Annotated in this window: 58 protein-coding genes and 3 riboswitches (1 of these 61 running past the window's edge); of the genes, 24 read left to right on the top strand and 34 right to left on the bottom strand. The window is 42.7% G+C overall.

Going from position 1 to position 56735, the window contains the following annotated elements:
- Positions 1–465: 465 nt before the first annotated feature.
- Positions 466–1404, bottom strand: coding sequence for an alpha/beta hydrolase (locus ACEQ1T_RS14420; RefSeq protein WP_370223470.1), 939 nt, complete (start codon positions 1402–1404; stop codon positions 466–468).
- A gap of 129 nt (positions 1405–1533) precedes the next feature.
- Between ACEQ1T_RS14420 and ACEQ1T_RS14425 the strand changes: the two genes are divergently transcribed.
- The gene (locus ACEQ1T_RS14425; RefSeq protein WP_370223471.1) at positions 1534–1857 is read left to right on the top strand and encodes a hypothetical protein; all 324 of its coding nucleotides are present in this window, start codon (positions 1534–1536) and stop codon (positions 1855–1857) included.
- Positions 1858–1910: 53 nt separating this feature from the next.
- Here ACEQ1T_RS14425 and ACEQ1T_RS14430 read toward each other — a convergent pair whose 3' ends face one another.
- Entirely contained in the window at positions 1911–2240 is a 330-nt protein-coding gene (locus tag ACEQ1T_RS14430; protein ID WP_009335863.1) for a helix-turn-helix domain-containing protein, read from the bottom strand.
- Positions 2241–2528: 288 nt separating this feature from the next.
- On the opposite strand from ACEQ1T_RS14430, the gene ACEQ1T_RS14435 reads away from it, so the two are divergent.
- From ACEQ1T_RS14435 to ACEQ1T_RS14445, 3 genes are all read left to right on the top strand, one after another.
- Complete coding sequence (locus tag ACEQ1T_RS14435) at positions 2529–3728, top strand: MFS transporter (protein WP_206845252.1); 1200 nt, start codon at positions 2529–2531, stop codon at positions 3726–3728.
- A gap of 20 nt (positions 3729–3748) precedes the next feature.
- Positions 3749–4582, top strand: coding sequence for an aldo/keto reductase (locus ACEQ1T_RS14440; protein ID WP_206845254.1), 834 nt, complete (start codon positions 3749–3751; stop codon positions 4580–4582).
- A 620-nt stretch (positions 4583–5202) separates the two neighbouring features.
- Positions 5203–5715, top strand: a complete 513-nt coding sequence (locus ACEQ1T_RS14445; protein ID WP_370223473.1) for a hypothetical protein — start codon at positions 5203–5205, stop codon at positions 5713–5715.
- Positions 5716–5746: 31 nt separating this feature from the next.
- On the opposite strand, the gene ACEQ1T_RS14450 is transcribed toward ACEQ1T_RS14445, so the two are convergent.
- The 4 genes from ACEQ1T_RS14450 to ACEQ1T_RS14465 all read right to left on the bottom strand — a co-directional run bounded on the left by ACEQ1T_RS14450 (position 5747) and on the right by ACEQ1T_RS14465 (position 8979).
- Positions 5747–7375, bottom strand: a complete 1629-nt coding sequence (locus tag ACEQ1T_RS14450; RefSeq protein WP_370223474.1) for an ATP-binding protein — start codon at positions 7373–7375, stop codon at positions 5747–5749.
- 154 nt (positions 7376–7529) lie between these two features.
- Positions 7530–7871, bottom strand: a complete 342-nt coding sequence (locus ACEQ1T_RS14455; protein ID WP_206845261.1) for a zinc ribbon domain-containing protein YjdM — start codon at positions 7869–7871, stop codon at positions 7530–7532.
- Positions 7864–8646: a DUF1129 family protein gene (locus ACEQ1T_RS14460; protein ID WP_370223475.1), complete on the bottom strand. Its 783-nt coding sequence runs from the start codon at positions 8644–8646 to the stop codon at positions 7864–7866. Before ACEQ1T_RS14460 ends, ACEQ1T_RS14455 begins: the two co-directional genes overlap by 8 nt.
- Before the next feature lie 3 nt (positions 8647–8649).
- A complete protein-coding gene (locus ACEQ1T_RS14465; RefSeq protein WP_206845264.1) occupies positions 8650–8979 on the bottom strand; it encodes a PadR family transcriptional regulator in 330 nt (109 codons plus the stop codon).
- Between the two features lie 607 nt (positions 8980–9586).
- Between ACEQ1T_RS14465 and ahpC the strand changes: the two genes are divergently transcribed.
- Positions 9587–10150, top strand: a complete 564-nt coding sequence (ahpC, locus tag ACEQ1T_RS14470; protein WP_009335870.1) for an alkyl hydroperoxide reductase subunit C — start codon at positions 9587–9589, stop codon at positions 10148–10150.
- Between the two features lie 14 nt (positions 10151–10164).
- Positions 10165–11694: an alkyl hydroperoxide reductase subunit F gene (gene ahpF / locus ACEQ1T_RS14475; protein ID WP_370223477.1), complete on the top strand. Its 1530-nt coding sequence runs from the start codon at positions 10165–10167 to the stop codon at positions 11692–11694.
- 407 nt (positions 11695–12101) lie between these two features.
- Here the strand turns inward: ahpF and ACEQ1T_RS14480 are convergent, their stop codons facing one another.
- Positions 12102–12719 carry a DUF3298 domain-containing protein gene (locus tag ACEQ1T_RS14480; RefSeq protein WP_370223478.1) on the bottom strand — a complete coding sequence of 206 codons (618 nt, stop codon included), beginning with the start codon at positions 12717–12719 and terminating at the stop codon, positions 12102–12104.
- A 127-nt stretch (positions 12720–12846) separates the two neighbouring features.
- Here ACEQ1T_RS14480 and ACEQ1T_RS14485 point away from each other — a divergent pair, with 127 nt between their 5' ends.
- The gene (locus ACEQ1T_RS14485) at positions 12847–14580 is read left to right on the top strand and encodes an ABC transporter ATP-binding protein (RefSeq protein ID WP_206845269.1); all 1734 of its coding nucleotides are present in this window, start codon (positions 12847–12849) and stop codon (positions 14578–14580) included.
- Positions 14581–14758: 178 nt separating this feature from the next.
- A complete protein-coding gene (locus ACEQ1T_RS14490) occupies positions 14759–14977 on the top strand; it encodes a hypothetical protein (protein WP_206845272.1) in 219 nt (72 codons plus the stop codon).
- 134 nt (positions 14978–15111) lie between these two features.
- Here the strand turns inward: ACEQ1T_RS14490 and ACEQ1T_RS14495 are convergent, their stop codons facing one another.
- The 8 genes from ACEQ1T_RS14495 to ACEQ1T_RS14530 form a co-directional block, all read right to left on the bottom strand.
- The gene (locus ACEQ1T_RS14495) at positions 15112–15939 is read right to left on the bottom strand and encodes a sugar phosphate isomerase/epimerase family protein (RefSeq protein ID WP_370223480.1); all 828 of its coding nucleotides are present in this window, start codon (positions 15937–15939) and stop codon (positions 15112–15114) included.
- Entirely contained in the window at positions 15936–16919 is a 984-nt protein-coding gene (locus ACEQ1T_RS14500; protein WP_370223481.1) for a DUF6005 family protein, read from the bottom strand. Before ACEQ1T_RS14500 ends, ACEQ1T_RS14495 begins: the two co-directional genes overlap by 4 nt.
- Positions 16912–17190, bottom strand: coding sequence for a petrobactin biosynthesis protein AsbD (asbD, locus tag ACEQ1T_RS14505; RefSeq protein WP_370223482.1), 279 nt, complete (start codon positions 17188–17190; stop codon positions 16912–16914). The genes ACEQ1T_RS14500 and asbD overlap by 8 nt, the downstream gene beginning before the upstream one ends.
- Positions 17187–18422 carry an AMP-binding protein gene (locus ACEQ1T_RS14510; protein WP_370223484.1) on the bottom strand — a complete coding sequence of 412 codons (1236 nt, stop codon included), beginning with the start codon at positions 18420–18422 and terminating at the stop codon, positions 17187–17189. The genes asbD and ACEQ1T_RS14510 overlap by 4 nt, the downstream gene beginning before the upstream one ends.
- A 215-nt stretch (positions 18423–18637) precedes the next feature.
- Positions 18638–20359 carry an IucA/IucC family siderophore biosynthesis protein gene (locus ACEQ1T_RS14515; protein ID WP_370223485.1) on the bottom strand — a complete coding sequence of 574 codons (1722 nt, stop codon included), beginning with the start codon at positions 20357–20359 and terminating at the stop codon, positions 18638–18640.
- Positions 20331–22157, bottom strand: a complete 1827-nt coding sequence (locus ACEQ1T_RS14520; protein ID WP_370223486.1) for an IucA/IucC family siderophore biosynthesis protein — start codon at positions 22155–22157, stop codon at positions 20331–20333. The genes ACEQ1T_RS14515 and ACEQ1T_RS14520 overlap by 29 nt, the downstream gene beginning before the upstream one ends.
- Before the next feature lie 139 nt (positions 22158–22296).
- On the bottom strand, positions 22297–23244 hold the full coding sequence (locus ACEQ1T_RS14525) for an ABC transporter substrate-binding protein (RefSeq protein ID WP_370223487.1): 948 nt from the start codon (positions 23242–23244) through the stop codon (positions 22297–22299).
- A gap of 168 nt (positions 23245–23412) precedes the next feature.
- Positions 23413–24960: a helix-turn-helix domain-containing protein gene (locus ACEQ1T_RS14530; protein WP_370223489.1), complete on the bottom strand. Its 1548-nt coding sequence runs from the start codon at positions 24958–24960 to the stop codon at positions 23413–23415.
- 139 nt (positions 24961–25099) lie between these two features.
- Between ACEQ1T_RS14530 and ACEQ1T_RS14535 the strand changes: the two genes are divergently transcribed.
- Together ACEQ1T_RS14535 and ACEQ1T_RS14540 are read left to right on the top strand one after the other, a co-directional pair.
- Positions 25100–26134: a FecCD family ABC transporter permease gene (locus ACEQ1T_RS14535; RefSeq protein ID WP_370223490.1), complete on the top strand. Its 1035-nt coding sequence runs from the start codon at positions 25100–25102 to the stop codon at positions 26132–26134.
- Complete coding sequence (locus ACEQ1T_RS14540) at positions 26135–27166, top strand: FecCD family ABC transporter permease (protein WP_370223491.1); 1032 nt, start codon at positions 26135–26137, stop codon at positions 27164–27166.
- 61 nt (positions 27167–27227) lie between these two features.
- Here the strand turns inward: ACEQ1T_RS14540 and ACEQ1T_RS14545 are convergent, their stop codons facing one another.
- Positions 27228–27563 carry an antibiotic biosynthesis monooxygenase gene (locus ACEQ1T_RS14545; RefSeq protein ID WP_159345404.1) on the bottom strand — a complete coding sequence of 112 codons (336 nt, stop codon included), beginning with the start codon at positions 27561–27563 and terminating at the stop codon, positions 27228–27230.
- Between the two features lie 141 nt (positions 27564–27704).
- Here ACEQ1T_RS14545 and ACEQ1T_RS14550 point away from each other — a divergent pair, with 141 nt between their 5' ends.
- Complete coding sequence (locus ACEQ1T_RS14550; RefSeq protein WP_206845275.1) at positions 27705–28919, top strand: MFS transporter; 1215 nt, start codon at positions 27705–27707, stop codon at positions 28917–28919.
- Between the two features lie 177 nt (positions 28920–29096).
- Here the strand turns inward: ACEQ1T_RS14550 and ACEQ1T_RS14555 are convergent, their stop codons facing one another.
- Complete coding sequence (locus ACEQ1T_RS14555; protein ID WP_370223493.1) at positions 29097–30146, bottom strand: NAD(P)/FAD-dependent oxidoreductase; 1050 nt, start codon at positions 30144–30146, stop codon at positions 29097–29099.
- A gap of 211 nt (positions 30147–30357) precedes the next feature.
- Here ACEQ1T_RS14555 and ACEQ1T_RS14560 point away from each other — a divergent pair, with 211 nt between their 5' ends.
- The 8 genes from ACEQ1T_RS14560 to ACEQ1T_RS14595 all read left to right on the top strand — a co-directional run bounded on the left by ACEQ1T_RS14560 (position 30358) and on the right by ACEQ1T_RS14595 (position 37985).
- A complete protein-coding gene (locus ACEQ1T_RS14560) occupies positions 30358–31203 on the top strand; it encodes an ABC transporter ATP-binding protein (RefSeq protein WP_206845279.1) in 846 nt (281 codons plus the stop codon).
- Positions 31154–32080: an iron-hydroxamate ABC transporter substrate-binding protein gene (locus ACEQ1T_RS14565; RefSeq protein ID WP_206845283.1), complete on the top strand. Its 927-nt coding sequence runs from the start codon at positions 31154–31156 to the stop codon at positions 32078–32080. The genes ACEQ1T_RS14560 and ACEQ1T_RS14565 overlap by 50 nt, the downstream gene beginning before the upstream one ends.
- A 188-nt stretch (positions 32081–32268) precedes the next feature.
- Entirely contained in the window at positions 32269–33279 is a 1011-nt protein-coding gene (locus ACEQ1T_RS14570; protein ID WP_206845284.1) for an iron ABC transporter permease, read from the top strand.
- Positions 33276–34283 carry an iron ABC transporter permease gene (locus ACEQ1T_RS14575; protein ID WP_206845285.1) on the top strand — a complete coding sequence of 336 codons (1008 nt, stop codon included), beginning with the start codon at positions 33276–33278 and terminating at the stop codon, positions 34281–34283. Before ACEQ1T_RS14570 ends, ACEQ1T_RS14575 begins: the two co-directional genes overlap by 4 nt.
- Positions 34284–34432: 149 nt before the next feature.
- Positions 34433–35254 carry a manganese catalase family protein gene (locus ACEQ1T_RS14580; protein ID WP_206845287.1) on the top strand — a complete coding sequence of 274 codons (822 nt, stop codon included), beginning with the start codon at positions 34433–34435 and terminating at the stop codon, positions 35252–35254.
- Between the two features lie 277 nt (positions 35255–35531).
- Positions 35532–36239 (top strand): polysaccharide deacetylase family protein, encoded by a 708-nt coding sequence (locus ACEQ1T_RS14585; protein WP_370223494.1) that lies wholly within the window; start codon positions 35532–35534, stop codon positions 36237–36239.
- Positions 36236–36823: a DedA family protein gene (locus tag ACEQ1T_RS14590; protein ID WP_206845291.1), complete on the top strand. Its 588-nt coding sequence runs from the start codon at positions 36236–36238 to the stop codon at positions 36821–36823. The genes ACEQ1T_RS14585 and ACEQ1T_RS14590 overlap by 4 nt, the downstream gene beginning before the upstream one ends.
- Before the next feature lie 16 nt (positions 36824–36839).
- Positions 36840–37985 carry a hypothetical protein gene (locus tag ACEQ1T_RS14595; RefSeq protein WP_370223496.1) on the top strand — a complete coding sequence of 382 codons (1146 nt, stop codon included), beginning with the start codon at positions 36840–36842 and terminating at the stop codon, positions 37983–37985.
- Positions 37986–38065: 80 nt separating this feature from the next.
- Here the strand turns inward: ACEQ1T_RS14595 and ACEQ1T_RS14600 are convergent, their stop codons facing one another.
- Both ACEQ1T_RS14600 and ACEQ1T_RS14605 read right to left on the bottom strand, forming a co-directional pair.
- Complete coding sequence (locus tag ACEQ1T_RS14600) at positions 38066–38902, bottom strand: hypothetical protein (RefSeq protein ID WP_370223497.1); 837 nt, start codon at positions 38900–38902, stop codon at positions 38066–38068.
- A gap of 164 nt (positions 38903–39066) precedes the next feature.
- Positions 39067–39870 carry a sugar phosphate isomerase/epimerase gene (locus ACEQ1T_RS14605; protein WP_370223498.1) on the bottom strand — a complete coding sequence of 268 codons (804 nt, stop codon included), beginning with the start codon at positions 39868–39870 and terminating at the stop codon, positions 39067–39069.
- 105 nt (positions 39871–39975) lie between these two features.
- Between ACEQ1T_RS14605 and ACEQ1T_RS14610 the strand changes: the two genes are divergently transcribed.
- Positions 39976–40683: a DUF1287 domain-containing protein gene (locus ACEQ1T_RS14610; protein WP_206845298.1), complete on the top strand. Its 708-nt coding sequence runs from the start codon at positions 39976–39978 to the stop codon at positions 40681–40683.
- 20 nt (positions 40684–40703) lie between these two features.
- Here ACEQ1T_RS14610 and tenA read toward each other — a convergent pair whose 3' ends face one another.
- The 3 genes from tenA to ACEQ1T_RS14625 all read right to left on the bottom strand — a co-directional run bounded on the left by tenA (position 40704) and on the right by ACEQ1T_RS14625 (position 43665).
- On the bottom strand, positions 40704–41393 hold the full coding sequence (tenA, locus tag ACEQ1T_RS14615) for a thiaminase II (RefSeq protein ID WP_206845301.1): 690 nt from the start codon (positions 41391–41393) through the stop codon (positions 40704–40706).
- A gap of 59 nt (positions 41394–41452) precedes the next feature.
- Positions 41453–41554, bottom strand: a riboswitch (TPP riboswitch).
- Positions 41555–41713: 159 nt separating this feature from the next.
- A complete protein-coding gene (gene thiW / locus ACEQ1T_RS14620; RefSeq protein WP_206845303.1) occupies positions 41714–42202 on the bottom strand; it encodes an energy coupling factor transporter S component ThiW in 489 nt (162 codons plus the stop codon).
- Positions 42203–42314: 112 nt separating this feature from the next.
- Positions 42315–42431: riboswitch (TPP riboswitch) on the bottom strand.
- A 124-nt stretch (positions 42432–42555) separates the two neighbouring features.
- Positions 42556–43665: an alpha-hydroxy-acid oxidizing protein gene (locus tag ACEQ1T_RS14625; protein ID WP_206845306.1), complete on the bottom strand. Its 1110-nt coding sequence runs from the start codon at positions 43663–43665 to the stop codon at positions 42556–42558.
- A 188-nt stretch (positions 43666–43853) separates the two neighbouring features.
- On the opposite strand from ACEQ1T_RS14625, the gene ACEQ1T_RS14630 reads away from it, so the two are divergent.
- A complete protein-coding gene (locus ACEQ1T_RS14630) occupies positions 43854–44225 on the top strand; it encodes a PaaI family thioesterase (RefSeq protein ID WP_206845308.1) in 372 nt (123 codons plus the stop codon).
- Positions 44226–44287: 62 nt separating this feature from the next.
- On the opposite strand, the gene ACEQ1T_RS14635 is transcribed toward ACEQ1T_RS14630, so the two are convergent.
- Together ACEQ1T_RS14635 and ACEQ1T_RS14640 are read right to left on the bottom strand one after the other, a co-directional pair.
- Entirely contained in the window at positions 44288–45133 is an 846-nt protein-coding gene (locus ACEQ1T_RS14635; protein WP_370223500.1) for a TVP38/TMEM64 family protein, read from the bottom strand.
- A gap of 130 nt (positions 45134–45263) precedes the next feature.
- On the bottom strand, positions 45264–45401 hold the full coding sequence (locus ACEQ1T_RS14640) for a hypothetical protein (protein WP_206845312.1): 138 nt from the start codon (positions 45399–45401) through the stop codon (positions 45264–45266).
- A 323-nt stretch (positions 45402–45724) separates the two neighbouring features.
- Between ACEQ1T_RS14640 and ACEQ1T_RS14645 the strand changes: the two genes are divergently transcribed.
- Positions 45725–46216: a DUF2269 family protein gene (locus ACEQ1T_RS14645; protein WP_244671319.1), complete on the top strand. Its 492-nt coding sequence runs from the start codon at positions 45725–45727 to the stop codon at positions 46214–46216.
- Positions 46217–46294: 78 nt separating this feature from the next.
- On the top strand, positions 46295–46843 hold the full coding sequence (locus tag ACEQ1T_RS14650; RefSeq protein WP_206845317.1) for a GNAT family N-acetyltransferase: 549 nt from the start codon (positions 46295–46297) through the stop codon (positions 46841–46843).
- A 55-nt stretch (positions 46844–46898) separates the two neighbouring features.
- On the opposite strand, the gene ACEQ1T_RS14655 is transcribed toward ACEQ1T_RS14650, so the two are convergent.
- The 5 genes from ACEQ1T_RS14655 to ACEQ1T_RS14675 form a co-directional block, all read right to left on the bottom strand.
- The gene (locus ACEQ1T_RS14655) at positions 46899–47681 is read right to left on the bottom strand and encodes a TerC family protein (RefSeq protein ID WP_206845320.1); all 783 of its coding nucleotides are present in this window, start codon (positions 47679–47681) and stop codon (positions 46899–46901) included.
- 14 nt (positions 47682–47695) lie between these two features.
- Positions 47696–47821 carry an FbpB family small basic protein gene (locus tag ACEQ1T_RS14660; protein WP_197204417.1) on the bottom strand — a complete coding sequence of 42 codons (126 nt, stop codon included), beginning with the start codon at positions 47819–47821 and terminating at the stop codon, positions 47696–47698.
- A 318-nt stretch (positions 47822–48139) separates the two neighbouring features.
- Positions 48140–49135: a hypothetical protein gene (locus tag ACEQ1T_RS14665; RefSeq protein ID WP_370223502.1), complete on the bottom strand. Its 996-nt coding sequence runs from the start codon at positions 49133–49135 to the stop codon at positions 48140–48142.
- A gap of 166 nt (positions 49136–49301) precedes the next feature.
- On the bottom strand, positions 49302–49508 hold the full coding sequence (locus tag ACEQ1T_RS14670) for a twin-arginine translocase TatA/TatE family subunit (protein ID WP_206845324.1): 207 nt from the start codon (positions 49506–49508) through the stop codon (positions 49302–49304).
- A 15-nt stretch (positions 49509–49523) separates the two neighbouring features.
- Positions 49524–51278, bottom strand: coding sequence for an alkaline phosphatase (locus tag ACEQ1T_RS14675; RefSeq protein ID WP_370223503.1), 1755 nt, complete (start codon positions 51276–51278; stop codon positions 49524–49526).
- Positions 51279–51602: 324 nt separating this feature from the next.
- Here ACEQ1T_RS14675 and ACEQ1T_RS14680 point away from each other — a divergent pair, with 324 nt between their 5' ends.
- On the top strand, positions 51603–51914 hold the full coding sequence (locus tag ACEQ1T_RS14680) for a hypothetical protein (RefSeq protein WP_370223511.1): 312 nt from the start codon (positions 51603–51605) through the stop codon (positions 51912–51914).
- 558 nt (positions 51915–52472) lie between these two features.
- On the opposite strand, the gene ACEQ1T_RS14685 is transcribed toward ACEQ1T_RS14680, so the two are convergent.
- The 5 genes from ACEQ1T_RS14685 to ACEQ1T_RS14705 all read right to left on the bottom strand — a co-directional run.
- A complete protein-coding gene (locus ACEQ1T_RS14685; RefSeq protein WP_019380090.1) occupies positions 52473–52598 on the bottom strand; it encodes an FbpB family small basic protein in 126 nt (41 codons plus the stop codon).
- Positions 52599–52679: 81 nt separating this feature from the next.
- Positions 52680–53546, bottom strand: coding sequence for a formyltetrahydrofolate deformylase (purU, locus tag ACEQ1T_RS14690; RefSeq protein ID WP_206845332.1), 867 nt, complete (start codon positions 53544–53546; stop codon positions 52680–52682).
- A 147-nt stretch (positions 53547–53693) separates the two neighbouring features.
- Positions 53694–53793, bottom strand: a riboswitch (glycine riboswitch).
- A gap of 188 nt (positions 53794–53981) precedes the next feature.
- Positions 53982–55169: an MFS transporter gene (locus tag ACEQ1T_RS14695; RefSeq protein ID WP_221880504.1), complete on the bottom strand. Its 1188-nt coding sequence runs from the start codon at positions 55167–55169 to the stop codon at positions 53982–53984.
- Between the two features lie 135 nt (positions 55170–55304).
- On the bottom strand, positions 55305–55943 hold the full coding sequence (locus ACEQ1T_RS14700; RefSeq protein WP_370223505.1) for a glycosyltransferase: 639 nt from the start codon (positions 55941–55943) through the stop codon (positions 55305–55307).
- Positions 55944–56160: 217 nt separating this feature from the next.
- A protein-coding gene (locus ACEQ1T_RS14705) for an aspartate kinase (RefSeq protein WP_370223506.1) crosses the window boundary here: on the bottom strand, positions 56161–56735 show its 3' portion. Its footprint extends 790 nt past the window's final position; only the last 575 of its 1365 coding nucleotides appear in the window; its start codon lies beyond the right edge, outside the window; its stop codon occupies positions 56161–56163.

Genomic DNA, 56735 nt, shown 5'->3' on the forward strand with positions numbered 1-56735 from the left:
AAAGAAGTTAGCGCATTAGTTCTTTGAAAACTAAACAAAACAGAAACGTCAACGTTAATTCTTTAGTCTTTATTTGAAAAGACAACTTATGAGCCAGGATCAAACTCTCCATATAAGAGTTGATTAAGCTCATAAGTTGTCTTTTCAAATAAAGACTAAAGAATTAACGTTGACGTTTCTGTTTTGTTTAGTTTTCAAAGAACTAATGCGCTAACTTCTTTCGAAGTGACAACGAAATTTATCTTATCATCTTCTCATAGGGAAGTCAACAATCTTTTTTTACTTTTTTCTGTTTGATGTCCAAACAGTTTTGAAAGCTTCTATTTGTTGCCTCCGCTCAGCGAATACCTCTAAGCGACAAAGACTATCTTACAATAATATAGACCCAGTAGTCAATACCTTAAATAAAAAAATGCATGCTCAATATTTTTTTTACAATTCCTGCGTGCATACAGCTTTACTTCTTTAAAGAATATACCTTTTAGCCCAGTTTTCCATAATGTATAGCATTTCAGCGCTCAATGGCTTTGAAAGACTCCCTTTATAAATTGACTTCAGCTTTATCATAGAAGTTTCTTCTTCCTGGTCCCTAAGGAGATGGTTCATCTTCAGCACATTATAGCTCTCAGCTGGACCATTCACTTTTTCAGCAAAATGATGCACATGATCAGGGTTTACTTGAACATCCTTCTTCCCGGTAATTGCAAGAACGGGACATGTAATCGCGGCCAAATCTTCTTTCATATTATATTGAAAATGCTCACGTGCCCATTTTGCATTAATCTTTGTAAATCCTTTCTTCATCACCGTCTCTTCAGATTCCATCATCTCATCAAAAACCTTTTTTTGTTTGGAGGCAGCTGTTTTATGAACTTTTAAAGCACGAAGGAGGACGCCATTAACTCCCTTCATCTCTTTAACTTCCTCTTCCAGCAGTCTTGCTTGTAATTCGGAAGCTTTTCTTATATTATCCGCCTGACCGGCAAGCAGGATAATTCCTGCAGCATCCGCCTGCCTATTAATAGGAGGAATTAAAGAGCATCCTTCGCTATGACCCAGCAGAAAAATTCTTTCAGGGTCGATTCCCGGCAGTTCTCGCGCCGTCTTCACAGCGGCTATCCCATCGTTAACTAAATCCCACATTCCTGTTTCATAAAAATCACCGTTGCTCGCACCTGCTCCCCGCTTGTCATATCTTAGAACCGCCACCCCAATGGATGAAAAAAAATCAGCAAGCATCTTATAAGCATTCATCTGCATAACCTTTGCATTGCCATCCCTGTCAACTGGGCCTGAGCCGTGAAATATAACAACAAGAGGAAGCTTTCCTTCTGACTCTTTCGGAAAGCTCACTGTTCCCTTTAGATTTACATCTGAATTGAAATCAATCTCACGTTCTTTCATTATCAATCACCCCTATGCAGCGACTTTACGTATAAGACGCTTACTAATAAATAAAGTTCAGTTTTTTTATAAATTTTTTTGAGGCAATACTAAAAGTAAATCTTATTTGCAGCAGAAAGGATTGATTTCATGCCAAAGAAAACAGCTTCAGCAGGCAGCGGCGAGGAGACCAAATTAGATACTGCAGGATCATCAAACTCAAAGGAAAAAAGTGAAAATGAAGTCAGCAAGCTGAATCGGATGTTAGCTGCTGTTTTAAATTATCTATCGGATGATGAGGTGGAAGAAATCGATATCGAATATCTGCTTGCAAATACCGAAGGCCTCCGGGAATGGTGGGACCGATACAGGGAAAATAATAAGAAACAAATCGAGGAAGAAATAAAAAAATCGCTTGGCTCTTTATCGCTGGAGGAGCTCGAGAGTATCCGCGAACAAATAAAGAGTAAATAGCTCAGCCACATAAAAAAGACTCGTTTGCCTAAAGCATACGAGTCCTGGTTTTTTTATTGTTCCACAAGCTCTCCGCCTGTTAATTCAATATGCCCTTCCCCCCAGTTGCACATTGCATCCAGGATCGGGCGAAGTGACCATCCATAATCTGTTAACGAATAGACAACCTTAGGAGGGACTTGATCAAAAACAGCACGGTTAACAACACCATCCGCTTCAAGCTCGCGCAGCTGCTGAGTCAGCATTTTTTGTGTAATCCCAGGCATAAGCCGTTTAAGCTCGCTAGTTCGCTTTTCACCTTTAATTAAATGGCACATAATTACAACTTTCCACTTCCCGCCAATCACATCTAATGTAGCTTCTACCGGAATATTGTATGCCAACTTCCTTCCCCCTCTGTTTGACAGGCACTAAAAAGTACCTACATTACTTTAAAGTGCGTACTGTTCATATAGAATCATGCCATCCATAATAGCATAAGGAAGCTTAAAACAAAATGGTGAAATTGACCATAGGTTACTTTTTAGTGCCTGCATTACTTTAAAGTACGTACTGTTCACCATGTTTGCCATGCTCCATAATATCTTTCATCAAGACTGTATGGCCAAGGCGCCTGGCTATGATGTCTTTGCTCCATCCCAAACTTTAAATATAAGGGGGATTCATTGCCAATGAGTTCTATTGCTATAGATACACAAAAAGAAAAAGGCGGCACTCCTGCCCTGCTTGCACTCGCAATTAGTGCATTCGGAATTGGAACCACAGAGTTTGTTCCTGTTGGGCTGCTGTCGACCATTTCAGGTGATTTGGGAATTTCCATAACATTGGCTGGTTTATTAATTTCCGGCTATGCCATGGGAGTTGCCATTGGAGCACCTGTACTAACTGCTTTGACCAGTAAAATGAACAGAAAGTCACTGCTCATGGGATTAATGATTTTGTTTATTATCGGAAATTCCGTCGCAGCCGTCTCCACCTCTTTTGCCCTTTTGCTGGCTGCACGTTTCATTACAGCTTTTTCACACGGCATCTTTTTTTCAATCGGCTCGACCATTGCCGCTGATTTAGTTCCTGAGAACAAACGCGCCAGTGCGATTGCCTTTATGTTCACTGGTTTAACTGTCGCAACCGTGACAGGTGTACCGCTCGGAACGTTTATCGGGCAGACATTTGGCTGGAGAGCTACTTTCTGGGGAGTGGCGCTGCTTGGGGTAATTGGAATTATCGCCAGTGCCATTCTTGTTCCAAAAGACCTAAAACAAGCACCGGCTTCCAGATTCAGTGAACAGCTGAAAATTCTAAGCAGCGGAAAACTGCTTTTAGCTTTTAGCATTACCGCATTGGGATATGGCGGAACCTTCGTTGCTTTTACCTACCTGACTCCGCTTCTCGAAGATGTAACAGGTTTTAGCGCAAAATGGGTGAGCATCATTCTGCTTGCTTACGGAGTGGCCGTGGCAATCGGCAATGTTCTTGGCGGAAAAGCTTCTGACAAAGATCCATTAAAGGCATTGTTTTGGATGTTTGCTCTGCAAGCCATTATTCTGGGCCTGCTAACCTTTGCAGCACCTTTTAAAATTATTGGGCTTATTGCTATTTTTCTAATGGGCTTATTTGCTTTCATGAATGTGCCAGGCCTTCAAATTCTGGTGGTAAACCTGGCTGAGAAATATGTTCCTTCTGCGGTCAATGTTGCTTCCGCTTTAAATATTGCAGCTTTTAACATCGGAATTGCCATTGGCTCATTTGCCGGGGGACTGATCGTCGATTCTATCGGCTTAATTCACACACCGTGGATTGGCGGAGTAATGGTGCTTGGGGCTGTAATTCTGACGGGATGGCTAAAAAAGCTTGAAAAACAAACTAACTAATTAATTAAGGAGTGTCTTATATGAATAAACTATCTTTATCAAGTACTGCATCACTTGCAAATGGAGTTAAAATGCCCAGGATTGGCCTTGGTGTATTTAAAGTGGAAAAGGAAGAAGAACTATTGACCGCTGTTAAAGCAGCAATTGAAATTGGCTATAGAAGCATCGACACAGCTTCCATCTACGGAAACGAGGAATGGGTGGGAGAAGCCATCCGCCAGTCTGGCTTTAATAGAGAGGAACTTTTTATCACTTCAAAAGTGTGGAACTCTGACCAGGGCTATGAAGCAACCCTTAAGGCATTTAACACCTCATTGAAAAAAATGGGACTTGAATATCTTGACCTTTATTTAATCCATTGGCCTGTTGAGGGAAAATACACAGAAACTTGGAGAGCACTGGAAGATTTATATAAAGAAGGTAAAATCAAAGCGATTGGCGTCAGCAACTTTCAGATCAGCCATTTAGAAAATCTATTGAAAACAGCTGAAATCAAACCAATGATTAATCAAATTGAATTGCACCCGAAATTGGCACAAACTGAACTTCGTGACTTTGCTGCCAAACATGATATGCACATTGAAGCGTGGGCCCCACTAATGCAAGGCGGATTATTCGAAAACGGGGTCCTGCATGAACTGGCTGCAAAACATGGAAAATCCGTTGCTCAAATTGTCCTAAGGTGGCACCTGCAAAACGGCATTATCGTCATCCCTAAGTCAACAAAACCTCATCGCATCAAAGAAAATGCAGATTTATTTGATTTTGAACTTTCTCAGCAAGAGATGGAATTGATTGATTCCTTAGATGCACATTTACGTGTTGGACCAGATCCCGACAATTTTGATTTCTAAATATAAGGAGACGAGGTGCATCAGGCTCCTCGTCTTTTCTTATTAACATGATCAGGTTACTAAATAAAACAGCCCCTAATGAACAAGATAAGAAGAAACAAGTTAAGTTATTTGAGAAAGATCCAGTGAGACAAAGGGGGTTCCTGCACAATGATTTTTTTTATTTACCTCGTGATCAATATGTTCGTATTGTTTCTTTTTATTAAACTAAAGAAACATCTGCATATATTGGAAACCTTCGTCTATTGGATGTTGAGCTCCTATCTCTTTCAAAATTTTTCAGCCCTTTGCTATATGAACTTCAAAACTCTCATCATTCCGGAACAACTAAGCTATGAATTCTCCCATTTCCTTAACCGAATTTTGCTATTCCCTGCCTTCATGGTCCTTTTTTTGAACTATTTTCTTATCCAGAAAGCATACAAGAGAAAGCTCCTCTTAATAATCTTTTTTATCTTGATCTTAGGGGGACTGGAGTGGCTTGGGCATAAAACAGGAGTGCTGATCCATATTCATTGGAAAATTTGGTGGTCATCTACTTTTTGGCTGCTGTCACTGCTTATTTTAATCGGCTTTATGAATTTTTTCCGGAAGATACTATATAGAGGAGTCTAGGCTGTATGAATGTAACATTTGATTGGAATGAAGGGTTCTTTATTTTGACTTCTGCAATTGTCATACTCTTATTTCTGCCGATCCGAAAGTACTTTCCTCCAGTTTTAGTTATAATCATATGGGTTTATAACCTTGCATTGGTTGCGACCATTGATTACTTTCTGCTGGCCACCCCTTTTCGGATGTATATATTTGGTGACAACCCTACTTATGAACTATCGGGAGCCCTTTTTCATTTTTTCATGTATCCCTGTTCCGCTCTGATTTTTTTATTTGGCTATGACCGCTGGGAACTCTATGGCAAGAGGTCTATTTGGTACATACTGGGCTGGAGTGCATTTTCCATAGTCTTTGAATGGCTTACTGTTAAAAATCATGCACTGACCTATACAGGATGGAAACTGGTCTATTCAATCCCGGTTTATCCGGCAGCGGCTGTCTTGCTCATTATTGTGTTTCGCTTTGCAAAAAAGAGACTTATGGATCCCGAGCTTGAGGCGTCTTCCAAAATAAATTAAAAAAGCAAGGAATGCCCCTGCTCTTTTCAATTTATTTAGTTGTTTTTAAAAGCGGCAATGTAATCTCTATTAATGTACCTTCACCAATCTTGCTTTTATAAACGATGCTTCCATGATGCTGCTTAATGATCTTATGGCAAATCATAAGTCCCAGGCCAGTCCCTTTTTCTTTTAATGTATAAAAAGGTTCACCAAGTCTCGGGAGAAATTCGTCAGGGATTCCACAGCCCTGGTCCTGAAAGGAGACAAGACATCCCCCGTCATTATTATCTGTGAGGGAAATTTCAATATCCCCTCCATTATCCATAGCCTCCATTGCGTTTTTTAAGATATTCAAAAAAACCTGCTTTATTTGATTTTTTTCACATGAAATTAAAAAATCACCATCTGCAAAATTCAGCTTGAACTGGATACCGTTCATATTCGCCTGAGGGGATAATAACTCTACTGTATTCTCTATAATATCTGTTAAATCAGCGGTGTCCATTTGTATGGCCTGCGGCTTTCCAAGCGAAAGCATTTCAGTGGTGATATTTTCAATGCGTTCCAATTCGCTAAGCAGCAATTCATTAATTTGGCTATTGTCGCTCCTATAAAGCTGCAGGAACCCTTTGATGGTTGTAAGCGGGTTTCGGATTTCATGGGCTACCCCGGCTGCGAGCTCCCCGACTATCGATAATTTCTCAGACTGCAAAAGAAATTCCTCTGCTTTTTTCCGCTCGGAAATATCTCTGCTGATCATAACAACATGCTCGATTACACCCTTTTCACCTTCAACCGGCATACAGCGTGATTCAAATTCAATCCAATGGCCCTCTCTGTGTTTTAGGCGGAACTCCATTGCCATGCGCTCATTATTTTCGAATATCCTTTGCATGCCAGCCTGAAAATTATCCGCTTCATCCGGATGAATAACAACATCCACTTCCAGCTTTTGCAGCTCCGGCACTTCATATCCTAAAACAAACTCATGTGATGGTGACAAATAACTCAAACTGCGATCCCTGTCCATTACCGCAATTAAGTCTGATGTATTTTCAGCGATCAGCCGGTATTTAGACTCACTTTCTTCCAGCGTCTTTTCCATCCGTTTTTTTTCTGTGATGATTCGTATCAATCTTTCATAGGATTCAATCAGTAAACTCCCAACAATGACACCAAGACCCACAAACAGAATATATTGCAGATGAAAAATAGGCTTGTCCCTAAAAACGTTAAAAATGATCGGCACCGTTATAATATAAATGACACAATATACACCATATAATATGGCCGTTTTTCTAACCGCCTTTAGGTGGCGGCTATATCTATGTATGACTGCAAAAGCAATCAAAATAAGGGATAATCCTATGATGGCTGGTAGCCAATTCTCACTGACTGCAAGCCTTGATACAAGGGCAATTATTCCGGTAATAAACCCTGCCCCTGGCCCCAAATAGGAAAATGCCAAAATCAGAATGGCGTAACGAATATCATAGGAATAACCCTGCTCGTTAAAAGATAAACCCACAAGAATGGCAGAAATAATTCCTGCATACAGGCCGCCCAAAAGATGCAGGTCCTTAAGCGGTTTATGATTGATAAACGAGCGGAGAATTAAAGGCACACTGACCAATAATGAAAAAATGGAGAGATTAACAATGTAGTCTAATAGTATCAATGAGGCTCCCACCTATTTTGAGAAATTCTTAATATTCTTTCTTTATCATAAACCAGAGGTGATGACCTTTCCACTACTATTTTAGGAGCCTCTAAAGGATATGCTGGAACTGATTTAAAAAGGGCCAATCCATGGAAGGATAGGCCCTTTTTCGTTACACTTTCTTCACAAACTCCGACTTCAGCTTCATGGCGCCAAAGCCATCGATTTTACATTCAATATCATGATCCCCATCAACGATGCGAATATTTTTAACCTTGGTTCCAATCTTAATTACAGAAGAAGTGCCTTTCACTTTAAGATCTTTAATGACTGATACCGTATCTCCATCAGTAAGTACATTCCCATTTGAATCCTTAATCACCTTTTCGTCCTCAAGACTGGTGATTTCTGATTCAGCTGTCCACTCATGTGCACATACCGGGCATACAAAGAGCAGCCCGTCCTCGTATGTATACTCTGAACTGCATTTCGGGCAATTAGGCAAGCTAGACATTTCGTTTTCCTCCATTACTCAGCATTTTTTTCCTTTTAGCCATGAATATGAATATCATGATTGCCGCAATAATAACGAATGCTAAAACAGTATATAAAATATATGTTGGATCTTCATTCACATCCTGTGGAATAAACCGATTGGCAATAGGGCCCGCAGACAAAAACAGGGGAATTATAATTGTAAACCATGTTCTTGTATAAATGGCAGAAACAATAAATATGACCGCACAAACTGCCACAATTACATTATTCTGAAAGGGCGTTGCTGTAAAAACCGGCTCAAACCCCTGTTTCTGATTCCAAAGTAAAACCATAATCATTAAGCCTGTCACAGCCACGCTGGCTCCTAATAGAAGAACTGCACTCCACTTGGAATGAAGAAATTTAGGCAGCACTCTGAAGATCAGAAGGCTATAAGCTCCAACTGCAATTGATCCTGCGATAACAGCGATCCAAAGTGTACCTTTGGATAATGAAAAGTTCCCTTCAATTGCAGGACCTACGCTGATATAAGCACCCAGCAAAAGGATCATCAGCGGCAGCAGCCCCGCCATCTGACGATAATCGGTACTCATTGATTCTCCGATGCTTTTCATATATTGCTTTGGGCTATCTCCAATAATATGAGACACATCTTTCCCATCGGCTTCAGCTTCAATTAAATGCACTTCAAGCTCTTCTGTTATTTCATTTATTTCTTCATCATTTTTCCCTTTTGACATGAGATAAAAACGAAGCTCTGTCAAAAACTGTTCAGACTCTTTTGAGACCATTCTTCATACCCCCTTTTTATTCAATACATTGCCAACAGATGAACTAACCTGTTCCCAGCGCCCAATAAATAGCTCCAGCTCCTGCTCGCCTTTTTCAGTTAATGTGTAATATTTTCGTTTAGGTCCAGCTGTTGATTTTCGCAAAGTAGCACTGATCAGTCCTTCCTTTTGCATACGCAGAAGAAGCGGATAAATGGTGCCCTCGCTCAATGAACGAAATCCATATGACTCCAATTTCGCCGCCAATTCATACCCATATATCTCCCCTTCTTTAATTATGGCTAATAAACATCCGTCCAGAATTCCTTTTAACATTTGCGTGGTATCTGACATTGACCTTGCTCCTCCCACTACCTTGTATTACAAGATATTTATCTGCAGTTAAATACCTTGCAATACAAGATATACTCTTACTTTAACTCTCACTTTGTTGTAATGCAAGGTATTTTTGTAAAAACCAGGTAATTTATTACTCTAATCAATCAAACATTTGATTGAACTATTTTTAATGCCATATCGATTGTTTTTAGCCGAAGAGGGGATAATAAGTTAATGTGGACCAGTTCCTGATCATTGGCCGCCGTTTTTAAACACATTCTCAATTATAAACTTAAATCTCATATTAGTTGAGATTGATGCAGGCAAAAAAAGGGTAATTAATAGAAGAAAGAGTTATACTGTTATTAACGAGCTCAATGCCGTTTTGAAAGTTCCATTTCGTACTGATTCCACCCAAGAAAAAGCAGAATTAAACATTGGAGTCTTATTGGGTCATTTATAGTTTCCGCCCTCTAACCGAAAAGGAGCAAATTTTCACAGCTTATCCCTTGACAAAAAATATACCGTATATGATAATTATTACCGAATTAGAATTATTATTAAATAGTTCGCTATTTAATTAATAATCATATCACTCAACCATTTAAGGAGGAATTTAATCATGGCATTAATCGGTTCAGAAGTACTACCATTCGCAGCAAAAGCTTACCATAACGGTGATTTCATCGATGTTACTGAAGAAAACTTCAAAGGAAAGTGGAGCGTAGTATGCTTCTACCCAGCAGACTTCACATTCGTATGCCCTACTGAATTAGAAGACCTTCAAAATGAATATGCAACTTTAAAAGATATGGGTGCAGAAGTTTATTCTGTATCAACTGATACTCACTTCACTCATAAAGCATGGCACGATAACTCAGAAACAATCAACAAGATTGAATACGTTATGATTGGTGATCCTAACCAAAGAATTTCCCGCAACTTCGAAGTTCTGAACGAAGAAGATGGACTGGCTGAACGCGGAACATTCATCATCGATCCAGATGGCATCATCCAAACTGTTGAAATCAACGCTGGCGGAATTGGCCGTGACGCAAGCCAGGTTGTAAGCAAGCTTAAAGCAGCTCAATATGTACGCAACAACCCAGGTGAAGTTTGCCCGGCTAAGTGGAAAGAAGGATCTGAAACACTTAAGCCAAGCCTTGATCTAGTAGGTAAAATCTAAGGAGCACGATAATCATGTTACTTGATGCAGATATAAAAGCACAATTAGCTCAATATCTTCAGATGATGGAGGGCGAAATCCTTCTAAAAGTCAGCGCTGGATCAGATAAAGTATCCAGCGACATGCTGGCTTTAGTAGATGAGCTAGCCAATATGTCCTCCCACATTAAAGTTGAGCGCACTGAATTACAAAGGACGCCAAGCTTTAGTGTAAATCGTCCAGGTGAGGATACTGGCATTACCTTTGCCGGCATTCCTCTTGGACATGAATTTACTTCCTTAGTGCTTGCTCTGCTTCAAGTTAGCGGAAGGGCACCTAAGGTTGATCAGAAAGTCATCGACCAGGTGAAGAAGATTGAGGGCGAATATCGTTTTGAAACTTATGTCAGCTTAAGCTGCCACAACTGCCCTGATGTAGTACAGGCTCTTAACGTCATGAGTGTTCTTAACCCTAATATCTCACACACAATGATCGATGGTGCTGCTTACAAAGAAGAAGTAGATGCTAAAGAAATCATGGCAGTGCCGACAGTTCATCTAAATGGCGAATCATTCGGCAGCGGCCGTATGTCCCTTGAAGAAATTCTAGCGAAAATGGGGACAGGCCCTGACGCATCAGAATTTGCAGATAAGGATCCTTATGATGTGCTTGTCATTGGCGGCGGCCCTGCGGGATCAAGCGCGGCAATCTATGCTGCACGCAAAGGAATCCGCACCGGCATCGTTGCTGAACGCTTTGGCGGCCAGGTAATGGATACTTTAGGCATCGAAAACTTTATCAGTGTGAAGCACACAGAAGGCCCTAAGCTTGTTGCAAGCCTCGAAGAACACGTGAAAGATTATGGCATCGATGTCATGAATCTGCAGCGTGCAAAGAGCCTTGAAAAGAAGGACCTTGTTGAAGTCGAACTTGAAAACGGTGCTGTACTGAAAAGTAAATCAGTCATCCTTTCAACTGGTGCACGCTGGAGAAATGTCAACGTGCCAGGTGAAGCAGAGTTCAAAAACAAAGGGGTTGCTTACTGCCCTCACTGTGATGGCCCATTATTTGAAGGCAAAGACGTAGCTGTTATCGGCGGAGGCAACTCCGGTGTTGAAGCAGCCATTGACCTTGCAGGGATTGTTAACCATGTAACGGTTATCGAATTCAATCCTGAATTGAAAGCAGATGCCGTTCTGCAGGAACGTCTGAATAGCCTTCCAAACGTAACGGTTGTCACAAATGCTCAGACAACTGAAATTACCGGAACTGACAAAGTAAACGGTATTTCATATATGGATCGTGAGACAGAAAAACAGCACCATGTTGAACTGCAAGGTGTATTTGTCCAAATCGGCCTGGTTCCTAACACAGATTGGTTAGGCGACCAGATCGAGCGTACCCGCTTCGGCGAAATCGTTGTGGACAAGCGCGGTGCCACAAACATCCCTGGTGTATTTGCTGCAGGAGACTGTACAGACAGTGCCTACAAGCAAATCATTATCTCCATGGGATCCGGTGCTACTGCAGCTCTTGGTGCGTTTGACTACTTGATCCGCAATTAATTTTCAACCTTACCGCTTACTGCATTTGGCAGGAGCGGTTTTTTTATTTCGTTATTTACTCTTAATTATTGTATTGAACACCAGGAGACATTTGTTCGGACTCATTCTTTCTTAGTTCTCCTTCCCCTGTCCGAATGAGCACTGTTCGGACTCACTGCCTCGGTTTTCTCCTACTCCTGTCTGAATGAACACCACTAAGTTGAAAAGCACTGCCTATAACCACTTCCACCTATTTCAATCAAACGTTTGATTGAAATAGAAAAAGAGCACAGATATAGCCTGTGCCCCTTCATTCTTATCAGTGTACCAATAAGCCTTCTTAATATTTCTTCTCAAGTGTTGGCCAAAGTATTTACCTTTCTACAGCAAAAAAGGAATGCCGCCTTAAAGCAGCATTCCTTTTGACTTTAATTCACCGCCATCCTCCCCAGCGGACCATTTTCTTCAATAATATTCTGCAAATCATAAACGGAAATCGGAAACATAGGGAATCCATAGGCATATGGCGTTATTTCATAGAGCTGGAAATAGATGATCAGTGCTTTGTCTGCTATATAAAAGTCCTGGTCAGGCCTGATGGCTTTAAAGTCTACAAGCAGCGGAATGTCACGCTGTTTAATTTGAATTGAGATCAGCTCAGACAGGCGTTTTACATAATCACTGCCCGGCTTAAATAAATCCTTTAAGGAAACCTGCTTCCCTTTTTGCAGATCAAACGTCAAAGATTTTATAACTGTCATACCATGTGCCGCATGATAATGATACACGTAATTGAATAAAGACAAGCTCAAGACGTCTCGCTGATTATTTTTAATCTCATAGTATCCATACAAATCAACCACGGTTGTATCCATATTGCCTGTTTGCTCATTAATGAGCTGCTGGTTTTCACGAACAATAGCACTGTTGATAACATGCTGAAGCTGCTTATTTTGCATTCTTGTTACACGGGGATAATAAACGACTTTAGTCGGCCCGGTGCTGATTGTCATCGTTTTGATGCCTACCGGAAAGTTGATTGCCACGGCTATCCATCCTTTTTGGTTTTTTAAAACATCCTATTCATCGGATAGGCGCTAAGGTGCATAACAGGTAATGGAAGTTTCAATGTTATATAATGAAATCGATATATAAGAGACAGGAGCACATAAAATGGATAAAAAGCAAAAAAGCCTTAAACCATTCATTTCACTCATACTATCAACAAAAATTCCAAAGACTGCCCTCATCATTGGTTTAACAGCCAGCATTTTAACCACCTTGACTGGCCTTCTCGTACCGTTGCTGACCAAAAATCTGGTGGATGGTTTTTCTGTTGAATCTTTAAGCGTTCCGCTCATAATCGGAATTGGGGCAGCCTTTATTGTCCAGGCCATCATCAGCGGAATCTCCATCTACCTGCTCAGCTATGTCGGCCAAAAAGTGGTGGCACGCCTTCGGGACCGGATGTGGATGAAGCTCATAAGGCTGCCGGTCAGTTACTTCGATAAGCAATCCAGCGGCCAGACTGTCAGCCGTGTAGTTAATGATACTAGCATAGTCAGGGAGCTGATTACCAATCACTTCCCGCAATTTATCACCGGGATTATCAGTATTATCGGTGCAATTATTATCCTGCTTGTGATGGACTGGAAAATGACACTGCTGATGCTCACTTCAGTTCCTATTACACTGGCAATTATGATTCCACTTGGCCGAAAGATGGCTAAAATATCTCGGGGCCTTCAAGATGAAACTGCCATCTTTACCGGAAACATTACCCAAACACTCGGTGAAATTCGCTTAATGAAGTCTTCTACTGCAGAACAAAATGAAGAAGAAAAAGGATTGGATGGCATCGACAAACTTCTTGGATACGGTTTGCGGGAAGCCCGCATTTTTGCGATGATTGGCCCGACTATGTACCTGATCATGATGGTTGTTATCGTCATGATCATCGCCTATGGAGGCATGCGTGTGGCCAGCGGAACGATGTCAACGGGTTCTCTTGTAGCCTTTTTGCTGTACTTATTCCAGATTATTATGCCAATCACCTCATTTGCGATGTTTTTTACTCAGCTGCAAAAGGCAAAAGGCGCCACTGAACGGATCATAGAAATTTTGGAGGAGCCGTTAGAAGATGGCCAAGATGGCATCGAAATGGATATCAGCAGCAAGCCGATTTTAATCGATAACGTCTCATTCTCCTATAGCGCAGAAGAGAGTGTTCTGGAAAATATCTCACTGGAAGCCCAGCCGGGTCAGATGATTGCACTGGCAGGTCCAAGCGGAAGCGGAAAAACCACCCTGTTTGGTTTGCTTGAACGATTTTACGAGCCAACGGATGGAGAAATTAAAATTGGCGATACACCCATCCAGGAGATATCCCTTAAATCCTGGCGCAGCCAAATTGGCTATGTTTCACAGGAAAGTGCCATGATGGCAGGTACAATCCGTGAGAATTTATGCTATGGGCTGGAAAATTCCAAAAGCATCACAGATGAGGAATTATGGGAAGTTGCGAAAATGGCATACGCCGATCAATTCATTGCCGATTTTCCAAAGGGGCTTGATACTGAAGTTGGTGAGCGGGGTGTGAAGCTTTCCGGAGGACAAAGGCAGCGTATTGCTATAGCGCGGGCATTCCTGCGCGACCCTAAAATATTGATGATGGACGAAGCTACCGCGAGCCTGGACAGCCAATCTGAAGGCATCGTCCAGCAGGCACTTACCCGCCTAATGGAAGGCCGGACAACTTTCGTCATCGCCCACCGCCTTTCCACAATTGTCGACGCAGACCGGATTGTTTTCATCGAAAAAGGTCATGTCACAGGCATCGGCACACATTCCGAATTGACACAATCACATGATCTATATCGTGAATTTGCCGAGCAGCAGCTTGCATAAGATGTGGCCAGTCTATCAAAGACTGGCCTTTTTACTGCAAATCTTGATTCTGACCCTATTAAAACCGAAATCTTATGATAAAATGTGACAAATTATCCATATAAACAAGAAGATGAATTCCTTATAATGGAATTAAGATCTCAGTTAGTCATGCCAATCCAAAAGGAGGCTAAAGACTATGTCAACAGATCACACACTTAACATGCTTGAAACCTTGAAATATTATTGTGACTCTCAAATCACTCAGACCTTTTCAAATGACAAACAGCAGGTTTTATCAGTCTGTTATTTGAAAAACAATCATTCTTTTGAAATTACCTACACAGAAACGAATATAAAGAAAAATTTCCGCCACATTGAGTCAGCGGCAGAAGCAATCGAAAAAGCTTTAAGGTGATTAAAGCTTTTTTGATTGTTCTCTTCCATGTAATTTTCGAGATGCAGGATACTACTCCCTGCACCTTTTCATTTAAGGGGAAATCGTACTGCAGCCTAAATCAATCAAACGTTTGATTGATTTTTTACTGCCTGTTATAAGGCATTCTCTGCCTGAAGAACTCTCATAATTTCCTTACTGTCTTTTGTCAGTATGTCTTTCATATTTGGTCCAAACCATTCCAGGGAAGCATCCATTTCTATCAAATTCGAAGCCTCTCTTAAGAACACCCTGTAATCTACCGCTCCTTCAAATAATGAAACCATGCCTTCCCTGCTGCCCGCTGCTGCATAGACATTATTAGGGGCAAACACGCCCAGCTGGGAGCGGGACTGAATATTCTTAAAATGAAAGTGCGAAATATATGGCCGCAGCTGTTTTAGTGCAAAGAGCGGGTCCACTCCTGATTCCCATATATGAAGCACATCAAAATTAACCCTTAGCGCTGAATGGTCCGTTTCCTCAATGAGCTGAAGCGTAGAGGATGGGTTGTCTGTCAGGGTATTAGGATGAGTTTCAACCAGAAGCATCTGCCCCTCGGCTTCAGCCATTTTGCAGAGCATTTTCATACGTGAAACCAATTCGATTCTTTCCAGCCTGCTGATATCCGCACTGCCTTTTGTCCCGGCAAACGTCCTTACTTTCTTCGTTCCCCACCTATGCGCCAGTGCACATAATCTTTGCATTTCTGTCATTAAAACCGGAAGAGGCGCATCAAGAGGCAAATAGTCGCTCAGCATGGTCGTTTCAAGATTATAGGAACTTAGCCACTCACTGCCATAATGAATATCTTCCGCCAGGTTTTTGGCATGTACACCCCATAGTTCTATCCCCTGGAATCCATTTGTCTGGGCATAGTGTGCGATTTGGTCAATGGACTGAAGATGATGCCGGAATGAGATGGTGCAGAGAGATAGCTTCATAGAATTGCCTCCTTCATATTTGTGGATCGCTGCATTTTAATCCAGGCTTCAAAGCTTTTCTGCAATCCCTGCTTGATTTTAAACTCCAGGATATTCAATTCATCCAATTTTAAAGAGATTTCATTTTTCAAACTCAGGTTTCCTGTCATGGCAAGCTTCATCGCCCGATATTGGATAACGGTATATCCCTTTACCAGCTTCTCAATTTCATTACACCAGGCTTCAAAGCCTTCCTCATCATACCCAAGTGAATCCCAGAAAAACGCAAATGCATGTTCATAGGCATATTTTCGGATGGAAAGGACTGGGAGTTCCCTTAATGCGAATGTCAATCCTGATAGAGGATGGTTTTCGCATCCGGATGTATATAGGTCGACAATCCTTCCAACAGCATCAGTCATTGGGTTGCAGTCAAGCTTAATGCATGTATTAAAATATGCCTCCACTGTTTCTGCAGATGGGGGAATGATATCGGCTGCATCAAAGAAATATCCCCCTTCAGCAGAAGGATCCTCAATAGCTGCCAAAATCCTCTCCTTCGGCAGAATCCCTTCCCAGCGGAAGTCCGGATCATACATAAACCATTCCTCTTCGTTCCCTGTCAATTCCAGCATCACATAATGAGGAAATGGGCTTTGATGAAACTTATTCTCCCTTTCAGGCAGCTTTGACAAATCCAGCATCACCATCACATACTGTTGGTGCTTCTTGTTCTCAAGCAGGCTTAGAAGCTTATTTATATTTTCCTGTTTGCTGCGTTTCTCGTCATACCATCTATAAAGCTTAATTCCATACAGCATTTCATACCACTGGTGGAAAAAATCATGGTCAATCCGTTTGGAATGATAGGTCAGAACTCCATTATCCAATACATCGAAATCAGCATCCCATACTCCGAAATAATAAGGTCTGTGATCGGCCCCTTCCGTCTTTTTGACTGCCTCGCATACACAGCTCACAAAACAATGGACTTTAATCATAAGAAGCCTCCGCTGTGACAGGCTTCTGCAGGCGATTCAGAAAGTCGGCCAGGCTTCCTGCGGTTCTGAAATCTTTAGGCACCAGCATTTCATCCGGGATATCAAAGCCAAGATCCACTTCCAAATGAAGAATAAGCTGCAGGATCATGATGGAATCCATATATAAATCTTCATTTAAACGGGCATCCTCATGAAAGGCAGCCATCGACGGCAGTTCTAATTGATGCAGCATAATATCGTATAAGGCCTGTAAAATTTCTTCTCTTGTCATGCCAGCACTCCTTCTCCCAGCCTTTTCCTGCTGATTTTGCCATTCGGGAGCTTTTCGATTTCTTCTGTTTGGATAAATTCCATCGGGATTTGGTAAGGAGCGAGATATTCCCTGCACCACTCCCGCAGTTCCTGCTCCTCTATAGGCTGGGTGCATATATACTGTGCACAGACTCTTTCTCCGGAAAGCGGATGGATTTTTTTATAAACCACTGCTTCGGCAATTCTTGGCTCTGCCATCAGAACATCTTCCACCTCTTGCGGATATACGTTCAATCCCGCTACATTAATGGTGTCATCCATTCTTGCAAGAAATGACAGGACACCGTCTTCCACATAGCCAAGGTCCTTAGTAAAGATGGTTTTTTCAGAATCACGGATGATAATTTCACCAGGGTATTCTCTGCTTCCAGCTTCCACATTAACATGAGGAAGCGGATAGCCCATTTCACGGGGGTCACTTACATCCGGGTGAATGGCCACACACCCTGCCTCAGAACATCCATACTGCTGAAGAACCCTGTTTGAAATATTCTTTAAGGATTCCAGCCAGCCAGATGGCATTAGGGTGCCCGATGTCATCACACAATCGAACCGCGCGCCATCCCCAATCAAAAGAGTTAATGCATGCAAAAGCGCGGGAGCTCCATAGAGAATATGCTTCGGATGTTCCTTTATTTTTTTTAGCACATACTTAGGGTTCATATTTGACAGAATGACCGGCTCTGCACCGCGCCTTAAGCTTGCAAATACACCGCAGATCAACCCATATGAATGAGTAACCGGACAGGCAACAATAGATGTTGTCTGATGATCTGCCGGCAATACAGACACATAGCTTTCCAGTTCTAACTCGATGGAATCCCAGCTGCGTTCAATGCACTTAGGTGCACCGGTCGTACCCGAACTCATTTGGACCAGAACACCTTCACGGATATTTTTTTGTTCTGACAGTTCGACCGGTGAATGAATATTTCCGTAAAGCAAGATATGGCTTCCAGCCGATGAAGCCATTCGGATTGCCCCTTCTTTCGGCACGGAGGGATGAATCGGAACAATGGATCCCCCTTTTCTGCGTACAAATAAACAAAGAGCGAGCCATTGAAACACATCCGGCATGCAAACAGCTAATCTTCTATTCCCGCAATCTCTTAAATGAGGAGTGTTTTCAAATTCTGAATATTGCTGCTCAAGATTATCCAATGTATAGTATTGATCATTTACAAAAAACATCTCAATTCTCCTTTTGATGATTATCTTAAAGTGAAACTTCAATCAGTGGGATGCCTTCCCCCACTGATTGTTAGTTGAGGCCCACAGGAAGTGGGTCACAAAGACGTTGCCACAGGATGTGGCGTCCTTAGTCTTTGTTCTTCTTTCGGGCCTTTACGGGCAGTTGGACTCCCAATTATCACCCTTCGATTGCTCTAAGTCTTAAAGAGGGAGTCTTACTGCCCGTTAGACTGCGATAAAGAGTTTTTAACATAATGGCGAAAACCGCCTGCCTCTTCTTTTTGACCTTTTCTCTTCAGCAATGACTCCGCGTAAATTACAGGTGCAGTATGCTGCAGCAAATAGTTTCGGAATATCAATTCAGGATAACAGCTCAGATGCTCCGTTAAAGCTTCTCCTGTCAGCTTCCAAAAGCGCTGCTCGCTGAAGCCATATTGCTCTTCAAGTACATAGGACAGTTCAGACAGATGAAAAACAAATAATGTATCCATTGCCAGTTCTCTAAGCGATTCAATAGAAGACATCCAATAATACTGATCTTCCCTGCCTTTTGTAAATTGGTCATGAATGCCCGCAAAGTCTGGAATACAGCTTGGCTCCTCCAAAAAGTCATGGCAATACTCAACACTGTCATGGAAATCCCTCAGAGCAACACGTGTTGGCCAGCCGTCCTTATGAAGAAGAATCATATTCTGGGCATGCGCCTCAACAGCAATTCCATGCGCGGACAGTAAATGCCAGACAGGAACCACACATACCTCCACAAGCCTTTTCAGCCATTTTTCAATTCCATAGCGCTTCAGCCATTCGTCAATAAACGGAAATCCATCCCTCTCCATTAATGGCAGTGCCGTACAAGGCACCGCCGCTTCACCTTCTTCCATATAAAGCCTGATGCTCTCTCTCCATATAGCTCCAAACTTAGTACAAGGTTCTTCCTCCTCGGGATGGTAGGCAATCCCGGCGTATTCCTTAAGAATGACCAATGAAGCTTCATCTTTTAAAAATGGATCACCTTTCACTGTATCTGCTATCCATTTGGAAATATGGGGTGCGGCACAAACCGCGTGTGTGTCCAGAGTTCTTAGCGATGATGTGTTGACCATATTCATCGAAAGTTTCACATGAGCTTTTTCAGGATTTGTCATATTCCATAGAGTACGGACGGACTGTGTTGACCGATAAAAATCTCCGCTGCTTCCCAGAAGCACTATATCAGCATCAGCATTGGCAAACTTCATCTGCCAGGGATGAATGGGCAAAAATGTGTATTCTTCAAAGGTTTTGCCGATATGCTGCAATTCAGCAAGCAGTTGCCCAAACATGGAAGGGCCAAGTTCCCGCTCCCAGAAGATTTTTTCATCTTCAAGCAATTCTATTCTGGCATTCATACGTCTGACAGCTGCCCATTGCAGCTCAAATGACTGCCTTGCTTCCGGCCCATATGCCGCATGATCCCCAAGTGTAAATCCGCTCCGCGCCTTATAGCAGGGATGGTAGGGATGCCCTTCCCATATCTCTGATTCCAGTTCTTCATAGCTGAGACTTCTCCTGGAAATAGAATGCATTAGATGGGTTTCATTCCACTCACTCAGCAGAATGGTTTGTTCCAGCTCATTAATAAGCTGTTTCCTTTTTTCCGGATCGGCAATAAGGTCTTCAGCCAATTCCTCTATGGTGGTTTCTGTTCGGGAGCCATCATGGTGGACTGTGCGAATGCTTCCTTCCATTAATCTCACACGGTCAAACGAAGCAATTTTTCCCTCACAGCAGTATGTTCGCTCGTTTCCGAAAATCGTAAAATGTAAGTGCGGATCTTCTGGCCGGTCAGCTGACTTGGCATAATCCATTAAACCTTCAAAAATAATGGCCTCCATGAGCTGCCTGATCACCCTCTTCTCAAAAGTTTTAGACAACGGCGGATGCAGCTTCAGCATAGGTTTCCTCCTTCTTCATGGTGGCCAATGGATTTGGCAAATAAGTGTAAACCGCTTGTTCGTTCTTTGCCATCAGCTCATCAACATCATGAAAGCGGGTTAAAAGATTGGCTTTATACGATAATTTCTCAGATTGAAGAACATGCCGAATGAAATCTTTCCCCTGTCCAGACAGCTCTTTGTCCAGAGAGCAAAGCTGGTTTCGGCACCATTGGATTAAACGATCCTCACTGATGAGACCATCCTGCCCAAGTCTTGAAATGACTGAAAAAAGCTGATTCAAAAACAGATAATACGTAAACCTTTCCTGAATGAGAGCATCCTCATAGAAGAGCTCCGGGCATTCTTCCAATTCAGGCAGCAGTTTGCAAAGGTTCTCTCTATGGAGATTTGATAGATAATATCCTTGATTATCCCGATAAAAATAAGTTTCCGGGTATCCGGAAGAAAGGTCCAGAACGCTATTCTGCTGATGAGCCTCTAACGCCAGCCCATGTTCATCATATAATCGGATGAGAGGCTCCATTGCACATTTCCAATATTTCCGGAACCAGTCCATGCTGACATCCCGGATATTACGAGATTCTTCCAAAGCTATCCTCTCAATGGTCCGGTGCAGCCTTGAACGAATGCCAGGCAAAGGATCCTGAACTAATGCAGCAATGGAAGTTACCCCCCACTGTTTTTCTTCCTGAAATGGATTGGATCGCAGAATAACTTCAAAGCCTGATTCCTGCTGACCAGGAAATAAGGCAGTAATATAGGCTGGATCATCGATCATCCGGAAAACAGGATGTTTTTCTGTAAATCGGATTTTTTTTATTAACTCCGCCATGGCGGTGCCTGCCCTTAGCTCATGGAATCGGTTCTTCCTTAGCGAATTTGTGATTTTTACCGGGACCGAAAACTTATACATCCACTCCTCTTCAGGATTGTAAACAGTCCTGATGGAAGAAGTAGCTGAATAATATGGCCCCATACTGCCAAGGTCCTTTATAAGGTCCTTCTCTATTGCCTCTCTGACATAGTCCTGCTGCAGAAGCCATTGGGCCTGAAGAGGGTGCATTGGAATGAGGCATTCCTTTTCCGGAACAGTAAGGTGCGGCAGTGATTTTCTTATCGTTTGGAGGATAATTTGACTTGCACTTTTCTGGTCATTAGAGGATTCTTTTACCATCTCACGTTCAATTTGGAAATAGTGGAGCTGGAACTGCCCCTTTAATTCTGGCGCATATCTTGGCTGCTGCCATCCAGTCATCCCTTGTCTGCTTTTCGGTGTAGGGTGAAGCCAGTGCCCAAACAGGAGCGATTGTTCTGCTTCAATGAAAGTGCAATCTTCTGAATACAGGCTATCCTCATCATTCATTCTCGCTTCAATATATGCCGCCATTGTCTGGTAGCTCTCAATTATCCTTAGCACAAGTTCATCAAAATGGGATGCAAGCTCATGGCAGCCAGTAGCTTTGGCCATTAAATGCATCTCGTGGATAAGTGTAATCATCATCGGCAGTCTATCCTGAAGAATCCATTCCCGCCGATTAGAACAATATTTAAGTGCATGGCCGATTACATGTCTTCCTGTTCGTGAACGGTAAAGGACTTCGACAGCAAATTTAACGGATTGACCAGATAATTCTATTTCTGCTACCAACTCCCCTGAAAGAGGGATGGATAGCTGCTGTTCCTGAATCCACTCCCAGCTTTCTATCCAATGCCCGCTGTCCACTTCCCGCAAATAACTATTAATAAAAGCTTGAAACGTTGCATTTTCTGCAATTTGTTTGGCTGAATGATGCATAATTCCATCCTTTCACCGAGTCTTTAGACCCAGTAATTGATAACCATTCTCAATAGAAATTAAAAAATTTGATTCTTCTCGATGAAAAGAATCAAGTTAATAGAGAGGACGCGTGCAAAGTAAGTCCCGTCCTCCAAAATTATTCGCTTAATAGAAGCGATTCCATTTCTTTCAAACCTTTTTGACGCTCAATCGGATCCCAGAATCCCCATGTAGTGGACATAGTATGTACTTTGTCGTTCTGAACAGCCTTCAGGCTTTTCCAAACTTCACCCTGTGTGACTGAATCGTAGAATTCACCGCTGTTAAAGAAAGTAAGGTCAATAATATTGTCAGGATTATATTTTGCTAGCCCTTCGATTGAGATATTCTCGCCAAAATCTTCTGGAAGGTTCTCAGCAGGTGTTAATTTCAAATCATCAAATAATAATGAGTTGGTTGCGTGGTTTGTCAGGCCAAAAACACGAATATCTTTTTTATTGATTGCGACGGCCATGAAAGTTTCTTCTCCTGTTTTCTCACGGACACGCTTTCCGATATCCTCTGCTTCCTTCTCCAGGTCTTCAATGACTTTCTTTCCTTCTTCAAGCTTGCCTACAGATTCTGCAACTTTCAGGTGATCTTCCTTCCAGTCACCGCCCACTTCAACAACAACTGTTGGGATGGTTTCAGAAAGCTGATCATAGAGCGGCTTATAGCGATCGCTGATGATAAGAAGATCTGGATCAAGCTTCACAATTTCTTCTGAATTCATTTCATCGGCATATGGGAGCGCCTTAACACCTTCGAGCTCCTTCGTTAAATGCGGCGGGAACTCATTATCATATGCCATTACCGCATAGGGCTTTACCCCTACTGATACAAGCGATCCTTCCCAGGAAACATGTGAAAGCAAAACTACTTTTTTCGGTTTTGCGGGCACTTCTGTTTTACCGAAAAGATGTTCAACCGTTCTGGTTTCCTCTGCCTGTTCTTTCTCTTTCTTTTCAGCTGCTTCTGTAGAGGCCTCTTCACCTTTACCGCATCCTGTTACAATTAATAAAAATAACATGAAAACAATGCTCAATGGAGCACAAAACTTCTTCATGGATAATTCCTCCTAAGCAATAATGAAATTCATTCTCAATGATAATCATTATCACATTAGCTTAACATGGACTTTTACAACTTCTTACATGGACAAAACGCACAAACCTTCTATTCCATTATAAAAATGGGCCAGCTGAAAAAACAGCTGGACCCGTGTTCGCATTAATCAAGCCTTAAGTTTTGCTTTCATCAAATCGTCCGAAAATTCCTCCAGCATTTTTTTTCTGCCTAGCGGTCCCCAAGGATCCCACTCATGGCTGGCAGGATAGTATACTTCACCTGTTTGGACTGCACGGATCTTATTCCATTCGGGAGTATGTGCAGCTCTCCAAACATCTCTTTCATGACTCCATAAGATGAGAAGCTTATCAGGATTGAGATCAGCCACATCATTCAGGCCGGCAATCCTATATCCTTCAAAATGCAAATCAGGATGAGGCTCAAAACCCAAATTCTGAAAGAGCAGACTGAGCAGAGCATGCCCGCCCTGTCCGTAAAGACGGATTTCATCCGGCCGGATCCAAAGGACGGCCCATCTGCCTTTTTTCGTTAATGGACATAGCTTATCCCTTACTTTACATTCAAGGCAGCGGATTTCTTCTTCTATGCATTCTGCCCGGCTTGTACATCCTACCATAGAAGCAATTTCGTAAAGATACTGCCGCCAGTCCGGCTGCAGCTGCATATGATGGACCTTCCCCTGCTGTGAGAGAAGCACATTTTGCAGCTGATAATTATGTAAAGGCGTCTTTATGATTCGATCAGGCTGAGTTAAGAGAATATCCTCTGGCTGAAAGGTCTTTTCTGCATTAAGGAGCATGGTGCCCTCCAACTCTTTTTGAAGATATCTTGGCACTCCATTGCTGGCAGGATAAACAGTTGGATAGGATGGCGCTGCAACAGGCTGTACACCCAGCGAAAGGAGATGGTCCTGCAAAAAGAGCTGACTGACCACCGCAATTCTTTCCTTAGCCCTTTTCATAAATACAGATGGCGGCAAGCCTGCTTTCATTTTAAAAAGACGGCTGAAATAAAATTCATCCTGCATTCCGATTTGCAGGGCTACTTCTTTTGCCGTAATCCCTTTCTTCTGCAGCATCAGCTGTTTGGCTGCTCTCATTCTTTCTCCATTCAGGAATTCCTTCGGCGCCATCCCGGTTCGTTTCCGAAAGGCCCTGGTAAACGAAACTGGGCTCATGTTTGCTTTAGATGCCAGCTCTGCCACAGTAACCGGCTGGGACAGATTATTTCTTATCAGGTCCACTGCCTCTTCAATCCCGTCTACTTCTGTCTTGTCTGTCAGAATAGACATCATATTCCATAGCTGGGACTGAAATCTGCACTCAGCAGATATCGATTTTTCTTTGTTCCATTTCCTCAGCTCATCCCACAAGGGCACCATCTTTGGTGGCTCCTGATTAGCCAGTATCCCGGAGAGAAATCTGGAAAGCACATCTTTATCCTCTGCCCAGGTGAGTATATAAACCGTTAACAGGTCTGCTGATGCGGAGGTAATTATGCCAGAATCAGAGAGAAAGCAGCTCTTCCCTGCCTCTATCTTCAGCTGGCGGTTTTGAGTTTCGATTGTGCCTCTCCCCGATGAAATATAAATAAGTGTAAAATCATTGCGATTTTCATTGATGGTTTTCGACAATCCCTCTCTTAAGCTTGATACTGCAATTTTATACGGTTCAAATTGTTTGCCGCTCAGCATATACAAAAAATACTCCCTTCTTTTTCCTTAAATAAGAATTGACAAAAGCTGTGAAAGAATAGTAGATTAATTACGATTATTTATAACGATAACGATTATCATTTTCACTTAAAATTTACATAGAAAAGGACTGAATGTAATGGCCAGAACTGCAGCTGACATAACAGAGCACATGCAGCCTGTACACCAAAAATCTATTAAATGGGGCCTGGCAGGAATTGTGCTGGTGCTTGGCGGGCTGCTTGCATCGATTGGGCTGGGCGCAATCTGGATTCCCCCTTCTGTGGTTTGGGAGTCATTTGTCTCCTTTCAGGGAGGCCAAATTGAACATCAGCTTATCAGAGAAGTCAGGCTTCCCCGGGCGCTGGCCGGGGCACTTATTGGCGCAGCACTGGCTGTAGCCGGCACCATTATGCAGGGAATTACACGCAACCCGCTGGCAGATCCCTCCATAATCGGCATTACACATGGAGCGGGCCTGGCCATCGCAATTGCACTTGCCTTTCTTTCCGGCGGATCATACTGGGTTCTGCTCATCTGGTCATTTGCAGGTTCGGCTGCTGGAGCCTTGCTTGTATTATCTTTCTCCATGCTTTCAAAAGAGCGGATCTCACCTGTCACTTTGACACTGGCAGGCGCAGCATTAAGCACCCTGTTCAGCGCTCTTTCAACCGGCATCGCCCTTTACTTTCAAACTGCACAGGACCTGAGCTTCTGGTTTGCGGGAGGTCTTTCAGGTACACAATGGCGCCATGTGTATATATTGCTTCCCTCCGTTTTTTTAGGCTTGCTTCTGTCCCTTTGGATCAGCCGCTCCCTGACAATCCTGGCCCTGGGAGAAGAAGTAGCTGCAGGGCTTGGGCAATCTCATCAGAAGGTCCGCTGGATCGGGCTTGCAGCGGTTATACTATTATCGGGCGCGGCCGTTTCCATTGCAGGAGCTATAGGCTTTATCGGACTGGTGGTTCCCCATATGGTCAGGCTTTTGATTGGATCTGACTACCGCTGGCTCATCCCGCTTAGTGCTATTGCAGGTGCCCTGCTTCTTGTATTGGCAGATATTGGGGCACGGATGATCAACCCGCCGTTTGAGACTCCCGTCAGTCCTGTTACTGCACTAATCGGAGTTCCATTTTTCTTATATTTGTCCAGAAGGAAAAGGGGGTATATGTAAATGGATTGGAAAAAGGCTTTACTCCAATCGAGGGGCTGGATGGCAGCCTTTATATTCCTTATCCTTGTTACCTTTGTGCTAAGTCTCTCAACTGGAGTGATGCCAGTGGGAATGAATGAAATTTTGGCTGTTCTTTCAGGCAGCGGTACTCCGAAGCAGGAGCTGGTGCTGCTTCAGCTGAGATTGCCAAGAATGATCATTGCCCTTCTAATCGGAGCAGGTCTTGCTCTTTCCGGCAGCATCCTCCAGGGGCTATCCCGGAATTCCCTGGCTGATCCCGGTATTCTTGGCATTAATGCCGGTGCGGGATTAGCAGTCGTTCTCTCAATCTACCTGTTCGGGCAATCGGGCGGAAGCATTCTGGCTAAGCCGTTCTTCCTTCCCGTATTTGCTTTCGCTGGAGCACTTGCCATTTCAGCACTGATCTACCGATTTTCGTGGAAAGGCGGTATAGACCCGGAACGGCTTCTCCTCGTTGGCCTTGGATTTAATGCACTATGCGGTGCCTTGCTTCTGATCCTGCAGTTGAAAATGGATCCAAAGGATTTTCAGCAGGCAGCTATTTGGCTGACTGGCAGCATCTGGGGTATTCAATGGCCCTATGTATGGGCACTCCTTCCCTGGATTCTTGTTCTGATGCCAGTCGCCTTTATAAAGGCAAGAACAATGAATATCCTTCAATTCAAACAGGAAGTTTCTGTTGCACTCGGCTTAAAAGTCGAATCAGAACGCCGGCTGCTTCTCTGTCTTTCAGCGGCTCTTGCCGGAGCATGTGTAGCAGCTGGCGGCGGAATTGCTTTCATTGGACTCCTGGCGCCACATCTGGCACGCCGCCTTTGCGGCCCCAACTACTTCAGCAATTTGCCTTTATCTCCATTAATAGGGGCGGCGCTTGTTCTCATTGCAGATATGATAGGGAAAAATCTCCTTGCACCTGCTGATATTCCAGTTGGAATCGTCATCTCAGTCATTGGAGCTCCCTATCTGATTTTCATGCTTCTCACCCGGAAAGGCACAGGACTGAAAGCTTAATAGATAGCAATCACATAAAAAATGCCCATTCAAAAATCCCTTTATGAATGGGCATTGCAACTTATTTAATTTCTGCTGGCTCACGGTATTGCTTCCGGCCCAATGAATGATAGACATCCTGACGGCTATCAATAATATATTCCGGCTTCGGCTTGCCGCGGTTTGCCTTGTGCCCGGCAATATGTACATCACTTGTTTCCCACGCCTTCCAGGCTTCTTCCGATTCCCAGCGAATCATGACTGCCACTTCTTCATCCCCGCTGCGCTGTTTCTTCTTTAAAACATTCAAATCAATGAATCCAGGCTGCTCTTCGATTATTCCTTCCCCTGCAAAGCGCTCGACTAAATTATTGGAATGGCCTTCTTTCACCGTAATCGTTTTTAATTGAATGAACATACCTGTTCCTCCCCTGCTTCTTTTCTGTTATTATAATTGATAACGATTTTCATTTTCAACTAATTTAAAAAATAGATTCATTATTTTATTAATTTATAGTATGTTTAGATTATCGAACTAATCAGAAAATGAGGCTCAATTATGTGGAAAAATAAAAATGTATGGATTTTATTAACTGGGGAGTTTATAGCAGGGCTGGGCTTGTGGCTCGGTATAATAGGGAATCTCGAATTTATGCAGGAAAAGGTTCCTTCAGATTTTCTAAAGTCGCTTATTTTGGCAGGCGGATTGCTGGCTGGAATTGCTGTTGGACCATGGGCAGGAAGAATAACTGACCAAATCAGCAAGAAGACGGTCATGCTGGCATCTGGCTTCGCCCGGGCATTGAGCGTTGTTTTTATGTTAATTGCCATACAAACAGGGTCAGTCTGGTGGATGGTTATTTTTCTGGTATTCCTGCAAATTTCTGCAGCCTTCTATTTTCCAGCTCTGCAGGCAGCGATTCCGCTGGTTGTGGAAGATAAGGACCTGCTGCAGCTGAATGGAGTCCATATGAATGTGTCCACTCTTTCCAGAATATTAGGTACTGCTTTAGCTGGCGTTTTGTTAGTTATCTTGCCATTATCAATGCTTTATATCGCTTCGCTTGTCGCCTATCTGATTCTCTTTATGATCACCTTTTTTATGGATTTTGAAGAATCCTTCTCAAAGGAAAGCACAGGAAGAAACTCAAGCAGAGGCAACGGGGGATTCAAGGAAGTATTCCCGATTATTAAAGGTCTTCCCATTGTGTTTATGACATTAATCCTTACCTTGGTCCCGCTTCTGTTTCTTGGCGGATTTAACTTAATGGTCATTAATATCAGCGAGCTTCAGGACAGCTCATCCATTAAAGGCTTGATCTATACAGCAGAAGGACTCGGCTTCATGCTTGGCGCATTCATTGTTAAACAAATCAGCCAAAAACGTTCGCCTTATGCGATCCTGTTTTTCTTCTCCTTCATCATTGGTTTATCACAGCTGCTTCTGTACTTTGCAGATGTGCCTGTTTTATCTATCTTGGCTTTCTTTATTTTTGGGTTTGCCGTCGGCTGTTTCTTCCCGACTGCCGCCACCATTTTCCAAACAAGAGTGCCAAAGGAATTTCACGGAAGATTCTTCTCCTTCCGAAATATGCTTGACCGTGTAACTTTTCAAATTGTCCTGCTTCTGACTGGATTCCTGCTGGATGCAGTCGGCCTTCAGAAAATGGTCGTGATCTTTGGAATACTGTCGCTGATCATGACGGCAGCATTCTTTGCTAAATTCAAGCAAATTAGGACAGAAGTTCAGATAAAAGAAAAAATAAGTACGTAAAAAACCGGTCCACATCGTGTGGGCCGGTTTTTCGCTGCTGTTTCGCCTTAATTCCAGGCGTTTTTGCAGTTTATGTGCGGATAGCCTTATTTTATGTGCGGATAAAATTTTTTCTGTGCGCATAACCCAATTTTATGTGCGCATAAAAAAATTTATGTGCGCTTAGCCATTCTTACCCTAGTGCACCAGCTGCTTCACCAATTCCCGATTCCGTTTTTTAAAGACGTCATTATGGGAGGAAACCATCGCAGCTGCTGCAGCATCCGGTTCAATGTACTGCTTCGCTTTGTTTACTGCATTGGCAGCATCCTGGAATGCCCCGGCAATTAAGTGAAGTTTGCCGTCATGCTTTAGGATATCCCCTGCAGCATATAGCCCATCAACCGACGTTTCGCTGTTTGCGTTGCCTGCAATATAGAAATCGTCAAGCATATTAATATTAAGATTGCTATTCTTTAAGAGTTCCGTATCCTGTTCATAGCCATGATTAATTACTACTTCATCAACTTTCATATATGAAACTTCGCCCGTTTCATTATTGGTCAATTCCACCTGTTCAATTTCCTCGTGATTTCCTCCGGCGATTAATTTTGTAATGGACGTATGGTTAATGCAGATAACGGAACTATTCATCAGCTGTGAAACCTGAGCTTCATGGCCAGTCAAAGCCTCTCTCCTGCAAGTAATGAATACTTGCCTGGCAACGGGCTCCAATTCATTAGCCCAGTCTACTGCAGAATTTCCTCCGCCGGAAACAATTACAGTCTTACCTTTAAAATGTTTAAGCGATTTGACTGTATAATTCAGATTGGAAACTTCAAAACGCTCTGCCCCTTCTATCTTCAGTTTCTGCGGCTTTAAGATTCCGCTGCCAACTGCGACAATAACGGTTTTCGAATAGTGCTTTTCTCCAGAAGAGCCTTTTAAGACAAATAGACCATCTTCATTTTTGGCAATGGATTCTACCTTTTCATTAAGAACAACCGTTGGATTAAACGTTAGTCCCTGCTCCACCAGCTGTTCGATCAGCTTAGCTCCCGGAGTCGGAATCAGGCCGCCAACATCCCAGATCATTTTCTCCGGATATACATGAATTTTACCGCCCAGCATTGGCTGAAACTCAATCAGCTTTGTTTTCATTTTCCTTAATCCGCTGTAGAAAGTGGAATAAAGACCCGCAGGCCCCCCTCCAATAACCGTCACATCAAACACTTCAGCTTTTTTCATTTACCGTTCACTCCTATAACCAATTACTATTGATTATCATTCTCACTTCAACTATACGACCTTTCTTCTCCTTTGACAATGAAATTTTTTTCTGAATACTTTTCCTTTAAATACTATTGACATAAAAATCAGATAGACTTATAGTAAAAAAGAACCGATACTGATAATCATTATCACTAAAATATATTCTCAACTAAACGGAGGTTACATAATGGTCCGCCTATATACAGATGGCTTGAACATTGGATATAGTGAACGCTTGATTGTGAAAGATCTTAGTGTCCAGATTCCCGATAAGAAGATCACTACCATAATCGGCCCGAATGGCTGCGGAAAATCAACCCTTTTAAAAGCGATTACAAGAATTATTTCTCATCAATCAGGCACTGTCATTTTGGATGGGGAGAATATTTCAAAGGAAAATACAAAGATCCTCGCCAAAAAAATGGCTATTTTGCCGCAAACACCTGAAAGTGCAAGCGGTTTAACAGTTGGCGAACTGGTCTCATACGGCCGCTTTCCTTATCAGAAAGGCTTTGGCAGACTAACCAAAAAGGACTATGAAGTCATTGATTGGGCTCTTGATGTTACTGGAACGAAGGATTTCAAATTTCGCCCGGTTGACGCCCTTTCCGGCGGCCAGCGCCAGAGAGTCTGGATCGCGATGGCTCTTGCACAGGAAACAGACATCATTTTCCTTGATGAACCGACCACTTACTTGGATATGGCCCATCAGCTTGAAGTTCTCGAACTTCTCCAAAAGCTGAATCAGGAACAGGAGCGCACCATTGTGATGGTCCTTCATGATTTAAACCAGGCAGCCCGTTTTGCTGACCATATCGTTGCATTAAAGGATGGCGAAATTGTTAAATCAGGAAGCTACGAAGAAGTCATTACACAGGATGTCTTAAGGAAAGTGTTCAATATTGATGCTGTCATCGGACGCGATCCCCGCACTAACAAGCCAATGTGTATTACTTATAATTTATTAAAAGGAGAAAATCAACATGAAGAAACTATTGATCCCGTTTACGATCTTGCTGCTTCTGCTTATTAGCGCCTGCGGCAATACAGAGCAAGGAGAATCCAAAGAGGCTGAACCAAAAGAAGACAAAAAATCAGGCACCTTTACTTATGAATCTGAAACTGGGCCGGTTGAAGTTCCGGCTGACCCTAAGAGAGTTGTCCTCCTTTCCGGCTTTACAGGAAATGTAATGCAATTAGGCGTAAATATCGTCGGTGTGGACACATGGTCCAAGAATAACCCTCGTTTCGAAGAAGAATTGAAGGATGCTGAGGAAGTATCTGAAGATAACCTGGAAAAAATAATTGAATTAGAGCCAGACTTGATCATTGCATTATCTACTGTTAAAAACTACGATAAGCTGAAAGAAATTGCACCAACTGTAACGTATACATGGGGCAAATTAGATTATCTGGCACAGCATGAGGAAATCGGAAAGCTTCTTAATAAAGAAGACGAAGCAAAGAAATGGGTGGCCGACTTCAAACAGCGCGCTGAAACAGCTGGGGAAGACATCCGTGCAAAAATCGGAGAAGATGCAACAGTTTCTGTATTCGAAATCTTTGATAAACAGCTTTATGTGTTTGGCGATAACTGGGCACGCGGTACTGAAATCCTGTACCAGGCAATGGACTTAAAAATGCCTGAAAAAGTTAAGGAAATGGCTCTAAAAGATGGCTATTACGCTATTTCTGCAGAAGTCCTTCCAGAGTATGCCGGGGATTACATTGTGCTGAGCAAATACGCTGAAGCTGACCATTCGTTCCAGGAAACTGATACCTACAAAAACATCCCTGCTGTAAAAAATGATCGCGTCTTTGAAATGGAAGGCAATGGTGCTTCCTTTAGTGATCCAATTACACTTGATGCACAGCTGGAATTCTTTAAAGAATCATTTTTAGGAAAGTAATAACGCAGGAGGGATTCTTTTATTTGAGAATTCCTCTTTCCTATTTAGAAAAGCGGCAGCACCTTGCCCCAGAAATGAATCAATTCTGTTATTATTAGAACAGCGCAAGGCTCCCGCCTGACAGCTGGAACTAGACAGTTTTCATAGTGTAAGTCAGATCTGATCCCATAAAGAAAGATGAGAGTACAATGACAAAAGATGCTCAACCCTTCATTCCATTTATCTATAAACTCGCTGCAGGCTTTGTTATTTTTGCCGGCATGTTTGTGGCTGCGTGTGTGTTTGGAGCTGCGGATGTCACGGTCAGAGATGTTTGGCTGGCCCTTACTTCCAATGCTTCCGGAGAAAAAATTTCGATTATTCGTGAAATCCGTCTGCCGCGTGAAATTGCTGCTATCTTCGTTGGAGCCGCGCTTAGCATTTCCGGGGCCATTATGCAGGGAATGACAAGAAACCCTCTTGCAGATCCAGGCCTGCTCGGTTTGACTGCTGGAGCAAATGCCGCACTTGCATTAACTCTTGTCCTCATTCCCTCAGCAAATTACATAGGGATTCTGGTCGCCTGTTTTATTGGTGCAGCGGTCGGTGCTGGGCTGGTTTTCGGCATTGGCGCCATGAAAAAAGGAGGTTTTTCTCCTATTCGGATTGTATTAGCAGGAGCCGCGGTTTCCGCCTTCCTTTTCGCAATAGCCGAAGGAGTCGGAATCTATTTTAAAATTTCAAAAGATGTCAGCATGTGGACTGCAGGGGGAATCATCGGTACATCCTGGAGCCAGCTGCAAGTGATTGTCCCTGTTATTTCCATTGGCATTCTTTTTTCTCTTTTTCTGTCCAAGCAGCTGACTATCTTAAGCTTAAATGAGGAAGTGGCAGTAGGGCTGGGGCAAAATACAACTCAGGTTAAGACCATACTTTTCATCTTAGTGACCCTGCTTGCAGGCGCATCAGTTGCACTGGTCGGAAATATGGCTTTTCTCGGGCTGATGGTGCCTCATATTGTCCGTGCTATTGTAGGTACAGACTACCGTTTTATTCTTCCCATGTCCGCACTTACAGGAGCCACATTTATGCTTCTGGCCGATACACTAGGGAGAACCATCAACGCTCCTTACGAAACACCGGCAGCTGCTATTATCGCCGTTATGGGGCTTCCTTTCTTCCTGTTTATTGTTCATAAAGGAGGTAAGGCGTTCTCATGATTCAGCCAGAGTTAGTAAAAAAACAGCGAATTTTAATGGCCGTGTTATCAGCACTCATTATTGTTACCATTGTGATTGGAATGGGATTAGGCTATGCCTCCCTTTCATATGACCGATTGCTCCCGACTATTATGGGACAGGGCACATTTAAAGAAGAATTTGTGTTATTTTCCATTCGGCTGCCGCGGGTATTTATCACTGTCTTGGCCGGCATGGCACTTGCATTATCCGGTGCCATTTTACAAGGGATTACACGCAATGACCTGGCAGATCCAGGCATCATTGGCATAAACTCCGGTGCCGGAGTTGCTATAGCGGTTTTCTTTCTGTTCTTTCCGATTGAAGCTGGCACTTTCATATACATGCTGCCTTTATGCGCATTTTTCGGCGCTTTACTTACTGCAATCCTCATCTATGGTTTTTCCTATAAAAAAAGCGAGGGGCTTCAGCCTGTTAAGATGGTGCTGGTCGGGGTCGGATTTTCCATGGCGCTTTCCGGTGTCATGATTGTCCTGATTTCTTCAGCGGAAAGAGAGAAAGTCGATTTTATAGCTAAATGGCTATCAGGGAATATCTGGGGAACGGATTGGCCGTTCATTTGGGCACTCCTCCCCTGGCTTCTTCTGCTGATTCCATTTACTTTATATAAAGCAAATCGCTTGAATCTATTAAGCTTAAGCGAGCCTGTCGCCATCGGGATAGGGGTATCCATTGAAAAAGAACGGATCGTCCTTCTGCTTACAGCCGTTGCATTGGCCGCTTCAGCTGTGTCGGTAACCGGCGGAATTGCTTTTATCGGCTTAATTGCACCGCACATGGCTAAAGCGCTGGTTGGACCGCGGAATCAGCTTTTCATTCCGATTGCTATCCTTTTAGGAGGATGGCTTCTCTTATTCGCCGATACGCTTGGCCGGAACCTGGTTGATCCTGACGGCCTGCCAGCCGGCATTATGGTTGCACTGATCGGTGCTCCTTATTTCATGTATTTACTGCTAAAAAAATAGCCGATTAAAAAGACGTGTTCGCACGTCTTTTTTTCTTTTTGGAATGTAATATAAATATATTAATTTCTTACAAACATGTTTCTTCATACTTTTTTCAGGGCAATAGATACAGTGTATATTTGGAAATCTATAGCATAGGAGGAATTTAGATGTTTTTTCATGTAAAGGAATTGCAATTCGAAGCTAAGCCGGAACGTCCGGATCCCGTTTTTGCCAAAAAGCTTCAGGAATTGATTGGCGGCCAATATGGTGAAATGACGGTTGCCATGCAGTACATGTTTCAGGGATGGGCAACTCGTGGGAATGAAAAGTATCGCGACCTTCTGCTGGATATTGGGACTGAAGAAATCGGACATGTGGAAATGCTCGCAACAATGGTTGCCAGACTAATGGATGACGCCCCTGTTAATCAGCAGGAAGAAGCAGCAAAGGACCCAGTGGTTGGAGCGATTATGGGCGGAATGAATCCGCAGCATGCCATTGTCTCCGGACTTGGTGCACGTCCGACTGACAGTGTAGGAAACCCTTGGATGGGTACCTATATTACAGCCAGCGGAAACCTATTAGCAGACTTTCGTTCAAACTTGAATGCAGAGTCACAGGGCCGGTTGCAGGCTGCACGTCTCTATGAAATGACTGATGATAAGGGCATTAAAGAGCTGCTTTCAGTTCTGATTGCCAGAGATGCCTACCACCAAAACCAATGGGCTGCTGCGATTGCGGAGCTTGAAGAAAAAGAAGGCCTGCTCGTCCCTAGCACCTTCCCTCGTGAGAAAGAACGCACAGATATCTCTTACACTCTCTACAACCTATCAGCAGGCGAAGAAAGCAGCACAGGCAGATGGGCACAGGGCCCTGCTCTGGATGGCCAGGGAGAATACAAATATGTAAGCAATCCAAAGCCTGAAGGGGACAAGCCTATGCTCAAGCCTGCACCTCCAAATCTTCATAACACTTTACCAATGGATTAATAATAGATCTGACAAAACAGGCTGAAGCATCAGCCTGTTTTGTTATTTCAATCAAACGTTTGATTGAATTGGACAACGTTTTCTTCTTTAATTTCCATCCTCTCCATTGACTTCCTTCAAATTTTTTATATGATAAAACCATCTCACCATTAGATCATGAATGGAATAATAAATCTAAATTTTATTTTCCTTACATTCACTCTGAACATTAAGGTTACCCTCACAATAAAAGGGGAATGAAAATAAGTGATATACCGCCGGAAAGGATCTAGTTTGCATGATTTATTTTTTTACCGCCGCACTGATTTTATTTATTAGTTACGCAGTTCTGCCCACTGTACTCATACGATCGCTGAATTGGGGGATTGTAAAAGAAATAACCGAAACAAATTCCATTGCTTTAACCTTTGATGATGGCCCGGATCCCCAATATACAGCGAGGCTTCTGGATGTCTTAAAAAAGCATGAAGCAAAGGCAGCCTTTTTCGTTGTCGGGAAAAAAGCAGCCAAGCATCCATTGCTGCTAAAAAGGATGCAGGCGGAAGGCCATACAATTGGCATCCATCATTATCGGCATATCTCAAGCTGGATCCTTTCACCAGGATCTTTAAAAAAGCAGCTTGAGCAAACAAAAAAAATTATTGAAGAAACGATTAATGAAGAAGTCTATTTCTATCGTCCTCCATGGGGACACTTCAATTTATTTACCCTCTGGATGGCAAGGAAGTATAAGATTATTATGTGGTCAGGCATTTTCAAGGATTGGAAGATTAAGTATATCAGGGACACCCTTTCAGATTCGCTGGCAAAAGAAACCGTGCCTGGCCGGATTTTCCTTCTCCATGACAGCGGTGAAACTCTTGGCGCTGACTCCAGTGCACCTGAATGTATGATTGGCCATCTGGACCAATATTTGCAGCAGGCAAAACTAAAAGGAATCCATTTTGTTTCTTTAAAAGATGGATATCAGGGGCATCGCCCATGAGTACTGAAACAATTATTGAATTTATTTCGTCCTACGGTTACTGGATCATCTTTTTATTTTTATTTTTCGGGATTGTCGGCATTCCCGCTCCCGAAGAATCGCTATTATTCCTAATTGGCGTGTTAATTGGAAATCATAAATTAAGCTTTGCCGAATCTGCTGTCTGTGCGGAAGCAGGTGTGCTGCTTGGAATGCTTTCCGCGTATTGGATCGGTAAAAAAGCAGGTACGCCCTTTCTCAAAAAATATGGCAGATACATTGGGATCACGGACAAGAGATGGAATACCGCCCAGAAAAAATACTTGGAAAATCATCGCTTTATGATTTTTGCGGGTTTTTATATGCCGGGAATACGACAGATAAGTCCTTACTTTGCCGGCATTTCAAAAGTTCCTTTTCATCAGTACCTTCTATATTCTGCAGCAGGCTCCCTTAGCTGGGTGCTCCCTATAATTGCCGCGGGATACTTTGCTGGAAGCTTATTCGATATTAATCCTGAATATGTGCCCTATCTAGGGATTGTGTTATTAATTGTATTCGCAATCTACATGCTCTTTAAGTATGCAAAAAATAAATCAAAGTGACAGAAAGGAGGGTATTATGAAAGTTCTGCTGCTCCCATTATTTCAATTCCCCACTGGACATTCAGAAGTTGCCAAAACGCTTCAGGACCGTATTCGAAGTCAATATCCTGATGCGGAAATCAAAATAGTCGACTTTCTTTCTTATTGCAGTGATAAGCTTGAGAAGCTGGTCTCAGGAATTTATTTAAAAGGTTTCCTGGGTGCCCCTTTCCTTTACAGGGCATTATATTACACCATTATGTATAAGCAGCATCCTTTTAAATTGCAGCCTGATTTACAGGTTCTATCCTATTATTTTGAAAGAAAAATGCAGAAGTTCCTTGATGAGGAAAATCCGGATTTGATATTTTGCACTCATTCTTTTCCATCTGGAATCATCAGTTCTCTAAAACAAAAGGGACGATACCGGGACATTACTGCGGTGAATGTTTACACGGATTTTTTTATAAATGATATTTGGGGAAAACGGGGAATTGATTTTCATTTCGTTCCTCATCCCGAGGCGAAGGAAAAGCTTATAAAAAAGCATCATATTCCTGCTGAGCAAATTTTTGTAACAGGCATTCCTGTTCATTCTGTCTATCACCTTCCGGTTCCATTTAAGAAAGAAAACCGGATACGTCATATCCTGGTTGCTGGCGGAAACAGCGGCTTAGTAAACTGTGATATTCTTGAAGCTATGCAGAAGGCTCCTCATATTCGATTTCTGGTTCTTTGCGGAAATAATGACGAATTATATAGATCACTCAAGACACTGAATTTAAAGCAGATCGAGCCCATTGGATATATTGAAGACCCATATGAAATGAATCAGCTATATAATAAAGCAGATGCTATTTTGACCAAACCAGGTGGAGTTACTATTAGTGAAGCACTGCAAAAAAAACTTCCGATTCTGGTCCATACCTCACTCCCCGGACAAGAGGAAATCAATTTGGACTATTTGCTTGAGAAAAACCTGGTGACTGTCATTTATGAAAAGCATATTGCTGAACAGCTAAATAATGAAGAAGCTATACTTAATCTAAGAAAACACATCGATTCTTATCTCGCAAAGGTCACTTGCCCATTGGATTATGCCATCTTCATTTCGATTAAAAGCACCGGCAGAAGTACGCCTGAAACTGTTCATTCTATTAGAGCCATCCCAACTTTAAAGTGACACTTCGACCAGCGGGGCTTTGGCGGCAGTATGACCCGATAAATAATTTACAGCCTGGAATCTCCAGGCTGTTTTCCATTTCAATCAAACGTTTGATTTATCAATCCTTCTTCATAAAGAATCTCCTCAATACCAGGAACATACCCTTGATCAGCCATGTCCTTCTCGCAGCCAACTGAAAAATAGGTATACGAATATTCATATCCTTCTCCCTGTACACCGCCTGATCCACCATGTGAAATACAGCTTTCTGGTATTGCTTCACGCTTCCCTTTTTCATCGGCATAATAGTACAAATCGTCAATATACCCTTCACTTTGCGGTAAAGAGGTAATGGCATATCCTCTATCATTCACCCGAAATACATCGTACTCCCCTTCTGTCTCTGGAACAGGAGCATTCTCTATTTCATGAACAATTCTCACCTGACCAGCATACCCTTTTGGAATCAGATAAAGGTCATGAGTTTTTTCTTCCAGATCTGCCTGCTGGAGCATCCAAAAGAACACTATCGGCAGGAGGCAAGCGGCAAGGAAACCTGCTGCATTCAAGGTAACCTTCCTGCCCCCTGGCATCTCGCGGTCCCACTTCCTCCACTCATCTATTAAAAAGAAAAGCACCGCAGCAATAAATGCGTAGAAAGCAAACCCTTCCATAATAAAATAAGTGACTGCAGCCAAAAAGGTATGTATAAATGCAGCAGCCGGAAACCGCCATACTGCTAGATTTCTAGTAAGAAACTCAGAAAGCAGCGAAACTGGAACACCGTATATCACATTTCCGAAAAAGCAGTATAAAAAAACCATAACCAGGAAGAAGGAAAACAATCCCCCTTCAGAAAAGAAAAAGAGAAGCCAAAAACCAAAAGTAAAAAGAATGGAAGCCTGCAGGGCAGTTTTTAGTTTTAATCCCAGCATAAGAATTAATTAACCTCCTCTTCTTTGTGAAAAGTTTCACATATATCATAGCATATATACATGGTTATTCCCATACTCACTATGATAACCTTTCATTTTCAACCTGCACAAAATTCTGCCAGGAGGGCCTGCTGCCTAACTAGCAGATCCTTCTTCAATCACCTCTATTGCCCACCTGATACCTTCTTCTGCCATTTTTTCCGGAGGGTTCGTGTGTGGAGTGTACTCCATGACAAAAAATACTTCCTCACATTCCTTGCTAAAAAATCCATCAGTTTCTTAATTTTATGATGACTGCCATCATTCTCATGAGATGGATGCACAGGTACCCAAATATATTTATCGCCCTGGTATTCAACATTATGTAAATGAACGACTCTCACGAACTCGGTCCATTTTTCTATATATTTTATGGCCTTCTCGCCAGCGGCCAATATATAATCCCCGATATCAACACAAAGTCCGAGTCCGTATTTCCTCCATGTCTCTACAGAAAAACGGTCAAGATATTGAATTCCTGCTGGCGATTGTTTGAATCCCAATTTAGGTTCACACACAATCAAAATCCCATATTTCCTCTGGAGAACACTAAGTTTCTTGAGTCCCTCCTCAATGACCTCTGCCGGATTCCTGCTGGTTTCCTTTTTAAAGTAAGGGAAGTGCACCAATATGTATTCAGCCCTAAGCCGGGACATCCTTTCCACTTCCTCCTCAAACTGAATCCAGGCTTCCTCCGGATTCATACTGATCTTTTCCAGCAAATCATATTTGCTTTGCCCCCGGAAAAGAGGCGAATGAAGACCAAAGCTTTTGTTTGTTTTACCCAGCATTTCAATAAAGCAGCGAAAGGCTTCCTCATCTTGAAATTCGCCTATCTCTATATGCGGCAAATGACGTTTAAAAAGTTCATGAAACAGCTTGCTGTCAGACAAAATGACACTTCCCGATATCCCTATATGATGAGCCATAATATCCCCTCTTTTATGCATCTTTATAACAATCTTATCATATCTTCATGTAACTCATTGGAAAATAATTCCGTCTAATCATTAAAATACATGAGGAGACTTTTTATGATAAAAAAAGTGTTTGCTTTCATAATCGGAATACTGTTCTTATTCATTCTTTTTTTCCGAAATGGAATTATTCTGGATTCCATCGGCATTCATTTCGAAAGTCCTTTTGCAAAGAAAATAGCAGTGCCTTCTGATTATTCACAGGCCGATTCAAATCTAAACGGCATTGCCGATCCGCTAGATATGGTCCTGACAGCCAGAAAAGAAGTAGACCAGCGCACGCCATATAAAAGTGCCTACTATGCGGGAGGCTATCCGCCCGATGGCGAAGGTGTCTGTACAGATGTGATTTGGAGGGGATTCCAGGGGGCTGATGTAACCTTAAAGGATCTTATTGATCAGGATATCGCCGAGAATACGGACTTGTATTCAAGAGTGCAGGGCAAGCCTGATCCGAACATTGATTTTAGAAGGGTGCCAAACCAGAATGTCTTCTTTAGCCGCTTCGCAAAGTCATTAACAACTGAACTGAATCCAGGAGATGGTAAGAACCTTCAGCAATGGCAGCCGGGTGACATTGTGGTTTTCCTTTCTCCTAAATTCAACCATGTGGCAATCATATCTGACAAACGGACGAAAGATGGCATTCCATATGTTATACATAACTCCACACCATTTGCAGCAGAAGTAAAACTATCTTCTTTTAAGACTCCCATTACCGCTCATTACAGATGGGATTTTGAAAAAACGCCTGCACTGCCATAAAGCAGATGCAGGCGTTTTTCTTATCTGACTGCTGCAGGATTGCCCGCCGGCCACTCTTCGCAGGTATAAGACATCTCCCAGAAGCCAAGCTCCAGCTGGCAGCTTTTTCGGAAAGCATCCTTCATTCGCTGCCTTTCTTCCGGTGATGCCGCATCAGCAAGCTCATCCAAACGGTTCCTCATATTCATGGTCACAGCTTCGACCCTTAAATTTGCATAAAAAGAGATCCATGGATAAAACGGATGGTTCTCATCTGGCTCATATTGCTTCATGAGTTCAAGCCCAATCTCCCAATAAGTCCATGGACAAGGCAATAATGCAGCAAGGATCTCACCCATGCCGCCTGTGTGGGCATGATACATCATATGCTTAACATAATGATCAGCTGTTGGAGGGAGCGGATAGCCCTGCAATGCTTCGTAATCCACCCCAATCTGCTGGCAAAAATTATGGTGGGGATGTACTTCGCTGTTCAATACAAATTCTATTTGCTGATTAAAATAAGAAATATCCTTACGCTCTGCAGACTTTGAAATGGCAATCCCATAAATATGCATGAACGCATTCAGATACTCAAAGTCCGCTTTAATGTAATGGGCCAGCGCCTCTTTCGGCACGTCCCCTCTCCCGATACCCTGGACAAACGGGTGCTCAAATATCAGCTGAAACAAATCTTCATTTTCTTTGCGCAGAATCTCTGAAAAAGTCATAAAAAATAGCCTCCTTATTCATTACAGAAGCTGCCGGGGAAAAAGCATGAGGATATATAACGAGGTCCTCACTGCTTCCCTGCGCTGGCATTATCCAGATCAGGTTCCAAGGGACAAAGGAAAAGCTCCTTATCTCAGCCGTAGCGCCCCTAGCAGTTTTCTAACATTCTAATTGTTTTTTACCGATTTTCTAACTTGACGTTTTTCGCTCATAAATTTTGGATTTCGCCCATAACTCTTAAAAATCGCTCATAAAGTCAGATTGCTATGCTGCACTCCGCTTATCTGCTTATTCAACTAGCTTCGCCAGCCCAAAATCATCACATATTCTGAACCAAGTTCTTCTCTTTAACCTTTGCCAAAACCATCCAGCCTATGGACGCACCGGCAATGCTGCTGACCAGGAATGGCGGCACAAAGAAGAATGCCCCAGCTGAGCTCCCCATGAGAACCTTTGCAAAAGGTACTGCAAACAATGCACCAATTAAGCCGGTACCTACCACTTCTCCTACAGCAGCCCATATTTTCCGGCCGAACTTCAAATAAAGCACACCTGCCAAAAACGCACCGATCATGCCTCCTGGAAACGCAAGCAGCGTCCCGAATCCAAGCAAATTACGAAGCAGGCCAATCATAAATGCCACAGCTGCTGCAGGCAGGGGTCCAAGCGTCACCGCTGCCAATACATTCACCGCATGCTGCACCGGATAGGCCTTTGCTATGCCTGCCGGAAACCAGAGCAAATGGGAACCCAGTGTCCCAATTGCCACAAATAAAGCCATCGTAGTTAACAATCGGGTTCTGTTCATCTAAACCTCCTTTCTAAAGGGCCGCCTGATTGCTTATCAGGATGAGAAGTATGTATACAAAAAAGCCAGATTCCCATAAGGACCTGGCTTGGTTTAAGTATATGAATTGACATATAGTCAAATCCTACTTCCCTCCGCTGGCATTAACCAGATCAGGTCCATAAGAGTCAGAAAGCTATAACGCGCTTTCCTCTCAGCCCGCACATTCGGGGCACCCCTAGTAGTTGCATAGATATTTAGTTTGATAAGCTATCTCAAGCTTATCAAATTATTCCGGCACTGTCATCAATCTTTTTGCTTAAATACTTTTTTTGATGCAATGTATTAAGAACTCTTCAATTTATGCTCCGAAACTATCGAACCAGCTGCAGACCCGCTACCTCCTTTAGGCTCCCCACCCCTGCCAGAGAAAGCGATACTTTCGTTTCTTCTATAAAGTTGGCAATCACCTTTTCAACCCCAGCCTGCCCGCCAATGGCCAATCCGTACACATATGGCCGCCCCAGGCAAACTGCGTCGGCTCCTAATGCCAGTGCTTTGACCACATCGGATCCTCGGCGAATGCCGCTGTCAAACAATACTGGAATCCGCCCCTTGACTTCCTTCACGATCGGTCCAAGCGCATCAATCGCTGCAATCACTCCATCAAGCTGCCTTCCGCCATGATTGGAAACGATGATTCCGTCTATCCCTTTTTCAACAGCCAGCCTGGCATCTTCCGGATGGAGAATGCCCTTTAATAGAATCGGCAGACTTGTTTTCTCTTTTAGCCTTGCAATATGCTCCCAGCTCAATGTCGGATGATGGATATTATCAAGGATTCCCTGAACTACATCCCCGTCATGGAGAGAGGCCATAAAGACTGGGTCGCTCTCATAGTTTGCTTTTCCATAGCCAAGCTTTAACGGTGAAAAATTGTTTCTTAGATCCGCTTCCCTCCATCCCATCATCACCGTATCAACAGTTAACACAATGGCTTCATAGCCGGATTCCTCCGCTCGCCGCACCATACTGAACGCAGCATCTTCATAATTGGACCAATATAATTGGAACCATTTTGGGCTCGCGCCTGTTGCATTAGCGATTTCTTCAATGGAATAACTGGATACAGTGCTTTGGATAAAAGGAATTCCAAACGCAGCTGCCGCCCGGGCAGATGCAAGCTCTCCCTCACTGTGTTCAAGGCGCTGCATTCCAATCGGTGCCAGGAAAACTGGATAAGGATACGTTCTTCCATATAAATTCACACTTATATCCGGCACTGAAACATCCCTCAGCATTCTCGGTACAATTGAGTATTTTGCAAAGGATTCTATATTCTTTTTCAGCGTTTCTTCTCCGCCGGCTCCTGATTGGACATAGCCAAATCCGCCAGCTCCCATTACTTTCTCTGCTTCTTCTTCCAGTTCCTTAAATGAAATAGGAAAGTTTTCCGCGAAACTAATATTCTCTACTTTTGCCATATTCCAGCCCCGCCTTTTTTGAATTTATTGAAAATAATAACACTTTTTTGGATTTTAAGAAACCATCTAATAAAATCATAGATTCACAGGAATGCAGCCTTTCCTATATAAATTAGCTGCAATAAGCAGGGATTTAATTAAAAATCGTGAATAAACATTTTAACCTTAATGAAATTGGAGTGTGCAAAATGCTAATCAAACAGCCTTTTGATGAATTTCTGAAATTCCATTACGAAAGAATCAGTGAAAGCAATATGAAAGTGACTTTGCCAATCCAGCCGCTCTTTATTAACAGCGCGGGGCTGGTTCATGGAGGCATCATTTCCACTCTTGCGGATGTAGCGATGGGGAATATTTTCGAGCCGGATGAAAACCAGATGCAATCCGTGGTGACAGCTGATTTAAAGGTCACTTTCCTAAAGGGGGCGACAGGTGAATTTCTTCTCGCCAATGCTCACCTTGTGAAAAGAGGGCGCACCCTTAACCACACAGACTGCCTGATTTATAACGACCGGGATCAGCTGGTTGCCAAAGCATCGGGAATCTTCGCATCTATCTGAGTGATTATCCTATCGTTGCCTGAATAGTTTCACTGACAGCGATAGGAGGAACCATTTAAAGCTTACGGACAATCCTTGTAGTTTCTTTTCTTCTTCTTTTTATAAAAGTGAAATACACTGTAAAATACCCCTATCACAACCGAAACGACTAATAAAAGCTGTGAGCCAGATAAAGATAATGCATTGGCCAATGAAAGAGAGTAAGCCAGCAGCAAGGATGTTGCCATTTTGGAAATAGACGCAATTCCCAGGAACTTTTTAAATGAAACACCACCCATTCCTGCTCCAACACAAATGATCTCATCTGGCAATATCGGAATAACAAACAGCAGCATTAGTATGGTGTTTTCATTTTTCTCCATGTATTTTTGGTATTTGATCAGATGCCGCTCCTTTATAAACCGGGATACAAGCTTTAATCCTCCTATCCTTGCAGTCAAGAACATAACAATAATCCCTGATAGTGTACCTGTGAATCCAAGAAAGGCAGCTGCAGCCGGACCGAAAACGGCACTTCCGGCAGGAAGTGTTACGGCTTCAGGAAGCGGCAAAAGAATGGGCTGTAAAAAGCAAACCAAGAAAAAGATGAACTTGCCCTCGGCTTCATATTCCCTAAGCATTCTCTCGAACCCATATGCATCAGTCAGAACAACTATCTTTGTTAAATAAAAGGTAATAAAAACTATTAACAGCAGACTGAACATATAAATCAGTGCCAGTCTGCTGTATTTCAATCGTGAGAACTTGCCTGCAGCAAAAAAGTAAAAATCCATCACTAATATGGCAGCCATGCCTGCAATCATAACCCATTTATAAACGGGCAAAAGTGTCGGCATTAAATTAAGCAATATATGCGATGCTATTAAAATGATAAGTCCATGAAAACCAACCTCAATTTTTCCATTCATACATTTTCCCCTCTTGCTTTTCTTAACTATAGTGTAGAAAAGAATACAAGGAGGTTAAAGCTCCCTTAGCATTAAAATATTCTAAGGCCAGAGACTTAAATATAAAAAAAGCAGGACTGATCCTGCTTTTTTAATACTCTATCTCATCATAATCCTTAGGCTGCGGAACCGGCTGTTCCCCTTTATATTTTCCAAACTCATTGACAAGTTCCCTCTCTTCCTTTGGGCCTTGTGTCTGTTCTTTATTTTGCTCATCTTTTCTGGTCAATTCACTTGCTCCTTCCTTATAGTTCTCTAAATTAATATGTACCAATCCTTGCATTTCACGCATATATAGAAGGATTTTTCAGGCCCTTTGTAAAATAGGTAAAACATCAATTGAAAGGAAGGACTAATATGTTGAAATCCCATAAAACAAGATTGGATCCTAATGGAAAACTACTGGGTGCATACAACGTGATTAATAAAAGTTAATAAGAAAACTAAGCCCCAAGCCCTATCCCAATTTACTGCTCAAGCTGATAGGGACCGCCTTTTTCCCTTGCTACACTTATAAAGTGATTTAACAAGGAGGGAAAAAGGTTGAAAAAGATGGGAACAAAAGCAGCCAGATGGCTAAAAATTCTTCATATCGTTCTGGCTTCCTTATTTTTCGGAGGGATCATGAGCTCACTCGTTTTGAATTTCAACATGAAGTTAGCTGCTTATGATCAAACATTGGACATGTACCAAAACGTGGTGGCTATCAGCGACTACATTGTGCGCACTGGTGCTGTCGGCACATTACTAGTGGGCATTATTTATGGCTGTTTTACAAATTGGGGGTTTTTCAAGCACAGATGGCTAACAATTAAATGGATTTTATTTATTATCCAAACTATTGTCGGCATTACAATTGTTGATGAATTAATGGTGGAAAATCTGGCCCTGCTTGAAGCAGAAGGCAGTAAGGCGCTGACAAATCCTGTTTTCATAGATAATCATACTGTTCGCCAGTATGCCGTCTACTTTCAAATTGCAGTCACCCTTTTCATTTTTGCAATATCCGTCTTGCGTCCGTGGAAAAAGAAAAGGCAAAAATAAAGCTGGCAGTCCATCCCGACTATCATTTTTAAACCAAGCATTTCAATCATACGCTTAATTAATAAGAAGGAGATTCCCATGGTAAAATTAGAACCTTTTACAGAAAAAGATTTCGATTTGCTCATCAGCTGGATCAGCACACAGGAATTAATGGTTCAGTGGAGCGGTGCCCATTTCAAATTCCCGCTTGATCATGAGCAGCTTGCTAAGTATATAAGCTCAGCGAATCTGGAATCCAGCACGGAATATATCTACAAAGTTATGGCAAACGATGAAATCGTCGGTCATATTTCCCTTGGCAGAGTTGACCGTGTCAACGAAACTGCTAGGATTGGCAAGGTTTTCATCTGCCCCGCAGCACGGGGGAAAGGGTATGCTTCAGAAATGATTCATCAAATCCTGAACTTAGCGTTCCAAGAGCTGAAATTAAATAGAATCAGTCTTGGGGTTTTCGATTTTAACCTGCCTGCTATTAAGATTTACGAGCAGGCAGGTTTCCAAAAAGAAGGACTTCTCAGGCAGACCAATAGAGTTAGAAATGATTATTGGAACTTGATAGAAATGAGCATCCTGAAAGCTGAATGGCAGGCCAGCGCCGGGCTCAGGGGTATTCAATCAAACGTTTGATTGAATTATCCTCTACATAAAAAAAACAGGGCGGATATACTCCGCCCTGCTTGATTTAGCTTGCTTTTTCTTCAGCTGGCACTTCCTGTTTTTCCTTGGAGAGGAACCATCCAGCTAGTGCTATTCCAATTAAGACTACATAGAAAGTAACTTTCCATTCGGTCGACTTGGCAAATCCTTCAGGCAGGATCGCCAGCGCCGGATGGGACATTGTATAGACAGCCAGTTTAACACCAACCCAGCCGACAATACCAAATGCTGCAACCTCAAGTCCTGGCCTCCTGTGAAGCAGATCTACAAAGAGGTTTGCAGCAAAACGCATAATGATCAATCCGATCATACCGCCGGCAAAGATGACAAAGAACTTTCCGCCATCAAGCCCCCCTACATGGCCAAGTCCTGAATCCGGAAGAGCCACGGCCAGAGCGACCGCTGCCAGAATGGAATCTACAGCGAATGCTATATCAGCCAGTTCAACTTTAAAAACTGTCAGCCAAAAACCAGATTGTTTCTTTTCCTTCGTTATTTCTGCCTCTTCCTCGCCTTTTTTCACAAGGAACTTTCTTAATATGTGATTAGCCGCGATAAACAGAAGGTATAGCGCTCCAATGGCTTGAACCTGCCATACATCTACTAAATATGAAATCGCAAATAACGATCCGAAGCGGAAAACAAACGCTCCAGCCAACCCGTAAAATAAAGCCTTCTTCCTCTGCTCCTCAGGAAGGTGTTTAACCATAATCGCCAGGACCAGCGCGTTATCAGCAGCCAATAAACCCTCCAGCGCCACAAGCAGCAGCAATACCCATCCATACTCAAGTATGAGTGATAATTCCATCTAAACACCCTCCCTTATTTCACCTTTGTGTATTTTTCGTCTAAACGTTTTTCAATTTTAGCCAGCAATTCCTGATCTCTCAGCAGCTCTTCTTTGTTTTTCTTAATTAATTCTGCAAATGATACTTTTGCTTTTTTCATCTTGGTCTCCTTTCATTCTATTTTTTAAGTATTGAAAGCTTCGCACTGTTTCCCTGCAGTTATGTCGATTGAGGATTTCCATTGCCAGGCTACATCAGGCAATAAAAAAACCTCTACCAGCAAGCGGTAAAGGTTTTAAAAAACAAAAAGACCTTTACCCGAAACAGGCAAAGGTCTTGCTAACAACGTTAAGGTTGCCAACAAAGCCGGGAGCTCTTAACTCCGAAATGACGACTCTGCTGTAAAAGCTACTCCCCTTTAGGAGAAACTATTCAACTATACGTTAATCATATTCTATTTCACTAAAGGTGTCAACCCTTATGCAAATCTGTAATAAATCAGAATGAATGTCGCAAGGGTGAAAATAAAGTTCAGGAAAACAAATACAAATTGATCAGCCTTGGTTTTATGAAGCTTAATAGGCGGGTTATAGAAAGACACTCCTTCAATGATGAAGATAATCAGCACAATATGAATCATAAAATGGCCAATTACTTCTGTCATTCCAAAGAGCATCGTGGTTGTAATAAAAATAACCGTCACCACGAAGCCAACTGCCCGGTTAAGGATCCCTACCACCAGAAGGTAACCGACAACAAACTCAATGAAAGCAGCCATAACAACGAATGCAGCCGGTGCAAAGCCGAATGTGGGAACTCCATGATTGGCTACAATATCGAGAGACATGCTTGGATATACCCATTTTTCAACAGCAACCCAGCATAAAGATAACCCTGTACCTAAATACAGAAATGGAAATCCAACCTGCTCAAGCTTCGTACTGCCGACCAGCAAGACTCCTATAATGGCAACATAATATCCATAATCAAGCATATGGAAAATGCCATTCTGTAGGGTAACGTACACAAATAGCCCCAATAAAATAACGGCTCCGGCCTTTGTAGAGATGTGATGGGGAATAAGCAGAAAGCCAATAACTGCCCAAGTTAGAATCATTGCAATCGTATTGGTTAAATGAAATTCGGGGGCAAATATAGTTCCATTCGTCACCTGAATTATTAATGCTGCAGCTGTACCATACTTAAGGATATACCTGCTGTATTTGCGGAATCCTGAGAGCCAGTCATCCATCATTTTAACTTTGCCCCATTCCGCTGTCCTTGGGATAATCAATGTCAGCATCGCAAGTACAATCGCAGCTGTCAGTGCCAGTCCCATAAATAAAGGTGATAATATATTTTCAATCGTTTCCTTTTGAGGCGTCACATTCGTGAACCATTTCACATGTGCGCTCGCAAAAAAAGGCGTCATGGCAAAACCTGCTATAAATAAAAACTGGAATATTTTTTTCATGATGATCTTGCCTCCCTGATGGCATTTTAGGTAAACAATATAAGTACAGTATTAATATATTATACTTTTCATTCCAGAGGATTATTCAAAAGTGAATTTTAAGTGAAATATTTCACATATGATACGTGAAAAAATACAGACGAACATATCGCCTGCATTTACTCTCCTACTTTTCTTTTTTCAAGGCTGAAAGTACCGGCTTTTTCTCTTCCTTCTTTTCCTCATCTGATACCAAATCCTTTGCCGCACTTTTAAACTCCGTTAAGGTCCGCCCAAATGCCCGCCCGATTTCAGGAAGCTTGGATGGCCCAAATATGATCAATGCAATGACAAGAACAAGAATTAAGCCTGGAATGCCAATGTTGGAAATCATCTTCTCACCGTCCCATTAATGTAATACCTTTTCTCGCTTTTTCTTAAGCTGCTTTTCATGTGCCCTTGAATGAGCGTGATGGCGATCTTCCTCCACCTCAGCAGATATTCGAACTCCCTGAGGGACAGCTGTAGCCGAAACCTGCTTCAAGCCAGCCTGGTCTTTTTCAAAGACTAAGGATGCTCTCGTTGATATATCCGCCCCAGGCTCTGTTACAAAAGGAAGCACCCGATAATCTGTACGCCATTGCTCTGGTGTTACCCGGCAGCGGACATAGCCTCTATAATTATTAAAGAATTTAATATGCGGATTTTCTGCAAGCGTCTTTTCCGTATCCGCTCTCACATCTGATCCGTTTCCTCCTGATGTGATAGAGGTTCCGACAAATTCGGCCCCAATCAGCTTTGCATTTGGATCATTATAGTCTGTTAGAATATTGGAAGCCCAGCTTGCATGTACATCTCCAGTCAGAACAATTAGGTTTCCGATATTGTTTGAAACAGCAAAATCAGCCAAACGCTGCCGGGCAGCAGGGTAACCATCCCATGCATCCATGCTGAACTTCGGCGAAGCCATAGTCCCGAAGTTTCTCTGGGCAAAGAACACCTGCTGTGCAAGGACATTCCAATGCGCATTGGAACTGGCAAGATTGCTTTCAACCCATTTTTCCTGGTCATTGCCGAGAAGAGTGCGGTTTGGATCAAGGGACTCCGGCGTATGCGGCTTGCTGCCATCACCATTTGCCTGATCATCACGATATTGCCGGGAATCAAGCACAAGGAATGATGCCAGGCTGCCATAGCTGAATTCCCTATACAGCTGCATACCATCACCATTTGGCATGGAAGATAACCGGAGAGGCATGTGCTCATAATATGCCTGATAAGCGGCTGCACGGCGTTTTATAAATGCTTCAGCTGACTGGCCTTTTTCCGGAATCCCTGCTGCATAGTTATTTTCCACTTCATGGTCATCCCAAGTTACCACCCAAGGGAAAGCAGCATGAGCTTCTCTCAGATGCGGATCAGATTTGTACTGAGCATGGCGGTTCCGATAATCTTCAGTAGAGATAATTTCCGGTCCGCTATGGTGGCGGACATTTCCTGTTGGTGAAATATATTCATTTGGTCCATATTCATATATGTAGTCGCCAAGGTGAATGACAAAATCCAAATTTTCCTTTGCCATATGCTGATAGGCAGTAAAAAATCCATGTTCATACTGCTGGCATGAAGCAAATGCAAATGATAGCCCTGATACTTTGGCACCCGCAGCAGGAAGTGTCTTTGTTTTGCCGATTGGGCTTAGTTCATTTCCACATTTAAAACGATAATAGTATACAGTGTCCGGCATTAAGCCTTCTGCCTCCACATGCACAGAATGCGCCAAATCAGGCACTGCAATTTCTGTCCCGCGTTTAACAACTTTTCGGAAATGTTCATCTGCAGCAAGTTCCCATTTAACTGGCACAGCATGAGAAGGCATCCCTCCTCCATTAAGCGGTTCTGGTGCAAGCCTTGTCCATAAAACCACACTGTCCGAAAGAGGATCTCCTGATGCCACACCGAGGGTAAAAGGATATTTGCTGAACTTAGGAGAAGCCTCAACTGTTAGATTACCCACACCTAATGATTGCGCCATAGCCAAGGCAAGAGAAAAACCGGCAATTTTCCCTGCACCAGATAGAAAGCTCCGGCGGTCAATGTCCCTCTTCAAGTTCTCTTCATTAAACTTCTTGATTAAATCATCAATCGACCTATCATTGTTCATTTTCTTCACCTCTTAATTCAAACTGGATTCACAATTGATTATAAGAGGCTTTTTTTAAAGCAATATGAAGATATGTAAAGGAGGATGACAATATCTCTGCCAATTTTAACAGGACTTTTGTAAGGATATGGATATTTATTCAACCGATATTCTAGACTTGCGGTCAAAATACCTTTGTACCTCTGTAACATTTGTCCCAACTATTTTTACAATATATACATAGAATATTAACGAATCCTGTCAAAATCTTTTAGTTTACTAATCTATAAATAGTGGTTATGATGATAGTTATAATCTTGAAAAGGGGTGAGGGAAGTGAAAAAAATGAAGTTAATGCCATTTTTAATGCTGTCTGTATTTTTAACCTTCCTCATCACCCAGTACCCTGGGGTCCATTTTAATGATATACCAATGGACCAAAGCAAAGCGGTAACTGTTTCGGACTTTTCCGAGAGCTTTCTAATAAAAGATGATCCTAAAAAACATATTTTCATACAGGGTATAATTTCTTTAGCCATCACAATCCTAACCATTATCCTTTTTATATACAGTGCCCTGCACATCATCGCCCGCAGGAAGAAGATATTCTATAATCCCATCTTCTACGAGGCGAATTATGTAATCCACACTCCTTAATTGTCCAACAAAACAATTAAAGGAGGAAACGAATAATGTGGATTCGATTCTTAATGATTGGGTTATTTTCATTAACAGCTTCCAGCCTGTTCTTTTATCAGGGAATGGAAATGTATCATGCTTTCACAGATTTCTTTAGACAAAAATAAGAATTTGGCACCCAGGGACTCCCTGGGTGTTTTTAATGCTTCTATCATGGGGAACCTACCTTTCTGCATTAGTTTTCTTCGTCCCTTTTCACTTCTTCTGGGGCACTGCTCATTCTTATTAGATCCCTTCACTCCGGCTTGCCTCTTCTCAAAGGCACTATTCATCCTTTATCAGTTCCCCTCACTCCCGCTTATCTCTCCCCAAAGGCCCTATTCATCCTTATTAGTTCCCTTCACTCCTCATACCTCTCCTCAAAGACGCTATTCTCCCTCATTAGCTCCCTTCGTTCATTTCATGCTCTTCCCGCAGACACTAATCCTCAATAGCATCTCGTGCCATTTTCACTTCGTAACTCAGCTCCATAAAAAAACACCCGGCCATTTTTACTCCCAGGCCGGGTGTACACTCTTACTGTGCTTTTGCATATTTATCGTCTATTTTCTTTTCAATTTTTTCAAGCTCCCGGCTATCTTTTAAAAGCTCCTCTTTATTTGCCTTAATCATTTCAAGCATTGATAATTTTTTCTTTTTCATTTCTGCTCACCTTCTCTCATGATGTCTGTAATCTCCTGGATGCTGGATCTATTTTTTTTGACAGTGCATGGTGTCTGTCACCTAAAATACAATCGTCTTATTTCCATGCACAATGACTTTGTCTTCCACATGCCAGGCGACCGCCTGAGCGAGGACCTGTCTTTCCACATGCCGTCCTGCAATTTTGAGATCCTGTGCAGTGTGTCGGTGGTTAACCCGCTGGACATCCTGCTCAATGATCGGGCCTTCATCCAAATCATTCGTTACATAATGAGCTGTTGCCCCAATCAGCTTGACTCCGCGGTTAAACGCCCGTGCATAAGGATTGGCTCCCACGAAGGCTGGCAGAAAGCTATGATGGATATTGATAATCCTGTTTGGATATTTGGAAATAAAGCTGGGCGAAAGGATCTGCATATATCTTGCCAGTACAATGAAATCTACTTTTCCATCCAGCAGCTCCACCGTCTTTTGCTCGGCTTCAGCTTTAGTGTCAGGCGTAATCGGAACATGATGATAAGGTATTCCGAAACCCTCCACCACTTCCCTCATGTCGGGATGATTACTGATCACCAAGGGAATATCCACTTCAAGCTCCTTCGATTTCCAGCGCCATAGCAGCTCCAGCAGACAGTGATCCATCTTAGAAACAAATATGGCCATCCGCTTGCGCTCGCCTTTGCCGCTTAGCTTCCACTCCATTGAATATTCACTGGCCATTTCAGGCAGATCCTCTTTCAGTTTTGAAAAGGACTCATCAAAATGGTTCATATCGAATTCAATCCTCATAAAGAAGATGCCTGCCAGCGGATCGGTTGTGTGCTGGTCAAAATGGACAATGTTAGCCTTATGCTCCAGCAGGAAATTGGAGACTGTGGAGATAATGCCAGGCCTCTCAGGACAGGATATCAGCAATGTCGCCCTGTTTGCATTGATATTTGTATTCATATAGATTCCTCCATCTGCTTTTCCCGAAGCTGCCATCCATATAAAAAGGACAGAAAAAGGCGGCTTCTTTATCCCCCTTCCCTGTCCTTTTACCTGAGAGTTTAACCCCTTTGGTGTCGCAGGATTCCTGCGCGCTCTCCAGAGATGCGTCTGACTGCGGTCTGTCTACCTGAGAGATTGGCTTCAAGGGTATTTTTGAAGCTTGCTCCTTCGGTGGCTACTGAATGCTCTCTCCCGCAGCCGTCATTCGCTCAATATTTTTGTTATTTTCAGAATAATACATTATTTGCACTATGTCAATCGAACTGCGTTTCTTTCACAAAATTGCCACAATTAAAGCCAATTATGATTCTTTCAATGCCGATTTATAATTTGGTCTTGAATAAATGGCAGAAAAAACAAAAAAAGCTTGAAGACAAAGTCTCCAAGCCGTTTCTATACAGCCGCTTTCGGTTTCGGCTCCTTTTTCTGCCAGGCAATCGTGATAAACAATGTAACGATCAATAAGGCCAGACCGAGAACAAACGGATAAGTTATCCGGACATCGTAGAGTACACCTGCAATCGTCGGCCCAAGCACGTTTCCAATACTCATATAAGCATTGTTCATACCCATCGCAAATCCCTGCTCATTGCCGGCCATTTTTGAGATTAGCGTGGTTAAAACGGGACGCAGGATGGAAGTAGCAAGGAAAATGATCAGTGAAATAACGAAGAAAAGCGCATAGCTGCCTGCAAACAGTGAGACAAGGAATCCTGACGCTGCAACAGCTAAAAAGATATTCAATACCTTGCCTTCTCCGAATTTATTAACCACCCGATCGACTACAAATAACTGAACAATAACACTAATGACCCCCGTTGAAGTCACCATAATGGCAATTTCCTGTGGAGTAGCAGCAAACTCATTATCAAGGTACAGCCCCAGCACAGATTCATACGCCATTAGCCCAAAGCTCATCACCAATGTAATAACAAGCGGAATAAAATATGGCTTCTTAACAGACATTGCCAGCTTCTTGACCATCGGTTCCTCTTCAGGCATCTCTCCTGGCACCGTCTGCAATGTGCTGCTTTCTTCGAGGAGCACAATTGAAAAAATAACAGCCACTAGAGATACAAGCGCTGAAATCAGAAATGGCATTTTCAAGCCGAAGTCTGCCAAAAATCCGCCAATTCCAGGCCCAACCACAATTCCAAGTGACATCGCAGCTGAGACAAGGCCATTCCCCTTTGCACGCTGCTCCATGGTAGTAATATCAGCAATGTAAGCAAAAATAGCTGGAATCAGCAAGGCTGCCCCTATGCCTCCAATGACACGTGAAAAGTAAAGCAGCCAAATGGAATCTACTGCATAAAAGACAAGCATGGATAGTGTCAAACCAGCTAACCCGTAAATAATCATCTTTCTGCGGCCATACTGGTCAGCCCATTTTCCAGCAATGGGAGAAAAAATCAGCTGGGCACCCGCGAAAATGGCAATCATCAGGCCTGCTGCCGTTCCCCCCTGATTAATGGATTCCAAATAAGCCGGCAAAATCGGAATAATAATCCCAAAGCTTCCAATCGCAATAAACATATTGATCATCAATATGATCATCTTTTTCTTTTGATCCCCAGACATAGCGGATATCCCTCCTTCTATATGTGAAAAATTTACATTATTTTTTTCGGCACGCTAAATAGCTTATAATGAGACAGGCTGCTTTGTCAAAGGAAAAATAAGAGAAGCTCCAGCATGTGCTGAAGCCTCTTGTATTCACCCTTTGAATTTGTCCGGGAATTGCCTCACAACTGCATCTGAAATGGCATCTGCCATCATGATAATATGTGTCACCCCGTCATCAATAGAAACAATTCTGGCATCCCAATCCTTAACAAGGCTCGCTGTTAAATCATCCGTCACTAATTCGAGATGCGTGTACAGCAACTTTTTAACATCTTCATTTTTCAGATTAGGATTGGCATTGCTTATAAAAGCAGCCATATCATCGGCATTGCGATGCCATTCTTTGTTCAGCTGATTCACTTTTGCGCCTTGCCCGCTCTTGGCAGCTTCCACAATATCTCCTGCAATAACTATATGCTCCTTAAGCAGTTCTGTAAGCTTATTTCCTGCAGCATCTCCATAATAGGGCTTTATTGAATTGCCGATATCCTCCTGGTTTTTCAAGAGCCTTGCCAGAACCTGTTTCTGATCCTCCGCCCCGGCTGTTGTAGCACTTGTAATATAATTGCTTGTCCATAATACATGGTCGATCCATAATCTGCGGAATTCATTTTCAAACTTAACCTCTGATTGTGTGATACACGGTTTCTGTGCAGCTGCATTGCCTTGAGCTGCCAGCATATTCAGCGGCATCATCAGCATTATTCCCAGTATCAGTAATTTCTTCATATCCTTTTCTCCTTCCAGATTGAAAAAGTTCCTTCTTATTTTGATTATCTTAAGATTTTTCATTCCATAAAATAAAGCTCGAGGCTAATGCCCCAAGCTTTTTCAATCAAACGTTTGATTTATTTGCATATAAAGCCTATTTACTTTCAGATAAATCATTTTACTTTCAGATAAATCATTTTACTTTCGTTTAAACAGATTTACTTTCGGATAATGATCACACAGCTGCCACCGCAGCAAAAAACTCATTATAAAGCGCCTGTACCGCGCGTTTTTCATCCACTGCCTGTACGCCAAACATCATGCTCACTTCAGATGAGCCCTGATTGATCATTTCCATATTGACTTTCGCTTTAGCGAGGGCTTTGGAGGCGCGGGCCATTGTTCCGATGTTTTGGCGCATCCCCTCACCAACTACCATGATAAGCGACAGGCTGTGCTGGATTTTCACCTCATCCGCGTGAAGTTCACGTTGAATACGGCTCAGAATCTCTTCCTCCATACCATCAGTAAATTGGTTTTCCCGAAGAATAATGGAGATGTCATCAATTCCTGACGGCGTATGCTCATAGCTGAGGCCATACTCTTCCAAAATGGTCAGCAGCTTCCTCCCGAAGCCTACTTCCCTGTTCATTAAGTATTTGCCGACGTATATGCTGCAGAATCCCTGATCACTGGCAATCCCGATCACAGGTCCGTTTGTGTTAGCGCGCTTGTTCACAATCCTGGTGCCAGGAGCAGATGGATTATTCGTATTTTTAATCTGCACAGGAATACCAGCCCTGAATGCCG

The sequence above is a fragment of the Cytobacillus sp. genome (genome assembly GCF_964223445.1).
Lineage (GTDB): Bacteria > Bacillota > Bacilli > Bacillales > Cytobacillaceae > Cytobacillus.

Excerpts from the sequence above, each read along its gene's own strand:
- ACEQ1T_RS14420 (WP_370223470.1), bottom strand. The coding sequence starts at position 1,404 with ATGAAAGAACGTGAGATTGATTTCAATTCAGATGTAAATCTAAAGGGA.
- ACEQ1T_RS14425 (WP_370223471.1), top strand. The coding sequence starts at position 1,534 with ATGCCAAAGAAAACAGCTTCAGCAGGCAGCGGCGAGGAGACCAAATTA.
- ACEQ1T_RS14435 (WP_206845252.1), top strand. The coding sequence starts at position 2,529 with ATGAGTTCTATTGCTATAGATACACAAAAAGAAAAAGGCGGCACTCCT.
- ACEQ1T_RS14440 (WP_206845254.1), top strand. The coding sequence starts at position 3,749 with ATGAATAAACTATCTTTATCAAGTACTGCATCACTTGCAAATGGAGTT.
- ACEQ1T_RS14445 (WP_370223473.1), top strand. The coding sequence starts at position 5,203 with ATGAATGTAACATTTGATTGGAATGAAGGGTTCTTTATTTTGACTTCT.
- ACEQ1T_RS14455 (WP_206845261.1), bottom strand. The coding sequence starts at position 7,871 with ATGTCTAGCTTGCCTAATTGCCCGAAATGCAGTTCAGAGTATACATAC.
- ACEQ1T_RS14460 (WP_370223475.1), bottom strand. The coding sequence starts at position 8,646 with ATGGTCTCAAAAGAGTCTGAACAGTTTTTGACAGAGCTTCGTTTTTAT.
- ACEQ1T_RS14465 (WP_206845264.1), bottom strand. The coding sequence starts at position 8,979 with ATGTCAGATACCACGCAAATGTTAAAAGGAATTCTGGACGGATGTTTA.
- ahpC (WP_009335870.1), top strand. The coding sequence starts at position 9,587 with ATGGCATTAATCGGTTCAGAAGTACTACCATTCGCAGCAAAAGCTTAC.
- ahpF (WP_370223477.1), top strand. The coding sequence starts at position 10,165 with ATGTTACTTGATGCAGATATAAAAGCACAATTAGCTCAATATCTTCAG.
- ACEQ1T_RS14485 (WP_206845269.1), top strand. The coding sequence starts at position 12,847 with ATGGATAAAAAGCAAAAAAGCCTTAAACCATTCATTTCACTCATACTA.
- ACEQ1T_RS14490 (WP_206845272.1), top strand. The coding sequence starts at position 14,759 with ATGTCAACAGATCACACACTTAACATGCTTGAAACCTTGAAATATTAT.
- ACEQ1T_RS14495 (WP_370223480.1), bottom strand. The coding sequence starts at position 15,939 with ATGAAGCTATCTCTCTGCACCATCTCATTCCGGCATCATCTTCAGTCC.
- ACEQ1T_RS14500 (WP_370223481.1), bottom strand. The coding sequence starts at position 16,919 with ATGATTAAAGTCCATTGTTTTGTGAGCTGTGTATGCGAGGCAGTCAAA.
- asbD (WP_370223482.1), bottom strand. The coding sequence starts at position 17,190 with ATGACAAGAGAAGAAATTTTACAGGCCTTATACGATATTATGCTGCAT.
- ACEQ1T_RS14510 (WP_370223484.1), bottom strand. The coding sequence starts at position 18,422 with ATGTTTTTTGTAAATGATCAATACTATACATTGGATAATCTTGAGCAG.
- ACEQ1T_RS14515 (WP_370223485.1), bottom strand. The coding sequence starts at position 20,359 with ATGCTGAAGCTGCATCCGCCGTTGTCTAAAACTTTTGAGAAGAGGGTG.
- ACEQ1T_RS14520 (WP_370223486.1), bottom strand. The coding sequence starts at position 22,157 with ATGCATCATTCAGCCAAACAAATTGCAGAAAATGCAACGTTTCAAGCT.
- ACEQ1T_RS14525 (WP_370223487.1), bottom strand. The coding sequence starts at position 23,244 with ATGAAGAAGTTTTGTGCTCCATTGAGCATTGTTTTCATGTTATTTTTA.
- ACEQ1T_RS14530 (WP_370223489.1), bottom strand. The coding sequence starts at position 24,960 with ATGCTGAGCGGCAAACAATTTGAACCGTATAAAATTGCAGTATCAAGC.
- ACEQ1T_RS14535 (WP_370223490.1), top strand. The coding sequence starts at position 25,100 with ATGGCCAGAACTGCAGCTGACATAACAGAGCACATGCAGCCTGTACAC.
- ACEQ1T_RS14540 (WP_370223491.1), top strand. The coding sequence starts at position 26,135 with ATGGATTGGAAAAAGGCTTTACTCCAATCGAGGGGCTGGATGGCAGCC.
- ACEQ1T_RS14545 (WP_159345404.1), bottom strand. The coding sequence starts at position 27,563 with ATGTTCATTCAATTAAAAACGATTACGGTGAAAGAAGGCCATTCCAAT.
- ACEQ1T_RS14550 (WP_206845275.1), top strand. The coding sequence starts at position 27,705 with ATGTGGAAAAATAAAAATGTATGGATTTTATTAACTGGGGAGTTTATA.
- ACEQ1T_RS14555 (WP_370223493.1), bottom strand. The coding sequence starts at position 30,146 with ATGAAAAAAGCTGAAGTGTTTGATGTGACGGTTATTGGAGGGGGGCCT.
- ACEQ1T_RS14560 (WP_206845279.1), top strand. The coding sequence starts at position 30,358 with ATGGTCCGCCTATATACAGATGGCTTGAACATTGGATATAGTGAACGC.
- ACEQ1T_RS14565 (WP_206845283.1), top strand. The coding sequence starts at position 31,154 with ATGAAGAAACTATTGATCCCGTTTACGATCTTGCTGCTTCTGCTTATT.
- ACEQ1T_RS14570 (WP_206845284.1), top strand. The coding sequence starts at position 32,269 with ATGACAAAAGATGCTCAACCCTTCATTCCATTTATCTATAAACTCGCT.
- ACEQ1T_RS14575 (WP_206845285.1), top strand. The coding sequence starts at position 33,276 with ATGATTCAGCCAGAGTTAGTAAAAAAACAGCGAATTTTAATGGCCGTG.
- ACEQ1T_RS14580 (WP_206845287.1), top strand. The coding sequence starts at position 34,433 with ATGTTTTTTCATGTAAAGGAATTGCAATTCGAAGCTAAGCCGGAACGT.
- ACEQ1T_RS14585 (WP_370223494.1), top strand. The coding sequence starts at position 35,532 with ATGATTTATTTTTTTACCGCCGCACTGATTTTATTTATTAGTTACGCA.
- ACEQ1T_RS14590 (WP_206845291.1), top strand. The coding sequence starts at position 36,236 with ATGAGTACTGAAACAATTATTGAATTTATTTCGTCCTACGGTTACTGG.
- ACEQ1T_RS14595 (WP_370223496.1), top strand. The coding sequence starts at position 36,840 with ATGAAAGTTCTGCTGCTCCCATTATTTCAATTCCCCACTGGACATTCA.
- ACEQ1T_RS14600 (WP_370223497.1), bottom strand. The coding sequence starts at position 38,902 with ATGCTGGGATTAAAACTAAAAACTGCCCTGCAGGCTTCCATTCTTTTT.
- ACEQ1T_RS14605 (WP_370223498.1), bottom strand. The coding sequence starts at position 39,870 with ATGGCTCATCATATAGGGATATCGGGAAGTGTCATTTTGTCTGACAGC.
- ACEQ1T_RS14610 (WP_206845298.1), top strand. The coding sequence starts at position 39,976 with ATGATAAAAAAAGTGTTTGCTTTCATAATCGGAATACTGTTCTTATTC.
- tenA (WP_206845301.1), bottom strand. The coding sequence starts at position 41,393 with ATGACTTTTTCAGAGATTCTGCGCAAAGAAAATGAAGATTTGTTTCAG.
- thiW (WP_206845303.1), bottom strand. The coding sequence starts at position 42,202 with ATGAACAGAACCCGATTGTTAACTACGATGGCTTTATTTGTGGCAATT.
- ACEQ1T_RS14625 (WP_206845306.1), bottom strand. The coding sequence starts at position 43,665 with ATGGCAAAAGTAGAGAATATTAGTTTCGCGGAAAACTTTCCTATTTCA.
- ACEQ1T_RS14630 (WP_206845308.1), top strand. The coding sequence starts at position 43,854 with ATGCTAATCAAACAGCCTTTTGATGAATTTCTGAAATTCCATTACGAA.
- ACEQ1T_RS14635 (WP_370223500.1), bottom strand. The coding sequence starts at position 45,133 with ATGAATGGAAAAATTGAGGTTGGTTTTCATGGACTTATCATTTTAATA.
- ACEQ1T_RS14645 (WP_244671319.1), top strand. The coding sequence starts at position 45,725 with ATGGGAACAAAAGCAGCCAGATGGCTAAAAATTCTTCATATCGTTCTG.
- ACEQ1T_RS14650 (WP_206845317.1), top strand. The coding sequence starts at position 46,295 with ATGGTAAAATTAGAACCTTTTACAGAAAAAGATTTCGATTTGCTCATC.
- ACEQ1T_RS14655 (WP_206845320.1), bottom strand. The coding sequence starts at position 47,681 with ATGGAATTATCACTCATACTTGAGTATGGATGGGTATTGCTGCTGCTT.
- ACEQ1T_RS14660 (WP_197204417.1), bottom strand. The coding sequence starts at position 47,821 with ATGAAAAAAGCAAAAGTATCATTTGCAGAATTAATTAAGAAAAACAAA.
- ACEQ1T_RS14665 (WP_370223502.1), bottom strand. The coding sequence starts at position 49,135 with ATGAAAAAAATATTCCAGTTTTTATTTATAGCAGGTTTTGCCATGACG.
- ACEQ1T_RS14670 (WP_206845324.1), bottom strand. The coding sequence starts at position 49,508 with ATGATTTCCAACATTGGCATTCCAGGCTTAATTCTTGTTCTTGTCATT.
- ACEQ1T_RS14675 (WP_370223503.1), bottom strand. The coding sequence starts at position 51,278 with ATGAACAATGATAGGTCGATTGATGATTTAATCAAGAAGTTTAATGAA.
- ACEQ1T_RS14680 (WP_370223511.1), top strand. The coding sequence starts at position 51,603 with ATGAAGTTAATGCCATTTTTAATGCTGTCTGTATTTTTAACCTTCCTC.
- ACEQ1T_RS14685 (WP_019380090.1), bottom strand. The coding sequence starts at position 52,598 with ATGAAAAAGAAAAAATTATCAATGCTTGAAATGATTAAGGCAAATAAA.
- purU (WP_206845332.1), bottom strand. The coding sequence starts at position 53,546 with ATGAATACAAATATCAATGCAAACAGGGCGACATTGCTGATATCCTGT.
- ACEQ1T_RS14695 (WP_221880504.1), bottom strand. The coding sequence starts at position 55,169 with ATGTCTGGGGATCAAAAGAAAAAGATGATCATATTGATGATCAATATG.
- ACEQ1T_RS14700 (WP_370223505.1), bottom strand. The coding sequence starts at position 55,943 with ATGAAGAAATTACTGATACTGGGAATAATGCTGATGATGCCGCTGAAT.